Below are 54145 nucleotides of genomic sequence, written 5' to 3'. Positions count from 1 at the left end.
GCCGGCAACATGCGCGACATGTTCAAGCAGATCGTCGCGGTCGGTAATGACCTGGAGCTGCGCAGCAACATTCGCACAGGTTCGGTGTTGATCGAGCGGATGACTGTCGCGGGCAGTTAACCCCGACCATTACATAAAAAGGCGCGCCACCTGTTTGGGTGGCGCGCCTTTTTTATTGAATGCACATTTCTTGAGTGGATTCGATCCGCTAAAAGGCTGCTCTTGTTTTGGTTCTCATTATCATCTAATAATAAATCTCATTATCGGATGAGCCCGAATCATGAGTTCTGCCTTGCACGAGCAGCCCTACCTCGAAAGCTGGCGCTGGATGAGTCGCCAGATCCGTTGCGCGATGGATCCTGACGAACCGCGCCTGATCGAACATTACCTCGCCGAAGGCCGGTATCTGTCTTGTTGCACCGCGACGTCACCCTGGACTGTCGCTGAAACCTCTTTCCGTCTGCTGCTCGACACTGCCACCGACATCGCACTGCCGTGGCACTGGCGCAGCCTCTGTCTCGATCAAGCCTGGCGCCCATTGCGCGAAATGGAGCGCCTGTCGCTGTGCAACTGCCGGCTCAAACGCTGGCAGCGCTACACCTGGCAGCTCGCCACCTGCGACCTGCTTCCCTCGATTCCTCTCATTGAATTAGTCCAAGGATTTACCGATGACCAAGACACGTATTGAGCGCGACAGCATGGGCGAACTGCAGGTGCCGGTGGACGCTCTCTACGGCGCGCAGACCCAGCGCGCAGTGGATAACTTCCCGATCAGCGGTAAGCCGATGCCGACGCAATTCATTCGCGCGCTGATTCTCGCCAAAGCGGCGGCCGCCCGCGCCAACGTCGAACTCAACCAGATCAGCGCCGCCCAGGGCAAAGCCATCAGCGACGCCGCCCAAGGCCTGCTCGAAGGAGACTTCATGCAGCATTTTCCGGTGGATATCTTCCAGACCGGCTCCGGCACCAGTTCCAACATGAACGCCAACGAAGTGATCGCCACGCTGGCCAGCCGTCTGCTCGACGAGCCAGTGAACGCCAACGATCACGTCAACTGCGGCCAGAGCAGCAACGACATCATTCCGACCACCATCCACGTCAGCGCCGCGCTGGCCCTGCACGAACAACTGTTGCCGGCGCTGCTGCACCTGGTGCAAGTGATCGAACACAAGGCCGGTCAGGTGCATCACCACGTCAAAACCGGTCGGACGCATTTGATGGACGCCATGCCGGTGCGCATGAGCCAGGTGCTCAGTGGCTGGGCGCAGCAGCTCAAGGCCAACATCGGTCATCTGCAGGATTTGCTGCCAAGCCTGCAATCATTGGCACAGGGCGGCACGGCGGTCGGCACCGGGATCAATGCGCATCCGGAATTTGCTGCGCGATTCAGCCGCCAGTTGAGTCAATTGACCAACGTGCAATTCACCCCGGGCAAGGATCTGTTCGCGCTGATCGGCTCGCAGGACACCGCCGTGGCCGTGTCGGGTCAACTCAAGGCCACCGCCGTCTCGCTGATGAAAATCGCCAACGACCTGCGCTGGATGAACTCCGGCCCGCTCGCCGGTCTCGGCGAAATCGAACTCGAAGGCCTGCAGCCGGGCTCGTCGATCATGCCGGGCAAGGTCAACCCGGTGATCCCGGAAGCCACGGCGATGGTGGCCGCGCAAGTCATCGGCAACGACTCGGTGATCACCATCGCCGGTCAGTCGGGTAATTTCGAACTGAACGTGATGCTGCCGATCATCGCGCAGAACCTGCTGAGCAGCATTGAGTTGCTGGCCAATTCCAGCCGTCTGCTCGGTGACAAGGCCATCGCCACATTCAAGGTCAACGAGTCGCGGCTCAAGGAAGCGCTGTCGCGCAACCCGATTCTGGTCACCGCACTCAACCCGATCATTGGTTACCAGAAAGCCGCCGAAATCGCCAAGCAGGCCTACAAACAGGGCCGTCCGGTGATTGAAGTCGCACTGGAACACACCGACCTGTCGCGCAGCCAGCTGGAAGAGTTGCTCAATCCCGAGAAACTCACCGCCGGCGGCGTGTAAATCCCGCAACCGCTTTGGAGGCTCACCATGGAGCACTGGAAACGCACGATCGAACGGGCCAATCGCTGCTTCATGCTGGGCGAACTGATCGATGCCCGCGAGGCTTACCTGCAAGCCCTGGCCCTGGCGCAAGTGTTGTTCGAACGCTGGGCGGATGCCGACGAAGCGGTGGCGGCCTGCGTCATTTCTCATCACAACCTGGCCGATCTGCATTTGCGTCTGAACCAGCCAGAGGAGAGCGCCGAGTACCTCTGCGCGATCCATCAGCGGCTGTTGCAGACCATGCAGGACGAGCGCCTGCGTCCGGCGCTGCGTGAAGCGGCGCTGCGCCAAAGCAGCAAAACCTACGTCGAGTTGTTGAGTTTTATCAGCGAGCACGGTGAATACCCGCGCACCCAACGTCTGCTGCACCCGGATACCGGCAATGCGCGCCGTGCGCCTGCCCCACATCACCATGGAGTCCATTGAAATGGCTTTTACCTTGCCTGCCTTGCCTTACGCCTACGACGCTCTGGAACCGCACATCGATGCGCAGACCATGGAGATTCACTACACCAAGCATCACCAGACCTACATCAATAACCTCAACGCCGCTGTAGAAGGCACCGAATACGCCGAATGGCCAGTGGAGAAACTGGTCGCCAGCGTCCAGCAACTGCCGGAAAAACTCCGCGCAGCAGTGATCAATCAGGGCGGCGGTCACGCCAACCATTCGCTGTTCTGGGAAGTCATGGTGCCAAACGGTGGTGGCAAGCCCGACGGCGCGCTGGCCACGGCCATCGACGAGCAACTGGGCGGTCTCGACAGTTTCAAGGAAGCCTTTACCAAAGCCGCGCTGACCCGTTTCGGCAGCGGCTGGGCATGGCTCAGCGTAACCCCGGAAAAGAAACTGATCGTGGAAAGCAGCGGCAATCAGGACAGCCCGTTGATGAACGGCAACACGCCGATTCTCGGCCTCGACGTCTGGGAACATGCCTATTACCTGCGTTACCAGAATCGTCGCCCGGAATACATCAACGCGTTCTACAACGTGATCAATTGGCCTGAAGTGGCTGCGCGCTACAAAGCCGCACTGGTTTAAGTCTTTTATAAAAACAATCCAAGGCTGACTATGGGCACTGAAACACTGGCGATCGGAAGTGGGCGTATGTTTCGTTACGCTGTGGGATCGCTGTTGCTGTTGGCGGGCATGACCTTGCTGGTTGCCCACGGACTGGAATGGCTGAATCTGGAACCGAGACTGGCGCGGGCACTGCAGGGCGGGGCGATCTGCGCGCTCGGCACGGCGCTTGGCGCAGTGCCGGTGTTGGTCATTCGGCGCATGCCGCAGGCGCTCAGCGATACTTTGCTCGGATTTGGTGCTGGGGTGATGCTCGCAGCGACCGCGTTTTCATTGATCGTGCCGGGCATCGCCGCCGCTGAAAGCCTGGGTTTGTCGCAGTGGGGAGCCAGCGGTCTGATCTGCTTTGGCATCATGCTTGGGGCGTTCGGCTTGTATCTGGTCGATCGGCAGTTGTCCGGTGCGTCGCCGGAGATGCTGGTCGGCACCGTTGAACACCCGGTGATTCCGCCGCGGATCTGGCTGTTCGTGTTCGCCATCATTGCCCACAACATTCCTGAAGGCATGGCCGTCGGCGTATCTGCCGGCGGCGGCATGCCGGATGCCGACAGCCTGGCCATGGGCATTGCCTTGCAGGATGTGCCGGAAGGTCTGGTGATTGCTCTGGTGCTGGCCGGGGCGGGAATGTCGCGGGTCAAGGCGTTCCTGATCGGCGCGGCGTCAGGGTTGGTCGAACCGGTGTTTGCGCTGTTATGTGCGTGGCTGGTCAGCCTGGCGCAGGTGTTGTTGCCATTGGGGCTGGCGCTAGCGGCGGGGGCGATGTTGCTGGTGGTGACTCACGAAGTGATTCCGGAGTCGCGACGCAATGGCCACGACAAACTGGCCAGTCTCGGCCTGTTGATCGGGTTTTGTTTGATGATGGTCATGGATACCGCGTTGGGTTGAGTTGAGGGGTGGCGAGGGAGCAAGCTCCCTCGCCACAGGCGATCAACCGCCTTCGTCGAAATAGTTGTTGATCAACGCCACTAGCGCATCCAGCGCTTCCTGTTCCTGATGCCCTTCGGTGCTCAAAAAGATCTTCGTGCCCTTGCCGGCCGCGAGCATCATCATCGCCATGATGCTTTTGCCGTCGACGGTGGTCTCAGGCGTGCGGCCTACTCTGATGGTGCAATCCGGATATTGGCCGGCGACGCCGACAAACTTGGCCGACGCTCGGGCATGCAAACCCAGCTTGTTGATGATTTCGATTTCCAGAGCAGGCATCGCGGTGTGAATCCTTTAAGTGAGGTCGCGGTGGCGAACCTGGACATTCTTCAGGGTTTTCTGCAGGGCCTGACCCAGGCGTTCGGTCAGGTAGACGGAGCGGTGGTGCCCGCCGGTGCAGCCAATGGCAATGGTGACGTAAGCGCGATTGCTCGCGGCGAAGCGCGGCAGCCACTTGTGCAGGTAGCTGAAGATGTCTTGAAACATTTCTTCGACTTCCGGCTGCGCCGCCAGGTATTCGGCCACCGGCGCATCGAGACCTGATTGTGCACGCAACTCCGGTTTCCAGTACGGATTGGGCAGGCAGCGCACGTCGAACACCAGGTCGGCATCCACCGGCATGCCGCGCTTGAAGCCAAACGACTCGACCAGAAACGCCGTGCCCGGCTCCGGCTGATTCAGCAGGCGCAGCTTGAGGGTGTCGCGCAACTGGTACAGGTTGAGGTTGGTGGTGTTGATCTTCAGATCGGCCAGGTCGGCAATCGGGCCGAGCAGGGCGGTTTCATCGTGAATCGCCTCGGCCAGCGAGCGGTTGGCGTTGCTCAGCGGATGGCGTCGGCGGGTCTCGGAAAAGCGCTTGAGCAGGGTTTCTTCATCGGCATCCAGATACAGTACATCGCACTGGATGTGCTTGCTGCGGGCATCTTCCAGCAATTCCGGAAAGCGGGTCAGATGGCTCGGCAGGTTGCGTGCATCGATCGACACCGCTACCAGCGGTTGCGCCAGCTCAGTGTGAATCAAGGCGCGTTCGGCCAGTTCCGGCAGCAGGCCGGCCGGCAGGTTGTCGATGCAGTAGTAACCGTTGTCCTCAAGGACATCCAGTGCGGTGCTTTTACCCGAGCCGGAACGGCCACTGACGATGATCAAGCGCATGATTAGTGCCCGTTCTGCTCGTCCAGGACAACCTGATACAAGGCTTCGTTACTCGCGGCGTTGCGCAGTTTGTCGCGCACTTCCTTGCGGTCGAGCATGCTGGCGATCTGGCGCAATAGCTCAAGATGCGCATCGGTAGCCGCTTCCGGGACCAGCAGTACGAACAGCAGGTCAACCGGGGCACCGTCGATGGCGTCGAAATCGATAGGGGCTTGAAGGTGCATCAAGGCGCTGATCGGTGATTCGCAACCTTTGAGGCGGCAGTGAGGGATGGCGATGCCGTTGCCGAAACCGGTCGAGCCGAGTTTCTCACGGGCAATCAAGGCCTCGAAGACATCTTGCATCTCCAGATCCGGCACTTCGCGGGCGATCAGGTTGGCAATTTGTTCGAGGGCTTTCTTTTTGCTGCCGCCCGGCACGTTCACGAGGGAACGGCCGGGGGTCAGGATACTTTCAAGTCGGATCATGGAATGGGGGGTTATCGACCGGTCGCGCCCTGGAGCAGGCTCTGGGTCTTTTCCTTATGCTTTTTGAGTTGTTTATCCAGCTTGTCGGTCAAAGCGTCGATCGCCGCGTACATATCGGTATGTTCCGCGTTGGCGACGACTTCATTGCCGGGAATATGCAGCGTGGCTTCGATTTTCTGCTTCAGCTTTTCGACGCACATCGTGACTTGCACGTTGGTGATCTTGTCGAAATGGCGCTCCAGTCGTTGGAGTTTTTCCTCGATGTAGGAACGCAGAGGTTGAGTCACTTCCAGTTGGTGTCCACTGATGTTGACTTGCATACAGCTTCTCCTTCGTTGCCAGTGCATAAAGCGGCAGGCTGGATAGCCTGCCACTGGAACGCTGTAACGTGGCTTACATCAACCGCTTGCGTTCGCTCGAAGGCGCGATTCCGAGGGATTCGCGGTACTTGGCGACGGTGCGGCGAGCCACCTGAATGCCTTGTGCCTCCAGTAAACCAGCGATCTTGCTGTCACTCAACGGCTTTTTCTGATTTTCCGCGGCAACCAGTTTTTTGATGATCGCGCGGATCGCCGTGGATGAGCATTCGCCGCCTTCGGAGGTGCTGACGTGGCTGGAGAAAAAGTATTTCAGTTCATAAATACCGCGCGGGGTATGCATGAATTTCTGCGTGGTCACCCGGGAAATCGTCGATTCGTGCATGCCGACCGCTTCGGCGATGTCATGCAGAACCAGCGGTTTCATGGCTTCGTCGCCGTACTCCAGAAAACCGCGCTGATGCTCGACGATCTGGGTAGCAACTTTCATCAGTGTTTCGTTGCGGCTTTGCAGGCTCTTGATGAACCAGCGGGCTTCCTGCAACTGATTGCGCATGAAGGTGTTGTCGGCGCTGGTGTCGGCGCGACGAACGAAGCCGGCGTACTGGGCGTTGACGCGCAGGCGTGGCACCGACTCCTGGTTCAGTTCGACCAGCCAGCGCTCGTTGTCCTTACGCACGATGACATCAGGGACGACGTATTCGGCTTCAGTGGATTCGATCTGCGAGCCCGGACGCGGGTTGAGGCTCTGCACCAGCTCGATGACCTGACGCAGTTCGTCTTCCTTGAGCTTCATGCGGCGCATCAACTGGCTGTAATCGCGGCTGCCGAGCAGGTCGATATAATCGCTGACCAGACGCTTGGCTTCCGCAAGCCACGGGGTCTTGGCCGATAGCTGACGCAATTGCAGCAACAGGCATTCGCTCAGGTTGCGCGCGCCGATACCGGCCGGTTCGAACTGCTGGATGCGATGCAGGACGGCTTCGATCTCGTCCAGCTCGATGTCCAGTTCGGGATCGAACGCGTCGAGGATTTCTTCGAGGGTTTCGTCCAGATAGCCCTGATTGTTGATGCAATCGATCAGGGTGACGGCGATCAGGCGATCGGTGTCGGACATCGGGGCGAGGTTCAACTGCCAGAGCAGGTGGCTTTGCAGGCTTTCGCCGGCGGAGGTGCGGGTGGTGAAGTCCCACTCGTCATCGTCGCTGCTGGGCAGGCTGCTGGCGCTGGTCTGGTATACGTCTTCCCAGGCCGTGTCGACCGGAAGTTCGTTGGGGATGCGTTCGTTCCATTCGCCGTCTTCGAGGTTGTCCACCGTCGGTGCGGTTTCCTGATAGGACGGTTCCTGGATTTCGGTGTTGGGCTTCTGTTCGGCGCTGTCGGCCATCGGATCGGAGTTGTCGAAGTCGTCGCCTTCTTCCTGGCGTTCGAGCATCGGATTGGATTCCAGAGCCTCCTGGATTTCCTGTTGCAGATCCAGGGTCGACAATTGGAGCAGGCGGATGGCCTGTTGCAGCTGCGGTGTCATCGTCAGCTGCTGGCCCATTCTCAAGACTAGCGATGGTTTCATGGCAGGGGCTTAACACCTTATTCGCCGGCGCTATGCGCCATCCACTACAGGGCGCCGAAGCGCCAAACTTAAGCAAATTATATGCCTGAAACTGAAGTGTTTGCCTAGAGCGCTGTAACAATTAAAGCGTATTAAATCCTGCTTGAATCGATACAGCACCCGGGCGGCCTCCGGGCACCGTTTCGCTTACAGGCGGAATTCGTGACCCAGATACACTTCCTTGACCAGATCGTTGGCCAGGATGGTGGCGGAGTCACCTTCGGCGATCAATTGACCGTCGTTGACGATGTAGGCAGTTTCGCAGATATCCAGCGTCTCACGCACGTTGTGGTCGGTGATCAAGACACCGATGCCCTTGGCCTTGAGGTGATGGATGATTTGCTTGATGTCGCCGACGGAGATCGGATCGACACCGGCGAACGGTTCGTCGAGCAGGATGAATTTCGGCGCAGTTGCCAGTGCGCGGGCGATTTCCACCCGGCGACGCTCACCACCGGACAGGCTCATGCCGAGGTTGTCGCGGATGTGGCTGATGTGGAACTCCTGCAGCAGGCTTTCCAGCTCCTTGCGGCGGCCGGCCTTGTCGAGTTCCTGACGGGTCTCGAGGATGGCCATGATGTTGTCGGCCACCGACAGTTTGCGGAAGATCGACGCTTCTTGCGGCAGATAGCCGATACCGGCCTTGGCGCGGCCATGCATTGGCTGGTGGCTGACGTCCAGGTCGTCGATCAGCACACGGCCCTGATCGGCCTGTACCAGGCCGACGATCATGTAGAAGCAGGTGGTCTTGCCGGCGCCGTTCGGGCCGAGCAGGCCGACGATCTGGCCGCTGTCGATCGACAGGCTGACGTCACGCACGACCTGGCGGCTTTTATAGGCCTTGGCCAGGTGCTGAGCTTTCAGAGTTGCCATTACTGGGTTTTCTCGTCGGTTTTCTTCTTCGGCTGGATCACCATGTCGATGCGCGGACGCGACTCGGTGACCTTGTTGCCGGTAGCGCGACCGGCGCTGGCCAGTTTTTTCACCGTGTCGTAGACGATTTTCTCGCCCTGGGTGGTGTTGTTGTCCTTGTCGACAACCTTGGCCTTGTCGATCAGCACCACGCGGTTTTGCTGTGCGTGGTACTGAATGGTCACGCCCCAGCCCTGTACGGGTTTCGTGTCGCCGGCAGTCTGCAATTGTTCGAAGTAGGCGAGATTACCCACCGAAGTCACGACGTCGATGTCGCCGTTGGGCGCCCGGGTCATGGTCACGGTGTTGCCTTTGACGATCATCGAGCCCTGGGTAATGATCACGTCACCTTTATAGGTAGCAACGCCGTTCTTGTCGTCCAGTTGGGCATCGTCGGCCTGAATGCGGATTGGCTGCTCTTGATCGTTCGGCAGAGCCCAGGCGCTCACGCTTCCCAGTGCTGCGCCCAGACTGAGCAAAATAGGGAGGGTTTTAACGAGCCTCATACTGTCCTCTTACGTTCGATAGCAGGTGTATCCTGCTTTCCTTCAGGTAGGCTTTCATGCCAACGCCAGTCGATACACCGCCAGCGCCGTCGATTCTAACGGGTTGCTCGGTCTGCGCATATTGCTGCTGCGGGAACACAGTCATGCGGGTGGAAGTGATCAGCATCGCACGATTCTTTTCGTCGGTGCGCTGAACGCGTACCGAGTCGATCAGTTCGACTTCGGTGCCGCCCGAGTTCACTTCACCGCGCTCGCTGGTTACGTGCCAAGGGAAATCAGTGCCGCGGTACATGTTCAGGTCAGGTTTGGTGACGAGTGTAATGTCGGTGGCCTTCACATGCTCGGCCTTGTCCGACGTCATTTCGTACTGCACTTTGCCGTCCGGCAGGTATTGCAGGGTATGCGTGTTGGTTGCATACCAGTCGATAGGGTTCTCTGCAGTCGAGACCGGCGGCTTGTCGAGGAAGCTTTCCGGGCTGATGTTCCAGTAGCCGACCGCCGCAAAAATCGCAGCGATGCAGCCGAACAGCAGGAAGTTGCGAAATTTTTTGCTCAGCATGATTTGGCTCACAGGTACGCGGCGTTGGCCGCATCGAGGCGGCCCTGGGCGCGCAGGATCAATTCGCAGAATTCGCGTGCGGCGCCTTCGCCGCCACGGGCCCGGGTCACGCCGTGCGCGTGTTCGCGGACGAAATCGGCAGCATTGGCGACCGCCATGCCTAGGCCGACACGGCGAATCACCGGCAGGTCAGGCAGGTCGTCACCCAGATAGGCGACCTGTTCATAGCTTAGGCCCAGTTGCTCGAGAAGACCGTCCAGCACGACCAATTTGTCTTCGCGACCCTGAAACAGATGAGGAATGCCGAGGTTTTTCGCTCGGCGCTCGACCACCGGCGTTTTGCGGCCGCTGATGATAGCGGTCTGCACCCCGGCGTTCATCAGCATTTTGATGCCTTGGCCGTCGAGGGTATTGAATGTCTTGAATTCGCTGCCGTCTTCGAGGAAGTACAGGCGGCCGTCAGTAAGAACGCCGTCGACGTCGAAAACCGCCAGTTTGATTGCTTTGCCGCGTTGCAGCAGATCGTTGCTCATTTACATCACTCCTGCGCGCAGCAGATCGGAGAGGTTGAAGGCGCCGACCGGGCGGTCGTCTTCGTCAACCACGACCAGTGCGTTGATGCGGTGGTCTTCCATGATTTTCAACGCTTCGGCCGCGAGCATTTCCGGGCGGGCGGTCTTGCCGTGCACGGTCATGACCTGGTCGATTGTCGCGCTGCGAATGTCGATGCTGCGATCCAGCGTGCGGCGCAAGTCGCCGTCAGTGAAGATCCCGGCAAGTTTGCCGTCGGCTTCAAGGATCACGGTCATGCCCAGACCCTTGCGGGTCATTTCCATCAAGGCGTCCTTGAGCAGAGTGCCGCGCTGCACCTGTGGCAGTTCCTGCCCGGCGTGCATGACGTTTTCCACTTTAAGCAACAGGCGACGGCCCAGCGCGCCTCCCGGATGGGAAAAGGCGAAGTCTTCGGCAGTAAAACCGCGGGCTTCCAGCAACGCCACGGCCAGGGCATCGCCCATGACCAGTGCGGCGGTGGTGGAGGAGGTCGGTGCCAGGTTCAACGGGCAGGCTTCATGCTCGACGTGAACGTTGAGGTTGACCTCGGCTGCCTTGGATAGTGGCGATTGCGGGTTGCCGGTGACGCTGATCAGCTGGATGCCCAGACGTTTGATCAGGGGCAGCAACGTGACGATTTCATTGGTCGAGCCAGAGTTCGACAGGGCCAGGATCACGTCGTCGCGGGTGATCATGCCCATGTCGCCATGGCTGGCTTCGGCCGGGTGCACAAAAAACGCCGGGGTGCCGGTGCTGGCCAGGGTGGCGGCAATCTTGTTGCCGATGTGCCCGGATTTGCCCATGCCGACCACCACGACGCGGCCCTTGCTGGCCAGAATCATCTCGCAAGCGCGTACGAAATCGGCGTCGATATGGGGCATCAAGCCTTGGACGGCTTCCACTTCGAGGCGGATGGTGCGTTGTGCCGATTGAATCAGGTCGCTGGTTTGGCTCATGTCAGAAATCGTATAGCCCGATGAAAAGGCGGCGATTATAGCGGGTATGTTGAAAAGCCTCACGCTAGTTCGTCGTGCTTTGTCATTCCTCGTTACCAAAACCCCGCAAATGCACTCCCGTGCCTTTCAGATCGGGCAAGACAGCCGGTACAGGCCTTGGGCGCTGAGCCGTTGCAGTGATATAGTTCGCCGCCAGTTCGGCCTGCCCGGGATGTATGTGCTTTCCAGTGAAAGCCTGGCGTCCGAGTGAGAGGCTGCATCGCAAGGAGTTTAGATGAGTGCCGATAACGCCTACGCGGTCGAGCTGAAGGGAGTCTCCTTCAAGCGCGGTGCGCGCAGCATTTTCAATAACGTCGATATTCGCATCCCGCGCGGCAAGGTCACCGGCATCATGGGGCCTTCCGGGTGTGGCAAGACCACGCTGCTGCGTTTGATGGGCGCACAACTGCGTCCAACCAGCGGCGAAGTCTGGGTCAATGGACAGAACCTGCCAACGCTGTCGCGCAGCGACCTGTTCGATGCGCGCAAGCACATGGGCGTGCTGTTTCAGAGCGGCGCGCTGTTCACCGATCTCGATGTCTTCGAGAACGTCGCGTTCCCCCTGCGCGTTCATACAGAGTTGCCGGAAGAAATGATCCGCGACATCGTCCTGCTCAAATTGCAGGCCGTTGGCTTGCGCGGCGCCATCGAGCTGATGCCCGATGAGTTGTCCGGCGGCATGAAGCGTCGTGTCGCACTGGCCCGGGCCATTGCCCTCGATCCGCAGATTCTGATGTACGACGAACCGTTCGTCGGTCAGGATCCGATCGCCATGGGCGTTCTGGTGCGTCTGATCCGCCTGCTCAACGATGCGCTGGGGATCACCAGTATCGTGGTTTCCCACGATTTGGCCGAAACCGCGAGCATCGCCGATTACATCTATGTCGTCGGCGATGGCCAGGTCCTGGGGCAGGGCACGCCGGACGAACTGATGAACTCAGATGAGCCGCGCATTCGCCAGTTCATGACCGGCGATCCCGACGGCCCGGTTCCGTATCACTTTCCAGCGACGGATTACCGCGCAGATCTTCTGGGGAAACGTTGATGCGCAGAATTTCACTTGTAGAACGCGTTCGCCGCTTTGGCGAATCGGCGATCGACGCCATAGCGGTGTTCGGTCGTGCCACGCTGTTCCTGTTTCATGCGTTGCTGGGTCGTGGCGGTATCAGCGGCGGCTTCGGCTTGCTGGTCAAGCAGTTGCATTCGGTTGGCGTGATGTCGCTGGTGATCATCGTCGTTTCCGGTATTTTCATCGGCATGGTGCTGGCGCTGCAGGGGTTCAGCATTCTGTCGAGCTACGGTTCGGAGCAGGCAGTGGGGCAGATGGTTGCGCTGACGCTGCTGCGTGAACTCGGCCCGGTGGTGACGGCGCTGCTGTTCGCCGGTCGTGCCGGCTCCGCGCTGACTGCTGAAATCGGCAACATGAAGTCCACCGAGCAGCTTTCCAGTCTGGAAATGATCGGTGTCGACCCGCTCAAATACATTATTGCTCCGCGCCTGTGGGCCGGTTTCATTTCCCTGCCGGTGCTGGCGATGATTTTCAGCGTGGTAGGCATCTGGGGCGGTTCATGGGTGGCTGTCGACTGGCTGGGCGTGTATGAAGGTTCTTACTGGGCGAACATGCAGAACAGCGTGAACTTCACCAGTGACGTGCTCAATGGCGTCATCAAAAGTATCGTTTTTGCCTTCGTCGTGACCTGGATCGCCGTATTCCAAGGCTATGACTGCGAGCCCACTTCCGAGGGCATCAGTCGTGCCACCACCAAGACCGTGGTATTCGCCTCCCTGGCGGTGCTCGGCCTGGACTTTATTCTGACCGCTTTGATGTTTGGAGATTTCTGATGCAAAACCGCACCCTGGAAATCGGTGTCGGCCTGTTCCTGCTGGCAGGGATCCTGGCTTTGTTACTGCTTGCGTTGCGGGTCAGTGGCCTGTCTCCGACGTCGACCACCGACACGTATAAGCTCTATGCCTACTTCGACAACATTGCCGGTCTGACGGTCAGAGCCAAGGTCACCATGGCCGGTGTCACCATCGGCAAGGTCACCGCAATCGACCTGGATCGCGACAGCTTCACCGGTCGCGTAACCCTGCAGGTGGACAAGAAGGTCGACAATCTGCCGACCGACTCCACAGCGTCTATCCTGACTGCTGGTCTGCTGGGCGAGAAGTACATCGGTATCAGCGTAGGCGGGGAGGATGCCCGTCTGAAGGATGGTGGAACCATTCACGACACGCAGTCGTCTCTGGTACTGGAAGACCTGATCGGTAAATTCCTGCTCAATACCGTTAGCAAAGACGCCAAATGAGGAGCTTTTGAATGATCTCTACCTTGCGACGTGGCCTGTTGGTGTTGCTTGCGACACTGCCATTGATCGGTAACGCGGTGGCGGCACAATCGGCGCATGATCTGGTTCAGGACACCACGAACCGGATGCTCGCCGATCTGTCGGCCAACAAAGAGAAGTACAAGCAGGATCCGCAGGATTTCTACACGGCGTTGAACACCATCGTCGGTCCGGTGGTGGATGCCGAAGGTATTTCCAAAAGCATCATGACGGTCAAGTATTCGCGCAAGGCCACGCCGGCGCAGATGCAGACCTTCCAGGAAAACTTCAAGAAAGGCCTGTTCCAGTTCTACGGCAACGCCTTGCTTGAATACAACAACCAGGGCATCACCGTTGATCCTGCGAAAGATGAGTCGGGCGACCGCACCAGCGTCGGCATGACCGTCAAGGGCAGCAACGGCGCGATCTATCCTGTGCAATACACGCTGGAGAAGATCAACGGCGAGTGGAAACTGCGCAACGTGATCATCAACGGCATCAACATCGGCAAGCTGTTCCGTGATCAGTTCGCCGACGCGATGCAGCGTAACGGCAACGATCTGGACAAGACGATCAATGGTTGGGCCGGTGAGGTCGCCAAGGCCAAGGCCACCACCGAAGAGAAGTCGGCACAATGACCGAGGCGGCAGTTCACATGAGTGATGTCGACGAGCTGCTGCTCAGCGGCGTGCTGGATTACAGCACCGGCCCGGCCTTGCGCAAGGAAGGCCAGGCGCTGATCAAGTCGAGCAAGGCTGCTTCGCTGGTCATCGATTGCGCGGCGGTGAAGAAGTCCAGCAGCGTCGGCTTGTCGCTGTTGCTGTGCTTCATCCGCGATGCGCAAGCCGCCGGTAAAGCGGTCAGTATCCGCGCGATGCCCGAAGACATGCGCGAAATCGCTCAGGTCAGCGAACTGACCGAGCTGTTGGCGCAACCCTGAACCCGCATCAATAAAGAAGCCCCCCGTCAGAGTCCTGCGTTGCGGGGTTCGCAGGCGCGGGGCTTTTTTGTATGATGTCCGACCCGTGCGCACAGGGCGCCGATTGAGGTTGAGCATGCAGGCCGTAGAAGTGAAGAGCTTCCTTGAAGGAAAGCTGCCCGGAACGTTGGTAGAAGTTGAGGGCGAAGGCTGCAATTTCCAGCTGAACGTGATTAGCGATGAACTGGCGGCGTTGAGCCCGGTGAAGCGTCAGCAGCAGATCTATGCCCATTTGAACCCATGGATCACCGATGGCAGCATCCATGCGGTCACTATGAAATTTTTCAGCAGCGCGGCCTGGGCCGAGCGCACCTGAGCCTAAGGGCGTCGAGATTCTTATGGATAAATTGATTATTACTGGTGGCGCTCGTCTTGATGGCGAGATCCGCATCTCCGGGGCAAAGAACTCTGCCCTGCCGATCCTGGCCGCCACGCTGCTGTGCGATGGGCCGGTCACCGTTGGCAACCTGCCGCACCTGCACGACATCACCACCATGATCGAGCTGTTCGGTCGCATGGGCATTGAGCCGGTGATCGACGAGAAGCTCAGCGTCGAAATCGACCCGCGCACCATCAAGACCCTGATTGCTCCGTACGAACTGGTGAAAACCATGCGTGCGTCGATTCTGGTATTGGGCCCAATGGTTGCCCGTTTCGGTGAAGCCGAAGTCGCCCTGCCTGGCGGTTGCGCCATCGGTTCGCGTCCGGTCGACCTGCACATCCGTGGTCTCGAAGCCATGGGCGCAATCATTGACGTCGAAGGCGGCTACATCAAGGCCAAGGCGCCTGAAGGTGGTCTGCGTGGTGCGAGCTTCTTCTTCGATACCGTCAGCGTGACCGGTACCGAGAACATCATGATGGCCGCTGCTTTGGCCAAGGGCCGCAGCGTTCTGCAGAACGCCGCTCGCGAACCGGAAGTTGTCGACCTGGCGAACTTCCTCAACGCCATGGGCGCCAAGGTGTCCGGCGCCGGCACCGATACCATCACCATCGATGGCGTCGAGCGTCTGGGCTCGTGCTTCTACAAAGTCATGCCCGACCGTATCGAAACCGGCACCTATCTGGTGGCCGCTGCCGTGACCGGTGGCCGCGTGAAGGTCAAGGACACCGATCCGACCATCCTCGAATCCGTTCTGGAAAAGCTGCGTGAAGCCGGCGCAGAAATCACCTGCGGCGAAGACTGGATCGAGCTGAACATGCACGGTAAACGCCCGAAAGCGGTCAACGTGCGCACCGCGCCTTACCCGGCGTTCCCGACGGACATGCAAGCGCAGTTCATCTCGCTCAACGCCATTGCCGAAGGCACTGGTGCAGTGATCGAGACGATCTTCGAAAACCGCTTCATGCACGTTTACGAACTGCACCGCATGGGCGCCAAGATCCAGGTCGAAGGCAACACCGCCATCGTTACCGGTACTGAAGTCCTGAAAGGCGCGCCAGTGATGGCGACCGACCTGCGTGCTTCGGCCAGCCTGGTGATCTCGGCACTGGTTGCTGAAGGTGACACCCTGATCGACCGCATCTACCACATCGACCGTGGTTACGAGTGCATCGAAGAAAAACTGCAGATGCTGGGCGCCAAGATCCGTCGCGTTCCGGGCTGATCGCTGCACGAGGACACAGGGACGTGTCCACTGAATTCGTTTCGAATCGAGCCGGTTAACGGCTCGATGTGTGTCCGGCGCCGACTGCGACCGGACATGAGTACCTTGATAAGGACTGACGTTTCCCATGTTGACCATTGCACTGTCCAAGGGCCGCATCCTTGACGACACGCTGCCGCTTCTCGCTGAAGCCGGCATTGTGCCGACCGAGAATCCGGACAAGAGCCGCAAGCTGATCATCCCCACGACACAGGACGACGTTCGTCTGCTGATCGTGCGTGCCACCGACGTGCCGACGTATGTCGAGCATGGCGCGGCCGACCTTGGCGTCGCCGGCAAGGATGTGCTGATGGAATACACCGGCCAGGGCCTGTACGAGCCACTGGATCTGCAGATCGCTCAGTGCAAATTGATGACCGCCGGCAAGATCGGCGCGGTCGAGCCCAAGGGCCGTCTGCGCGTGGCGACCAAGTTCGTCAACGTTGCCAAGCGTTATTACGCCGAACAGGGCCGTCAGGTCGACATCATCAAACTGTACGGCTCGATGGAGCTGGCGCCGCTGATCGGTCTCGCCGACAAGATCATCGACGTGGTCGACACCGGCAACACCCTGCGCGCCAATGGCCTGGAACCTCAGGAACTGATCGCCACGATCAGCTCGCGCCTGGTGGTCAACAAGGCTTCGATGAAAATGCAACACGCCCGTATCCAGGCGTTGATCGATACGCTGCGCAAGGCAGTGGAATCGCGACACCGCGGCTGATGTACTTGCGCGACGTCACGTCGCGCCGTCTATCCGCCTCATAGCCAGAATCTCAGGTGCCCAAGCGGATCGAATGGTAATTTCGGGCGCCTGAGTTTTTTGCCATTCCTATGAGGCTCTCGCTATGACCGCACCGACTGCAATTCGCCGACTCAACGCTGCTGACCCGGATTTCGCGCATCATCTGGATCATCTGCTGAGCTGGGAAAGTGTGTCTGACGACTCGGTCAATCAGCGGGTGCTGGACATCATCAAGGCTGTGCGCGAGCGCGGTGACGCGGCGCTGGTCGAGTTCACCCAGAAGTTCGACGGCCTCGAAGTCGCTTCGATGGCCGATCTGATCCTGCCGCGTGAGCGTCTGGAACTGGCCCTGACCCGCATTACCGTGGCGCAGCGCGAAGCGTTGGAAAAAGCTGCGGCCCGAGTGCGCAGCTATCACGAGAAGCAGAAACAGGACTCCTGGAGCTACACCGAAGCCGATGGCACCGTGCTGGGTCAGAAGGTCACGCCGCTGGATCGCGCCGGCCTGTACGTGCCGGGCGGCAAGGCGTCGTATCCGTCGTCGGTGTTGATGAACGCGATTCCGGCCAAGGTTGCCGGCGTGGCCGAAGTGGTCATGGTCGTGCCGACCCCGCGTGGTGAAATCAACGAACTGGTGCTGGCCGCCGCGTGCATCGCCGGTGTCGACCGCGTGTTCACCATCGGCGGTGCGCAAGCCGTTGCCGCGCTGGCTTACGGCACCGAAAGCGTACCGCAAGTGGACAAGGTCGTTGGCCCGGGCAACATCTATGTCGCCACCGCCAAGCGTCACGTGTTCGGTCAGGTGGGGATCGACATGATCGCCGGACCTTCGGAAATCCTCGTGGTGTGCGACGGCCAGACCGATCCGGACTGGATCGCCATGGACCTGTTCTCCCAGGCCGAGCACGATGAAGACGCGCAGGCGATTCTGGTCAGCCCCGATGCCGAGTTCCTCGACAAGGTTGCCGCCAGCATCGACAAACTGCTGCCGACCATGGACCGCGCGACCATCATCGAAACCTCGATCAATGGCCGAGGTGCACTGATTCACGTGAAAGACATGGCGCAAGCCATCGAAGTTGCCAACCGCATCGCCCCGGAACACCTGGAGTTGTCGGTCGCTGACCCACAGGCCTGGCTGCCGCAGATCCGCCACGCCGGCGCGATCTTCATGGGCCGTCACACCTCGGAAGCGCTGGGCGATTACTGCGCAGGCCCGAACCACGTACTGCCGACTTCCGGCACTGCGCGATTCTCCTCGCCGCTGGGTGTGTACGACTTCCAGAAACGTTCGTCGATCATCTTCTGCTCCGAAGCCGGTGCTTCCGAGCTGGGTAAAACGGCATCGGTACTGGCTCGCGGCGAATCGCTCAGCGCGCACGCCCGCAGCGCCGAATACCGCATCAAAGACGAAGACTTTCTACAAGGGCAGGGGAACTGAGAGATGAGCAAATTCTGGAGCCCGTTCGTCAAGGATCTGGTGCCCTATGTGCCGGGCGAACAGCCGAAGCTGACCAAATTGGTCAAGCTCAACACCAACGAGAACCCGTACGGCCCGTCGCCAAAAGCCTTGGCGGCCATGCAGGCCGAACTCAATGACAACCTGCGCCTGTACCCGGATCCGAACAGCGATCTGCTGAAAAATGCCGTCGCCAAGTATTACGGCGTGCAAAGTAACCAGGTTTTTCTCGGCAACGGCTCGGATGAGGTGCTGGCGCACATTTTTCACGGTCTGCTGCAACACGATCAGCCACTGCTGTTCCCCGATATCAGTTATAGCTTCTACCCGGTCTACTGCGGTCTGTACGGCATCGAGTTCGACGCCGTGCCGCTGGACGCACAATTCCGGATCAACCCGGCGGACTATGCCAAGCCGAACGGCGGGATCATTTTCCCTAACCCGAACGCTCCGACCGGTTGCCTGTTGGCGCTGGACGCGGTCGAGCAAATCCTCAAGGCCAGCCCGGATTCGGTGGTGGTCGTGGACGAGGCTTACATCGACTTCGGCGGCGAAACCGCGATAAGCCTGGTGGATCGTTATCCGAACCTGCTGGTGACGCAGACCCTTTCAAAGTCGCGCTCGCTGGCCGGCCTGAGGGTCGGTCTGGCGGTGGGCCACCCGGACTTGATCGAGGCGCTGGAGCGGATCAAGAACAGCTTCAACTCCTATCCGCTGGATCGCATGGCAAATGTCGGCGCGGCGGCGGCATTCGAGGATCGCGAGTATTTTGACAAGACTTGCCGTCTGGTCATCGAGAGCCGCGAGTGGGTTATCGCGCAGTTGCAAGGCAAGGGCTTTGAAGTGCTGCCGTCGGCGGCGAACTTCATATTCGCCCGGCATCCGCAGCATGATGCGGCGGGTCTGGCCGCCAAGCTGCGCGAGCAGGGTGTGATCGTTCGGCACTTCAAGCAGGAGCGGATTGCACAGTTCCTGCGGATCTCGATTGGTACGCCGGAGCAGAATCAGGCGCTGATCGACGGCCTCGGCGACCTCTAAACCGCCTTCGCGAGCAAGCCCGCTTCCATATTTAACCGCGTCTCTTCAGATAGAACGCGGTCGAGTGTGGGAGCGGGCTTGCTCGCGAATGGAGCGCCACCAATATCAATTTCCTACTCGTGATGCGGCTCACCAAGGAACGTCAGCGAACTGAACAACCCACGACTGTCCACGTCAGCGCTGTCCTTCACCGGCACCTCGACTTGCGCCGCAATCACATTCAACCCTTCATTGCGCACCAGCACCTGCGCACGGCCGTCTTTGTCGGTCTCGGTGCTCAAGGTGTTCGGCGCACTGCGATAATCGCCAATCAACTTCACACCCGCCGCCGGTTTGCCATCGAGCAGCACGCGCACCGGCAATGATTTGCCCGGCCCCACGGTCAACGGATCGACCTCCGGCAGAATCAGCAGTTTGATCTGATCCAGTTTCGGCAACTTCGCCCCCGGCTGATAAATCGCCAGACTGTATTTGAACGTTTCCGTTGCCTCGACAGCGCCGGGGACTTTGCTGCGACCTTCGTTGATCCACTTCTTGTCAGCGGTCTGCGACCACATGCCGTTGTTCAGCGCCACGGCCATCACCGCAGGCGACTTCAAGGGTTTCAACCGTGCGTGATCCGCCAGGCGCTCGACGCTGACCGGAATCATCTTGCCGCCCGCGTCATACGCCCAGGCACCACTGATCTTCTGCGCCTTGAACGCATTGTCTTCAGCGCCGTGACCATAAATGACTTCAATGTTGCCGCGTCGCTGTTCAGTCCACAGGCCATGGGCCGAGACCTGGCCTGCGAACAGTGCAGCGATGATCAGAAGGGTTTTGCCGTATTGCATGGGGACTTCCTTTTACAGGTTGAGGGTCAGGCTGACGGTGAAGTTGCGCGGCTCGCCGGGGTTGACCCAGTAGTTGCTGTAGGAGCGCTCGTAATACTTTTCGTCGAAAACGTTGTTCAGGTTCAGGCCGACGGTGACGTTGTCGCTGGCCTTGTAATGAGCCAGCAGGTCGACGGTCTGATAAGCCGGCAATTCGAAATCGCTGCCGGACTCCCCCGAGCGGTCGCCGACATAAGTGAACGCCGCGCCGACGTCCGAGCCGCGCAAATGACCATCCTGAAATTCGTAAACGCCGAGCAGGCTGCCGCTGCGCTTGGCGACGCCGAGGATGCGGCTGCCGGTGGGAATCGTCGCGTCGCCCTTGGTCACTTCGGCATCGATGTAAGCGAAAGCGCCGATCACCCGCACGGCATCGGTCACTTGTCCGGTCACTTGCAGGTCAAAACCACGACTGCGGGCCTTGCCCATCGCGCTGCTGGTGTCGGTCCCCGGGTCGAGGGCGAGGACGTTTTCCTTGTCGATGTGAAAGAAGGCGAGGGTGCTGCTCAGGCGTTCGTCGAACAGCTCGTTCTTGATGCCGACTTCGTAACCGACGCCTTCTTCCGGGTCGAAGGATTTGCCGGAGGCGTCGAGACCGTTGTTCGGTTTGAACGAAGTCGAGGCGTTGGCGAACAAGCCCGTTTGCGGCGTCAGTTGATAGAGCAGACCGGCGCGTTGGGTGAGCGCGTCGTGGCGCTGGCTGCTCTTGGCGTTGCGGCTGTGATCGTCGATGCGCTGATCGAAATGCTCGAAGCGCGCACCGATCATTCCGCGCAGTTTGTCGCTGAAGACGATTTGATCCTGCAGGTTCAACGCGTGGCTTTCGACGTGTTCGAAGAAGTCCGTGCCCGAGCGCGCGCCGTTGGGTTTCGGCTGGCCGTAGATCGGTTTATAGATGTCGATGCCGTAAGGGCCACCGGCAATGGTGGTGACGCGCTCGTTCTTGCGGAAATTCTCGTACTCGGTGCCGATCAGCAGTTCGTGCTGCCACGGGCCGAGGTCGAAGAAGCCACGCAGTTCCAGTTGCGTGATGCTGTCGTGCCAGTTGGTGTCGCGTTCGCGATAGCGACGGTTGACGGTGTGGCCATCGGCATTCAACGGGCGGTTTTCAGAGGCATCGCCCCAAAGTTTGCCTTCCTTGTAATGGCTGGCCAGACGCAGTTTCCAGCTGTCGTTGAGGTGATGCTCGAGGGTCGCCTGCAACAGGTTGTTGTGGTTATCGATATTGCCGTCGTTGGGCTCGCCGAGGAAGGTCGAGCGTGAGACGCCGCTCCACTTATTGTTCGGCGCGACGATGCCGCGGTCGAAAGTCGAGTTGTGGCGGACGATTTCGCTCTCCACCAGCAGCGAGGTATCCGGGTTCAATTGCCAACTGATCGAAGGCGCGACGAACACGCGCTGGCTGTCGACATGATCGCGGAAGCTGTGGTTGTCCTCGACGGCGAGGTTGACCCGTGAGAGCACATTTCCTTGTTCATCCAGCGGCGTATTGACGTCCAGCGCGGTGCGATAGCGATCCCAACTGCCGGCGCTGGTTTGCAGGGTGGTGAAGGCTTGCGGCTGCGGTTTTTTGGTGACGATGTTCACCGTGCCGCCCGGATCTCCGCGACCATACAAACTGGCCGCCGGGCCTTTTAGCACTTCAATGCGTTCGATGTTGGCCGCGTCAGGCGTGCTCGGGTAGCCACGATTGGCGCTGAAGCCGTCCTTGTAGAACTCCGAGGTGGTGAAGCCGCGCACGCTGTATTCGTAAAGCGTCAGGCCGCCGAAGTTGTTTTGCTTCGATACGCCGCCGGCGAAATCCAGGGCGCGCTCGACGCTGGTGCTGCCCAGATCCTTGAGGACGCTGGCGGGCACCACGCTGATCGCTTGTGGGATATCGCGAATCGCGGTGTCGGTTTTGGTCGCGCTGGACGAACGGGCCGCGCGGTAGCCGGTGACCGGGCCGGTGGGAGATTCATAGTCGGAAACAACGCTGATGGCGTCCAGTTCCAGAGGTTTGGGTTCTTCGGCGAAGGCTGGATCGACCAGCAAACCGAGGCTCAGGCCCAGCAGGGAGGCCTTTGTTCGAGACGACATGTTATGTTGTTCCAATTGCCATAATTGAAACAATATAACATGCCTGTTGAGAATATCTTTTATTCGCGCCGCTGGCGCGAAAAAAGTTTTACTCTTCTTTTTCCTGCACCGGCGCCGGTGGCGGACGCAGGCCGATTTCAGCGGTGAGCTTCAGCTCTTTGCCGTTGCGCATCACCTGAATCGTCACTTTGTCGGTCGGTTTGATCCGCGCGACCTGGTTCATCGAGCGGCGACCATCGCCCGCAGGCTCGCCATCGATGCTCAGAATCACATCACCCAATTGCAGGCCGGCCTTCTGCGCCGGGCCATCGCGGAAGATCCCCGCGACGACAATCCCCGGGCGTCCGGACAAGCCAAACGACTCGGCCAGTTCCTGGGTCAGCGGCTGCACTTCGATCCCCAGCCAGCCGCGAATCACCTGACCGTGCTCGATGATCGATTTCATCACTTCCATCGCCAATTTCACCGGGATAGCGAAGCCAATGCCTTGCGAGCCGCCGGACTTGGAGAAGATAGCCGTGTTGATGCCGGTGAGGTTGCCGTTGGCATCCACCAGTGCGCCGCCGGAGTTACCCGGGTTGATCGCCGCGTCGGTCTGAATGAAGTCTTCGTAATTGTTCAGGCCCAACTGGTTACGCCCGGTGGCACTGATGATGCCCATGGTTACCGTCTGGCCAACGCCGAACGGGTTGCCGATGGCCAGCGCGACGTCGCCGATGCGGATGTTGTCGGAGCGGCCGACGGTGATGGCCGGCAGGTTTTTCAGGTCGATCTTCAATACCGCGAGGTCGGTTTCCGGATCGCTGCCGATCACCCGGGCCAGGGTTTCGCGGCCATCCTTGAGCGCCACGACAATCTGATCCGCGCCGCTGGTCACGTGGTTGTTGGTCAGGATGTAGCCTTCCGGGCTCATGATCACGCCGGAACCGAGGCTCGATTCCATGCGCTTCTGCTTCGGCGAGTTGTCACCGAAGAAACGCCGGAACTGCGGATCTTCAAACAACGGATGCGCCGGTTTGTTGATGACTTTGGTGGTGTAGAGGTTGACCACCGAAGGCGCGGCAATGGTCACCGCGTCGGCATACGACACCGGCCCCTGTTGCACGCTGGTGGTCTGCGGGGCCTGTTGCAGGTTGACGTCGAGGCTGGGCAGCCCGACCCACTGCGGATAACGCTGAATAATCAACAGAGCGATAAGCACACCGGCCAACAGCGGCCAGCCCATAAAACGTAGCGCCTTGAACATTAAGCACGTCCTGGAAAAGTTGCAGGCGGGGTGAGACCGCCCATAATGTCGCGCATTATACGAGGCCGCGCGTGCCTCTGAACGGGATATTTAGGAGTCTTTCATGGCCGTTGCCCTCAGCACCCTCGTCGAAGAAGCCGACCGTTACCTTGGCGCTGCAAAAATTGCCGATTATTGCCCTAATGGCTTGCAGGTCGAGGGACGGCCGCAGGTGATGCGCATTGTCAGCGGTGTCACCGCCAGTCAGGCGTTGCTGGATGCTGCTGTCGAAGCCGGGGCCGATCTGGTGCTGGTGCATCACGGTTATTTCTGGAAGGGCGAGAACCCGTGCATAACCGGCATGAAGCAGCGTCGTCTGAAGACCCTGCTCAAGCACGACATCAGTCTGCTCGCCTATCACCTGCCGCTGGATCTGCACCCGGATGTTGGCAACAACGTGCAACTGGCGCGTCAACTGGACATCACCGTCGAAGGGCCGCTGGATCCGGACAATCTGAGAATCGTCGGTCTGGTCGGTTCGCTGGACGAGCCGGTGACGGCCCGTGATTTTTCCCGTCGAGTGCAAGAACGCATGGGACGTGAACCGCTGCTGATCGAAGGCAGCGGCATGATTCGCCGCGTCGGCTGGTGCACCGGTGGCGGTCAGGGCTACATCGATAACGCCATCGCCGCCGGCGTCGATCTGTTCATCAGCGGCGAGGCTTCAGAGCAGACGTTCCACAGCGCCCGGGAAAACGGCGTCAGCTTCATCGCCGCCGGCCATCACGCCACCGAACGTTATGGCGTGCAGGCGCTGGGCGATTACCTGGCGAAACGTTTTGCTCTCGAGCACATCTTCATCGACATCCCGAATCCGATCTAAAGCCCACCATTAATCCAATGTGGGAGGGGGCTTGCTCCCGAAAGCGGTGGGTCAACCAACATCAGCGTGAATGACACACCGCATTCGGGAGCAAGCCCCCTCCCACAGTCGTCGCGTTTCAGCCCAAACGAGGAGGCATATTCATATGCCCTTTCGTTCTAGCTGGCGCCCTGATTAGAAGAAGGACGCTGTGCTAGGATTCCCCGCTCGAACACGGCCCGCTGGCCGTTCATAAGAAAGCTTTCGTGAGTAGCCATGGTCGACAAACTGACGCATCTGAAACAGCTGGAGGCGGAAAGCATCCACATCATCCGCGAGGTGGCCGCCGAGTTCGATAACCCGGTGATGCTGTACTCCATCGGTAAAGACTCCGCCGTGATGCTGCACCTGGCACGCAAGGCGTTCTTCCCGGGCAAACTGCCGTTTCCGGTGATGCACGTCGACACCCGGTGGAAATTCCAGGAGATGTACAAGTTCCGCGACAAGATGGTCGAAGAGCTGGGCCTGGACCTCATCACTCACATCAACCCGGATGGCGTGGCGCAGAACATCAACCCGTTCACCCACGGCAGCGCCAAGCACACCGACATCATGAAAACCGAAGGCCTCAAGCAGGCACTCGACAAGCATGGTTTCGACGCCGCTTTCGGCGGCGCCCGTCGCGATGAAGAGAAGTCCCGCGCCAAAGAGCGCGTGTACTCGTTCCGCGACAGCAAGCACCGCTGGGACCCGAAAAATCAGCGTCCAGAGCTGTGGAACGTTTACAACGGCAAGGTCAACAAGGGTGAATCCATTCGTGTGTTCCCGTTGTCGAACTGGACCGAGCTGGACATCTGGCAGTACATCTACCTCGAAGGCATCCCGATTGTGCCGCTGTACTTCGCCGCCGAACGCGAAGTGATCGAGAAGAACGGCACGCTGATCATGATCGACGACGAGCGCATCCTCGAGCACCTGTCCGACGAGGACAAGGCGCGCATCGTCAAAAAGAAAGTGCGTTTCCGTACCCTTGGCTGCTACCCGTTGACGGGCGCGGTGGAGTCCGAGGCCGAAAGCCTGACGGACATCATTCAGGAAATGCTCCTGACGCGAACTTCCGAGCGCCAGGGCCGTGTCATCGACCACGATGGCGCAGGCTCAATGGAAGACAAAAAACGTCAAGGCTATTTCTAAGGGGCTGTCATGTCGCACGCATCTGATTTGATCAGCGAGGACATCCTCGCCTACCTGGGCCAGCACGAACGTAAAGAGCTGCTGCGCTTTTTGACCTGCGGTAACGTCGATGACGGCAAGAGCACCCTGATCGGGCGCCTGCTGCACGACTCGAAAATGATCTACGAAGATCACCTCGAGGCCATCACCCGCGATTCGAAGAAAGTCGGCACCACCGGTGACGACATCGACCTGGCATTGCTGGTTGACGGCTTGCAGGCTGAGCGCGAGCAGGGCATCACCATCGATGTCGCGTACCGCTATTTCTCCACCGCCAAACGCAAATTCATCATTGCCGACACCCCCGGCCATGAGCAGTACACCCGCAACATGGCCACCGGTGCGTCCACCTGTGACCTGGCGATCATCCTGGTCGACGCCCGTTACGGCGTGCAGACCCAGACCCGCCGCCACAGCTTCATCGCGTCCCTGCTGGGGATCAAACACATCGTTGTCGCCATCAACAAGATGGACTTGAAGGGCTTTGATGAAGGTGTGTTCGAGTCGATCAAGGCCGACTATCTGAAGTTCGCTGAAGGCTTGAAGATGAAGCCGACGAGCATGCACTTCGTGCCGATGTCTGCCCTCAAAGGCGACAACGTGGTGAACAAGTCTGAGCGCTCGCCTTGGTACAAAGGCCAGTCGCTGATGGAAATTCTCGAGACCGTGGAAGTGGCGGGCGACCGCAATTTCACCGATCTGCGTTTCCCGGTGCAGTACGTCAACCGTCCGAACCTGAACTTCCGCGGTTTCGCCGGCACTTTGGCCAGCGGCATCGTCAAGAAGGGCGACGAAGTCGTGGTTCTGCCGTCGGGCAAGAGCAGCCGCGTGAAATCCATCGTCACCTTCGAAGGTGAACTGGAACACGCAGGTCCTGGTCAAGCCGTGACGCTGACCATGGAAGACGAGATCGACATCTCCCGTGGCGACCTGCTGGTGCATGCCGACAACGTTCCGCCGGTGACCGACAGCTTCGAAGCGATGCTGGTGTGGATGGCCGAAGAGCCGATGCTGCCGGGCAAGAAATACGACATCAAGCGCGCCACCAGTTATGTGCCGGGCTCGATTGCCAGCATCGTCAACAAGGTCGACGTCAACACCCTCGAAGAAGGCCCGGCGAGCGCGTTGCAGCTAAACGAAATCGGCAAGGTCAGGATCGCGCTCGACGCGCCGATCGCCCTTGACGGTTACGAGAGCAACCGCACCACCGGCGCGTTCATCGTCATCGACCGTTTGACCAACGGCACCGTCGGCGCCGGCATGATCGTCGCGCAGCCGCTGGCTCATGGCACCGCTACCCACCACGGCAAACTGGCGCACGTGGCGACCACCGAGCGCGCCCAACGCTTCGGCCAGCAACCGGCGACCGTGCTGTTCAGCGGTCTGTCGGGCGCGGGCAAAAGCACCCTGGCCTATGCGGTCGAGCGCAAGCTGTTCGACATGGGCCGTGCGGTGTTTGTGCTGGATGGCCAGAATCTGCGCCACGACCTCAACAAGGGGCTGCCGCAGGATCGTGCCGGTCGCACCGAGAACTGGCGTCGTGCCGCGCATGTGGCGCGTCAGTTCAACGAAGCGGGTCTGCTGACCCTGGCGGCATTCGTTGCACCGAGTGCAGAAGGACGCGAGCAGGCCAAGGATCTGATCGGCAAGGATCGTCTGCTGACGGTGTATGTTCAGGCTTCGCCGACGGTGTGTGCCGAGCGTGACCCGCAAGGTCTGTACGCGGCTGGCGGCGACAACATCCCGGGCGAATCCTTCCCGTACGATGTGCCGCTGAATGCTGATCTGGTGATCGACACTCAGTCGTTGACGCTGGATGAAAGCGTCAAGCAGGTGCTGGATCTGCTGCGCAAGCGTGGCGCGATTTAAGCGTTAGCCTGAAAAAAAGAAACCCGCAGACGAGTGATTGTCTGCGGGTTTTTTTATCGATCGTTCCCACGCTCTGCGTGGGTATGCCTCATTGGACGCTCCGCGTCCGCTTCGGCAGGGACGCAGAGCGTCCCGGGCTGCAACGATCAGTGCCTCAAGGTCGGAACGATCGATTAACGGCGATCCGGATACTCGCGGTGCATCTGTTCCAGCAGTGCATCCTTGTCCTGCCACAGCTGGTTGATCCAGCCCTGAAACTGCAGACGATATTCGCCGTCCTGGTCGTAGTTTTTGCCGATGAACTGCGCAGGGATCTTCAGCTCTTCAAAGTGCACCACTACATCACGCACATTGCCGCACAGCAGATCCCAGAACCCAGGACGTCCGCCTGGATAGTGGATGGTCACGTTGACGATCGATTCCAGTTGCTCGCCCATCGCATCCAGCACAAAGGCAATGCCGCCCGCCTTGGGTTTGAGCAGGTATTTGAATGGCGACTGCTGCTGCGCATGTTTGCCTTCGGTGAAGCGTGTGCCCTCGACGAAGTTGAAAATGCCCACCGGATTGTCGCGAAACTTCGCGCAGGTCTTGCGCGTGGTTTCGAGGTCTTTGCCTTTCTTCTCCGGGTGCTTTTCCAGGTACGCCTTGGAGTAGCGCTTCATGAACGGAAAGCCCAGCGCCCACCAGGCCAGACCGATCACCGGGACCCAGATCAGCTCCTGTTTGAGGAAGAATTTCAGCGGCTGGATTTTCCGGTTGAGCACGTATTGCAGCACCAGAATGTCGACCCAGCTCTGGTGGTTGCTGGTGATCAGGTACGAGTGCTGGTAGTCCAGGCCTTGCAGGCCGCTGATGTGCCAGCGCGTGCGCCGCACTAGGTTCATCCAGCCCTTGTTGTTGCTGATCCACGCTTCATGGGTGTGGCTCATCAGCCAACCGGCGATACGTTGAGTCAAGGCAAACGGCAACGCCTTGACCAACGCCACGCAGAACAGAAACGAGCAGAGCAGAATCGTGTTGAGCGCCAATAGCAGCGAGGCGATTACGCCCCGCAGCGGTGCAGGTAGAAAATCCAGCATTTACACATCCATAGGTCGGTTGGCGGCTTGAATCGCGGTGAGGGCGATGGTGTAGACGATGTCGTCGACTTGCGCACCGCGCGGCAAATCGTTCACCGGTTTGCGCAAGCCTTGCAGCATCGGCCCGAGGCTGACGCAATCGGCGCTGCGCTGCACGGCTTTGTGCGTAGTGTTGCCGGTGTTCAGATCGGGGAAAACAAACACCGTGGCGCGACCGGCCACCTGACTGTTCGGCGCCAATTGGCGGGCGACGGTTTCGTTGGCGGCGGCGTCGTACTGCAACGGCCCGTCGATCAGCAGCGAATGCTGTTGCTCGTGGGCGAGCAGGGTGGCTTCGCGGACTTTCTCGACCTCTTCGCCAGTGGCCGATTCGCCGCTGGAGTAACTGATCATCGCCACGCGCGGGGTAATGCCGAATGCCGCCGCGGAGTCAGCGCTTTGCAGGGCGATCTCCGCCAGTTCCGCGGCGCTTGGATGCGGGTTCATCACGCAGTCGCCGTAAACCAGCACTTCTTCCGGAAACAGCATGAAGAAAACCGACGACACCAGCGTGCAGCCCGGCGCCGTTTTGATCAGTTGCAGGGCCGGGCGGATGGTGTTGGCGGTGGTGTTGATCACGCCGGAAACCAGCCCGTCGACCTCATCCAGCGCCAGCATCATGGTGCCGATCACCACGGTGTCTTCCAGTTGCTGCTCGGCCATTGGCGCATTGAGGCTTTTGCTTTTGCGCAGCGCCACCATCGGTTCGACGTAGCGCTCGCGGATCAGGTCCGGATCGAGAATTTCCAGCCCCGGCGGCAACACGATGCCTTGGGCACGGGCCACCGCTTCGACGTCTTCGGGTTTGGCCAGCAACACACAACGGGCAATCCCGCGTTCCTGACAGATTGCCGCTGCCTGTACGGTAAACGGCTCGCTGCCTTCCGGCAAAACGATGCGTTTGTTCGCGGCCTGGGCGCGCTGGATCAGTTGGTAGCGGAACACGGCAGGGGACAGGCGCATTTCTCGCGGGGTGCCGCAGCGCTGGTGCAGCCACTTGGCGTCGAGGTGGCTGGCGACGAAATCGGTGATGATTTCCGCGCGCTCGCGGTCGTCGATCGGGATTTCCTTGTTCAAACCGTTGAGCAGGTTGGCGGTGTCGTAAGAGCCGGAGCTCACCGACAACACCGGCAAACCGGCCTGCAACGCGCCACGGCACAAGTCCATGATGCGCGGATCGGGCAGGGTGTCGCTGGTCAGCAACAGGCCGGCCAGTGGCACGCCGTTGATCGCCGCGAGGCTGACGGCGAGGATGATGTCGTCGCGATCGCCCGGGGTCACCACCAGCACGCCGGGCTTGAGCAGCTCAACGGTGTTGCGCATGGTGCGCGCGCAAATGATGATTTTGGTCATCCGGCGGGTCTCGTAATCACCGGCGTTGAGCACTTGCGCGCCCATCAGATCGGCAACGTCGCGGGTGCGCGGAGCGTTCAGTTCAGGCTGATACGGAATACAGCCAAGCAAACGGAAATCACCGCTGCGCAGCAACGGCGAATGCTCCTTCAGGCGGGCGGCGAAGGCGTCCATGCTTTCTTCGGTCTTGACCTTGTTGAGGATCACCCCGAGAACTTTCGGGTCTTTCGGGCCACCGAACAATTGCGCCTGCAATTCGACGCGGCCGGAGAGTTCGGCAAGCACTTCATTTTCCGGCGCCGAGACCAGAATCACCTCGGCATCGAGGCTCTTGGCCAGGTGCAGGTTGACCCGCGCGGCGTAGCTGGCGCTGCGGGTCGGCACCATGCCTTCGACGACCAGCACGTCCTTGCCGACGGCGGCCTGCTGATACAGCGTGATGATTTCTTCGAGCAGTTCATCGAGCTGACCGTCGCCGAGCATGCGTTCGACATGGGCCAGGCCCAGTGGCTGCGGCGGTTTCAGACCGTGGGTGCGCGCCACCAGTTCGGTGGAGCGTTCGGGGCCGGTGTCGCCCGGATGCGGCTGGGCGATGGGTTTGAAGAAGCCGACTTTCAGCCCGGCTCGCTCAAGCGTTCGCACCAGCCCGAGGCTGATGGAGGTCAGACCCACGCCAAAATCGGTGGGGGCGATAAAAAAAGTTTGCATGCGAATTCTCTAAGGGTGCATGGCAATGGCGATCATCTATCTCTGACAATCTGCCGAAATTCAGTCGCCAAGGTTATCGCTAACCGAGCCTTGCGCGCACCAACCGCAGGCAAAGGGTTGGCCTATTTTTTCAATACGTTGCGCCGGGTCGAGCACCCACGCCCGCGATTGCCAGGGTGGCTGGTGGCGCAGGTGTTGGGTGTGGCCGCAGGAAAGCTCGGCCACCCAGTGACCTTCCTCGTCCTGATGAAAGCCGGTAATGGTCGAATCCCGTTTGTCCGGGTTGTGTTCGCTTTCGCGCGATTGCTTCGCTAAACTTGGCCTTTCTATATTCTTATGCAAAAGGTCTCGCCCCATGCTGATCGCCGCCAATAAGGCTGTCTCCATCGACTATACCCTCACCAACGACGCTGGTGAGGTCATCGACAGCTCCGCCGGCGGCGCTCCGCTGGTTTACCTGCAAGGCGCAGGCAACATCATCCCGGGCCTGGAAAAAGCCCTGGAAGGCAAAGCTGTTGGTGATGAGCTGGAAGTTTCCGTTGAGCCGGAAGACGCTTACGGCGAATACGCTGCCGAACTGGTCAGCACCCTGAGCCGCAGCATGTTCGAAGGCGTTGACGAGTTGGAAGTCGGCATGCAGTTCCACGCTTCGGCGCCGGACGGCCAGATGCAGATCGTTACCATCCGTGACCTCGACGGCGACGACGTCACCGTTGACGGCAACCACCCACTGGCCGGCCAGCGCCTGAACTTCAAAGTGAAGATCGTCGCTATCCGTGACGCCAGCCAGGAAGAAATCGCTCATGGTCACGTCCATGGCGAAGGTGGCCATCACCACTGATTTTCTGCGCTAAGCTTCGAGTACTGGAGAGGCGCCTGCGGGCGCCTTTTTAGTCCGCGGCTGTCCTTGGTGGTCTCGCCAAGTGGCTGTTTCGAGTAGAACACGGGAATCTGGAGTTCGTCATGAGTGCTTTTCACGACCTTAAGTTGACAGCCCTGGATGGTCAGGAGCTACCGCTGGCACCCTTCAAGGGCCAAGTCGTGCTGGTGGTCAACGTCGCCTCCAAATGCGGCTTGACCCCACAGTACGCGGCGCTGGAAAACCTCTATCAGCAATACAAAGGCAAAGGCTTCAGTGTGCTGGGCCTGCCGTGCAACCAGTTTGCCGGTCAGGAGCCGGGCAGCGAGCAGGAGATTCAGGAATTCTGCAGCCTCAACTATGGCGTGAGTTTCCCGTTGTCGAAAAAGCTCGAAGTCAACGGTCACGATCGCCATCAGCTGTACCGTCTGCTGGCGGGCGAGGGCGCCGAGTTTCCCGGTGACATCACCTGGAATTTCGAAAAATTCCTGCTCGGCAAGGACGGTCGGGTACTGGCCCGGTTCTCGCCGCGCACGGCGCCGGATGATCCTTCGGTGATTACGGCGATTGAAAAAGCCCTGAGCTGAAAAACGAAATCGCAGCCAACGAGCTGCGATTTTTTTGCCTGCCTTTTGACCCTTAATCATTCTGATCAATAGTGCTTTCACGCTGACATGTTCCTGCATATTATCGCCGTCATATGGTTTTATGCCTTGTCGATAACGTTTTCGTGGAGCCTCCCGATGCCCGTTCAAGCCCTGTTCAAACCGTTCCACCTCGGTGCCCTCGAACTGCCGACCCGCGTGGTCATGGCGCCGATGACCCGTTCGTTTTCCCCGGGTGGCGTACCCAACTCCAAAGTGATCGAGTACTACCGTCGTCGCGCGGCGGCTGGTGTCGGCCTGATCATCACCGAGGGCACCACCGTCGGCCACATCGCCTCCAACGGCTACCCCAACGTGCCGCAATTCTTCGGTGACGCGCCATTGGCCGGCTGGAAAAAAGTGGTTGATGCGGTGCATGCCGAGGGCGGCAAGATCGTTCCGCAACTGTGGCACGTCGGCAGTGTTCGACGCATCGGCACCGAGCCGGATGCCAGCGTGCCGGGTTATGGCCCGACCGAGAAACTCAAGGACGGCCAAGTCGTGGTGCACGGCATGACCAAGCAGGATATCCAGGACGTCATCGCGGCTTTCGCCCAGGCCGCCAAAGATGCCCAGAGCATCGGCATGGACGGCGTGGAAATCCACGGTGCCCACGGTTACCTGATTGACCAGTTCTTCTGGGAGGGCAGCAACCAGCGCACTGACGAGTACGGCGGCGACCTGGCCAACCGTTCGCGTTTTGCCATTGAGCTGATTCAAGCGGTGCGCGCAGCGGTCGGCGAAGGTTTCCCGATCATCTTCCGTTTCTCGCAGTGGAAACAGCAGGATTACACCGCGCGTCTGGTGCAGACCCCGCAGGCGCTGGGTGAATTCCTCAAGCCGTTGGCCGACGCCGGCGTGGACATTTTCCACTGCTCGACACGACGTTTCTGGGAGCCGGAATTCGACGGTTCCGAACTGAACCTGGCCGGCTGGACACGCAAGCTGACCGGCAAACCGACCATCACCGTCGGCAGCGTCGGCCTCGATGGCGAGTTCCTGCAGTTCATGGTCAACACCGACAAGGTCGCGCAGCCGGCCAGTCTGGAAAACCTGCTGGAGCGTCTGAATAAAGAGGAGTTCGATCTGGTGGCGGTGGGGCGTGCGCTGCTGGTTGATCCGGACTGGGCACAGAAAGTCCGCGAAGGCCGTGAGCAGGACATCCTGCCGTTCAGCCGTAAGGCGTTGATGACGCTGGTTTAAGCGCCCTCCTTACTGACGCCATCGCGAGCAGGCTCACTCTTACATTGGAATGCGTTCCAAATTGTAGGAGTGAGCCTGCTCGCGATAGCTGTTTCACCGTCAGCAAAAAATCAGGGCAATGTCCGTGCATTCGGGACAACCTGTTCCCCGACACAAGCCCCGCGCAAATGGCTTTCGAACTGCTCGATAATCGCCGCCCAGCCTTGCCGACTCGCATGCTGCCGGGCATTCAGGCGCACGCAGCGTAACGTCTCATCCTCTTCCAGCAACCACGCCGCCGCCTCGCAAAACGCCTGCTCATCACCGGGCATCGCCAGCACGCCGTTGTAACCATGGCGAATATGTTGCGCCGCCGCTGCCTGATCGTATGCCACCACACCAAGCCCAGAGGCCAGTGCTTCCAGCACAACGTTACCGAAGGTTTCGGTCATGCTGGGAAACAGAAAAACATCGCCTGACGCATAGTGCGCCGCCAATGCTTCGCCACGCTGTGAACCGCAAAAGATCGCTTCGGGCAAATCCTTTTCCAGCACCATGCGTTGCGGCCCGTCCCCGACCACGATCAATTTCAGATTTCGCTGTGGATAAGTGCTGCGCAATTGCTCGAAGCAGCGTTTGAGCAGGCCGAGGTTCTTTTCCGGCGCCAGCCGTCCTACGTGAATCACGGCAATATCCCGCTCGCCGAGTCCCCATTGCTCACGCAAACCGTTCAAGCGTTTGGACGGGTGAAACAACTGGCTGTCGACACCGCGCGACATCAGCGCCAGGCGTTCGAAATGCCGACGCTCCAGTTCCAGTCGCTGGCTGACACTCGGCACCAGGGTCAGTGCCGAACGATTGTGAAACCAGCGCAGGTAATGCGTGAGCATGCGGGTCAACAACCCGAGGCCGTACTGACTGGTGTACTGCTGGAAATTGGTGTGAAAACCGCTGACCACCGAAATTCCCAGACGCCGTGCCGCACGCAATGCCGACAGCCCGAGCGGGCCTTCAGTGGCGATGTACAGCACATCCGGGCGTTCGCGCTTCCAGCGCCGCAGCAGTTTGTGCATCGACGACTGACCCCATTGCAGCCCCGGATAACCCGGTAGCGGCCAGCCGCGGCACAACAACAGCGCATCGTCTTCACTGCGTTGCGGATCGTCGGCCTGGCGCGGGCGCACCAGCTCGACCCGATGCCCGCGCGCGCGCAAGCCGTCGCACAAGCGGCCAAGGGTATTGGCCACGCCGTTGATTTCCGGTGGGAAGGTTTCGCTGATCAGGGTGATGTGTAGAGCTGTCGTCATGACCTCAGTGTCGGCTGAGGCCATGTCGTGGTTGTGACGTTCGGATGATGGATTTGTGACGCGACCTCAGCGTTGCGTTACCAGATTCTCGGACCCGCGCTCGCGAACCCAGAACAGCGTAGCCCCGGCCACCGCCGCCGGCATCATCAGAATGTTCACTACCGGAATCAGCAGCGCCAGGTAAACGATCCCGCCAAAACTCATGCTCTGCCAGCGCTTCTGTCGCAGCCAGGCGAGCATCTCGTTCCAGCCCAGTTTGTGGTTGTCCGCCGGGTAGTCGATGTACTGGATCGCCATCATCCACACGCCGAACAACAGCCACAGCGGTGCGGCGATGATGTTCACCACCGGAATGAATGAGAGGATGAACAGGCCGATGGCCCGTGGCAGAAAGTAGCCGAGTTTGCGCATTTCCCGGGCAAGGGTGCGCGGGATCATGGCAATCAGTTCGCCCCAGCTAAACGCCGGAAAGTCATCGGTACCACGCACCACCACTTCGACTTTTTCCGCGAGGAAGCCGTTGAACGGCGCGGCGATGACGTTGGCGAGCATGGTGAACGTGAAGAACACCATCAGCGCCACCAGCACCACGAACAGCGGCCAGAGAATGTAGCTGAGGAAACTCAGCCAGTCGGGCAATGACGGCATCAGCGTGTCGACCCACAGGCTGAACTGATGGCCGGCCAGATAGATCAATCCGACGAACAGCACCAGGTTGATCGCCAGCGGCAACAATACAAACAGCCGCAGGCCCGGGCTGAGGACCAGTTTGAGGCCTTCGCGCAGGTATTGCGGGCCGGACAGAACAGGGGCGGGCATAAGGTGCTCCGAGCAAGGGAAAACGCGCCGACCTTACCGACTTTGCAACAGCTGCGAAAGCACGGCAGAGCGATCGACATTCACTGTAACAAAGACGTCCATCTCGTCAGCGTGTCGGCATAGAGACCACCTATGAGCTGGATTGTTAAACCGTATTTCCTTAATCTTGCCCCCCTCGATACGCTGCACCCAACTTTTTACAGGACTGTCGAGCTCATACCTTCCCCAAGGTTATCCACAGTCCTTTTTTATTCCCGCCGGCAGTCCGGCGTTCCGCGCCAGTTTTTTCGGCCCGGTCAACAGGAGCAGGTCATGTCTGAAGTCCGTCATTCGCGAGTGATTATTCTCGGTTCCGGCCCTGCCGGTTACAGCGCAGCGGTGTATGCCGCGCGTGCCAACCTCAAGCCACTGCTGATTACCGGCATGCAGGCTGGCGGTCAACTGACCACCACCACCGAAGTCGACAACTGGCCGGGCGACGTGCACGGCCTGACCGGTCCTGTGCTGATGGAGCGGATGCGCGAGCACGCCGAGCGTTTTGAAACCGAGATCGTTTTCGATCACATCAACGCTGTGGATTTCGCCGCCAAGCCGTACACCCTGACCGGCGACAACGCGACTTACACCTGCGACGCTCTGATCATCGCCACCGGCGCCAGCGCTCGTTACTTGGGCCTGCCTTCGGAAGAAGCGTTCATGGGCAAAGGCGTTTCGGCCTGCGCGACCTGCGACGGTTTCTTCTACCGTAACAAGCCTGTTGCAGTAGTCGGCGGCGGCAACACTGCTGTTGAAGAAGCACTGTACCTGGCCAACATCGCCAGCACCGTGACCCTGATCCACCGTCGCGAAACCTTCCGCGCCGAGAAGATCCTGATCGACAAGCTCAACGCTCGCGTCGCCGAAGGCAAGATCATCCTCAAGTTGAACGCCAACCTCGACGAAGTCCTGGGCGACAACATGGGCGTGACCGGTGCGCGCCTGAAGAACAACGATGGCAGCTTCGACGAAATCACCGTTGACGGCGTGTTCATCGCCATCGGTCACACCCCGAACACCTCGCTGTTCGAAGGCCAGTTGACCCTGAAAGACGGTTATCTGGTGGTGCAGGGCGGCCGTGACGGCAACGCGACTGCAACCAGCGTCGAAGGCATCTTCGCTGCGGGTGACGTGGCTGACCACGTCTACCGTCAGGCCATCACTTCGGCCGGCGCCGGCTGCATGGCGGCACTGGACACCGAGCGTTACCTGGACGGTCTGCAGAACGCTTCGTTCTAAGATCGCAGACACAAAAAAACCGGCCTTGGCCGGTTTTTTTGTGCCCGTCATTCACAGGCACCACGACAATGATCGTTCCCACGCTCTGCGTGGGAATGCCTCATCTGGACGCTCTGCGTCCTTGGGACGCGGAGCGTCCCCGGCTGCATTCCCACGCGGAGCGTGGGAACGATCTGATAAAAAAACCGGCCAATTGGCCGGTTTTTTCATGCTCGCGATACGACGGGGAATCAGCGGCGGGTCAGCGGTTGCGCTTCGAATTTCACACCTGCCAAACCATGCTTGATCAACGCACGAATATTGCCGTGATCGCTGCCCTCAGGCGTGGCCACGACCGAGCGGTAATGTTCGCCAAAAGCCAGCAGCGCTTCTTCATCGCTCATACCTTCCAGCAGCGCCAGACCCAGGGTCTTGCACGAACCTTCGTTCTGCCCGGCCGCGTTTTCCACGCCACCGTTGTTGAACGCCTGTGGCTGGTAGTCGTAACCGGCGGCGATGAACGCGAGGGTGTCGGCGAAGACGTGTTCACCGCTCTTGAGGCTGGCGCGCAGGGTGTTCAGATCACTCATGGGTTTTTCCTTTGGCGAACGCCGCTTGTTGCTCGGCGCTGGCTTCTTGCTGAAATTGGGCTTTCCACTCGGCGTACGGCATGCCGTAAACCACTTCGCGGGCGTCATCGAGGCTGACCTCGATCTGGCGCTCGTCGGCTTCGGCCTTGTACCACTTCGACAGGCAGTTGCGGCAGAACCCGGCGAGGTTCATCAGGTCGATGTTCTGCACATCCTTGCGGCTGTCCAGGTGGGCGACCAGCCGGCGGAAGGCGGCGGCTTCGAGTTCGAGGCGTTGTTGCTCGTTCATGGGAGTCTCTGCGAGACAGCTTCAAGCGACGAGCTTCAAGCTGCAAGATGGGTGACGGTGATAAGAAGTTTACAGCTTGCCGCTTGAAGCTTGAAGCTAGCGGCTCGCTGCAAGCGTTATTGACACCGACTCGGCAAAACGCAGCGCATGCGGCTTGTCGACTTCGACTTCGGCGTACAGCACCGAGCCGTTGCTCATCACCAGATCCAGCAACTCCTGCGTCAGCCGTTCGAGCAGCGCAAAGCGGTTGCCTTCGACGTGAGCGATGATCGCTTTGGTGATGGTGCGGTAGTTCAGCGCATGGTCGATGTCGTTGTCGCGCACCGCCTCCTGCGCGGCGTACAGGATGGTCAGGTTGATCAGCACATCCTGCTTGTTGAGGATTTCGTCCTCGTTGATTCCGATAAAGGTGCGCAGGCGCAGATCCTTGACCCGGATGCGCGCCATTCCCGGTTGAAGTTGTGGCATTTACTTGCTCCGTCCAATCAATTGCAGGAACTCCTGGCGGGTATTGCTCGACTCGCGAAACGCGCCAAGCATGACCGAGGTGTTCATGGTCGAATTCTGTTTCTCGACACCGCGCATCATCATGCACATGTGTCTGGCTTCAATGACCACCGCGACGCCGGCGGCATCGGTGACCTGTTGCACCGCATCGGCGATTTGCCGGGTGAGGTTTTCCTGAATCTGCAGGCGCCGGGCGAACATGTCCACCAGCCGCGCAATCTTCGACAGGCCCAGCACTTTGCCCGTCGGAATATAAGCCACATGGGCCTTGCCGATGAAGGGCAGCAGGTGATGTTCGCACAACGAGTACAACTCGATGTCGGCGACGATGATCATCTCGTCGCTGTCCGAGGCAAACAGCGCGCCATTGACGATGTCGTCGACACTTTGTTCGTAACCATGACACAAGTACTGCATGGCCTTGGCCGCACGCACTGGCGTATCGAGCAAGCCTTCGCGATCGGGATCTTCGCCGAGGCCGATCAGGATTTCACGGTAATTCTCGGGCAGGGAGCGGGTCATGGAACATCCTCGCGGGCGGCTTTATTTGACGTGCCTTCCGCCATTGACGGTCAGGGTCGTGCCGGTGACATAAGGGTTGTCGAGCAGATAGCGCAGGCTTTGATAGATCACTTCGCTGCCGGGCTCGATGCCCAGCGCGGATTTCGCCAGCGCTTTTGCGCGGTACGCCGCGTCGTCGTCGGGATTGAACAATAGCAGGGCCGGCGCGATGCCGTTGACCTTGATCGCCGGGGCATAGCGGGCAGCGAAGGAGAGGGTCAGGCTGTCGAGCCCGGCCTTGGTCGCGCAATAACCGATGTGCTTGCTGCTGCCCTTGCGGGTGACGTCGTCGCTGATGTGGATGATGTCGGCGGGCGTCGAGCGGTGTAGCAGTTCGGCGCAGTGCAGGTTGATCAGATAGGGCGCGAGCATTTGCACGTTGTACAGACGGGTGAAGGCTTCTGCTTCGCTGCCCGGGGTTTCGGCGAGCCATTCGGAGGCGTTATGGATGATCGCCCGCAGGCTGTCGGTGCGGGTTTTCAGTTCACCGATGAAGGCGAGGATGCTGGCCTCGCTGGAAAAATCGGCGAACACACCGATGGCGCCCAGATCACGCAGCGTTTGCACGCCGGGGCGTTCACTGCGGTAAGTGAAAATCACCCGATGGCCGTCTTCGAGCAAGCGCTGCGCGCAGTGCAGACCGACACGCTGGCCGGCGCCGGTGATCAGGATCGGAGCGGAAGTTGTGGTCATGAACGGCTCGCGTCGCGATGGGAGCAAAAACTATAACAGCGACGCCAGCCGTACACCTAAGACCGGGTTTCAACGACCTCGTGGCAGGTCAGCGGTTTTGTGTGGAGGGCGTTGCCGGCAAGGGACGCGTTGGTGTGCTGTTCAGCCAGTTCGCCAGCAACCGCGTCGACAGCGGAATAAAGAAGTACACCATCAGTGGTGTCAGGCACGCCGTGCTGATCAACACCCGGGGCAGCAGGCTCATTTCAGCCAGCAGCGGGCCGAGGACGAAGTTGAACAGCAGCGACACCGGGAAGAACGCCAGCCAGATCGCCACCGCCTGTTTCCAGCGCGGCGGGCGCTGACCGATGGCATTGGCGCCGAACCAGCCTTCAATACCGCTGACGCGATGTTCCTTCGGATGCGCAAACAGATCGCTGCCACGACTCAGCCAGGCAGTCCGCGAAGCCGAATGCTCCCAGGCGTGCAGGGTCTGTTCGTCGACGAAGCGGAAGATAATCTGGAATTCGTTATCGCCGGGCGGCGGAGCCAGCACGCCAGAGCCGAGATAACCGGGAAAGTCGGTTGCCAGTTGTTCGCCTTCGCGCAGCCAGGCAATCAGGTCTTGATAGCGGCCGTCGGCGACGCGACGCGCAACCATCAGCGTGACGGGGGAAGTAGACATTGTGTATCTCCGTATTTCGATTGCGTCGCTCCGGGTAGGAGCTTCGCTTTACGCAGGCCAGGGGTAGAGGCCTGCGTTTTTCACCAAGCAAGGATTATTCCTGATTTTCGTGATTAAACCAGAGACTTTCGTCGCAGATCATCACTTGAACTCAAATGGGGCATCAGCGTTAGAATGGGATCCAAAACCCACAAGGACGTCGAACGCACAATGCCTGTCATAACGGACGTTAGCCCTGCATTGCAGGCCTCTGTTGCGCTCGAGCGCGAAGATCTTTTCCCCATACGCGAAGTCTCGCGACTGACCGGGGTTAATCCGGTGACGCTGCGCGCGTGGGAGCGACGCTATGGTTTGATCGAGCCGACACGCACCGAAAGTGGGCATCGCCTGTATTCAATGACCGAAATCGAGCGCGTGCGCAGCATTGTCGAATGGATCGACCGGGGCGTGGCAGTGAGCAAGGTCGGCAAGATCCTCGCCAAGACCGAACCCTTGAAAGTGTTGGCGCACATCATTCCCGATGATCGTGTTCAGGCTGATTATCAGCAGTGGCAGCATCAGGTGCAGCGCGCGGTCAGTGAGTTCGACGACATCGAGCTCGATCGTGTGTACGGCCAGATCTTTTTTTCTTACTCGTTGCCCGTGGTGTTTCAGGACATCCTGATGCCGCTCTGGCGGCAATTGCTGCAGCGCCAGGAAGCTTTCGGGCAAACCAGTGAGTGGCTGTTTCTCGACGGCTATCTGCGCACGCGGGTGCTGCAAAGAATCATCGCGTTGCGGGGCTCGCAGCCGCGCAAGATCGTGGTCAGCGCGCTGGCCGGCCAATGCCGTGAACTTGAATTGCTGGTGGCGGCGTTGTTTCTCAGTAGCAGCGATTCGGGCGTGCGCGTGTTGACCAGTGGCCAGCCGTTCGACGAACTGACATTGGTCTGCGAAAAAATCAAACCACAGGCGCTGGTACTGTTTTCCAACCATGCACCGGCGGCAGAATTGCCGCGACGCTTGAATCGTCTGGCGCTGAGCCTGGATTGTCCGGTGATGCTGGCGGGGGATGCGGCCGATCTGGCGCAGGACAGTCTGCAAGGCTCGTCAATCGGCTGTCTGGGTAACGAAGGGGCGACGATGCGTCAGCGGCTGACGCAATTTCTCGCCGGCAAGCTCGATACCTGACAGTCAGGTATGCAGGGAAGGGTGGGTCAGGCGGTGTTGTTGCAGAATGAACTGGCGCAGACGCTCGGTTTCTTCGGCTTCGGTCTGGCTCAAGTCGTAGGCGTAGAAGCCTTGCTCGGTTTCGCGTTCGAAGTGGCCGCGCAGTGAAATCCGCTCATACCCCGACGGGCTGAACCACAAGGCGAAATTCTTTGGCGGTTTGGTCTTGTTGCGCACTTCCAGCAACACGCCTTTGTGCGAAACCTCGTGAACCCACAGCATGCCCGGCTGGCCATTGGCATTTTCCAGTGCCACCGGCTCCTCCAGCACCAACCGCCATGGCCGGACCATCGGCCCGTCTTCGTAAATGCTCGGCACCCCTAAGCGCAGGTGCAGCGCATGAAATTCGTCTTCCACCAGGTGCAGCGGGAAAGTCATTTGCTGATTTTCGAAGTTGGCCTGGATGGTCACCTGTTCGTGAGCCGCAAGACGCGTGAGCAAATCACGGATCTGCGAACCGCCGTTAACCAGCAGACTCGACGTCGCATCCCGCACGTTCAGTTGCGGGTTGTGCTGCATGGTCTGGATGAAATCCAGCTCATCCTGAGTGAGAAGGGCGTCGCGCTGCATGGCTAACTCGAAAGAAATAGTTACAAAGTCATTGGTGATTGTAGTTAATGACAATTAGTTCGCTGTTTTGTTTGAACCGTTCGTCGTTTTCAGCGCCGCAAGCTCGGCTTCCAGTGCGGCAACCTGTGCTTCCAGCTGCGCAACCCGTTGCTGAGCCTTGACCTGAACGGTCACATCCTTCTGCACACCGATGAAATACGTCAGTCCGTCATCGGCATTTTTCACTGTCGATAACGACAATTCATTCCAGAACGGCGTACCGTCCTTGCGATAGTTGCGCAGGATTTCCCGGCATGAGCCGCCATTGCGCAACGTGTCGCGAATCAGCGTCAGAGTATCCTGATCACGATCTCCAGCCTGCAGAAAACGGCAGTCCTGATAGAGAACTTCTTCGCTGCTGTAACCGGTCAGGCGCTCGAAAGCCGGGTTGACGTAAATCAGGATGTTGTCCTGTTCACCTTCCTTTTCAGCCACCACGATTCCGTCGTTCGACGCGTTGATCACCATTTGCAACAGGCTAGCGTTGATCATCCTTGAACCCTTTCGGTGTTTCGGTGGCAGGCATTCTAGAAGATTGCAGAGGGCTGTCTATAGGCCATCAATGCGCGTTGAGAGCCAATCGCAACTTCACGGCTCAGGCTGTTAATATCGCCGCTCTTTTTTTCAGTTTCAGGATCAGATTGATGAAAGTCGCCATCCTCTCCGGTTCGGTCTACGGCACCGCCGAAGAAGTCGCTCGCCACGCCCAGAACCTGCTGAAAGCCGCCGGTTTTGAAACCTTTTACAACTCGCGCGCCAGCCTGGCGGACATTCAGGCATTCGGCCCTGAAGCGTTTCTCGCTGTGACCTCGACCACCGGCATGGGTGAGTTGCCGGACAACCTGCAGCCACTGTATTCGAGCATTCGTGATCAACTACCGGCGGCCTGGCGTGGTCTGCCCGGCGCGGTGATTGCTTTGGGGGATGCCAGTTATGGCGACACCTTCTGCGGCGGCGGCGAGCAGATGCGCGAGCTGTTCGGCGAACTCGGCGTGAATGAAGTGCAGGAGATGTTGCGCATCGACGCCAGCGAAAGCGTGACGCCGGAAACCGACGCCGAACCTTGGCTGGCGGAGTTGATCGCCGTACTCAAGGGCTGATTGCCCGCTCGCGCAACAACGCCAGCCACGCCTGGGCGGCTTTCGACAGATAGGCGCCTTGGCGCCAGATAAAGGCAATGTCCCAGCGCAGATAATCCGGCGCCCGCAAGGTCAGACGAACCACGCCTGGCCGCACCAGACCGCGCGCCACCACGCTGGGCAAGAGCACTACGCCTTGCCCTGCGGCCACCAGCGCTGCGAGAAAATCCGCCTGCCCGCTGCGCCCACCTTCTTTGGGTGTGAATCCCAGTTGCTGACACGCCTGCAGCAAGCGGTCATTGAGCACGAAGCTGCGCTGATAAAGCAGAAATGGCGTCTCGGCCAACTCTTCCAGACCAACTTCACCGCGAGAGGCCAGTGGATGATCTGCGGGCAGCAGCGCGTCCAGTCGCTCATCGCAGAACGGCTGACAGTCGAACTGCGGGTCTTTCGGCAGCAAACTGCCGCCCAGTTCCAGCTCGCCGCTCAACACTGCCTGTTCGATATTGCGGCTGCCCCCCTCAAGCAGCTGGATGCTGATGTTCGGATAGCGCCGCCGGTATTCGGCAAACAGCCCGGCGAACAATGCGTCACTGCCCAGCAGCGGCAGCCCGAGGCGCAGTTCGCCGCGCGCCAGATGACTGAGATCGTCCAGCTCGACGAGCAATTCATTGCGCAACCGCAACATGGCTTCGGCGCGTTGCAACACGACGCTGCCGGCGGCGGTCAGGCGCAATTGCGAACCCAGTCGTTCGAGCAAGGGCGTGCCGAGACTTTGCTCCAGTTGCGCGACCTGTTTACTGACCGCCGACTGACTGATGTGCAGGGTTTTCGCCGCTTGGGTGAACCCGCCCTGATGCATGACTTCGACGAAACTGCGCAGCTGTTTGAATTCCATGACCTGATTCCGTTTTGGAATGGCATCGAGTCTAACAATTCGCTTCGGTGATGGCAGGTCGCTTCGTAAAATAGGCGCCTGTCAGGAGCAAAATCATGAACGCTGTCACCTTCAAACACCTTTCCCGTCTGCTCGCCGAACTGGCGGTATTGCTGGGTCTCTATCTGCTCGGCTGCCAACTCGCGGCGTGGCTCGCGTGGCCCATTCCCGGCGGTGTGGTCGGCATGGCGTTGTTGCTGCTGGCGTTCGCGTTCGGTTGGGTCAAACCCGCAGCGCTGCAATTGGGCGCCGGTTTGCTGATGGCCGAGATGTTGCTGTTTTTCATTCCGGCGTTGATGAGTCTTCTGGATTACGGCGCGTTGCTGCGCAATGACGGCTGGCGGATTTTGCTGGTGATCGGTGCGAGTACGTTGATGGTCATGCTGGTGACCGCGTTCACCGTGGAATTGGCCGTGCGCCTGAGGCGGTCCCATGAAGCTTGAATGGATGCCGATGTTCTGGCTCGCCTTTACTCTGCTGGCGTATGTGTTCAGTCGCTGGATCTATCGGTGCACCGGGCGCTACCTGTTGTCGCCGCTGATTCTGGTGCCCGTGTTGTTGCTGGCGCTCGCTGTACCGCTGCACACCGCGTACGCCGAATACGCCAGCAATACCCATTGGTTGATGCTGGTGCTCGGCCCTGTCACGGTGGCGTTTGCCGTGCCGATCTGGCAACAGCGGCGCCTGTTGATGCGGCACTGGTCGGCCTTGTTGCTGGGCATGGTGGTGGGCAGTGCGGCATCGATCGCAACGTCGTTCGGCCTGGCCAAAGCGCTGGCGCTCGATAGTTCGGTGACGATGTCGCTGGTGCCGCGTTCGATCACCACGCCGTTTGCCATGCCGCTGGCGCAGGACCTCGGAGGCGTGCCGGAGCTGACAGCCGTGTTCGTGATGTTTACCGGGGTGTTCGGCGCGATGCTCGGCGGGGTGCTGCTCAAGTGGTTGCCACTGCGCAGCGCGTTGGCGCGAGGCGCGCTGTTCGGCGTCGGCGCGCACGGTGCAGGGGTCAGTCGCGCGCATGAGGTCGGCGGCGAAGAAGGTTCGGTGGCGGGCCTGGTCATGGTGCTCACCGGGCTGCTCAATCTGTTCGCTGCGCCCTTGTTGGCGTCGGTGCTTTGACATGGATCCAAGCTGTTTGCATTGCTGACTCGCTCAGTCATCAAGCTGGCTGGCAATGCAACTACGTGAACCCCTGCGCCTGACTAGACTGCTGACACGAGCAGAACAATAAGAACGCAGAGGTGCATACAGTGAGCGTAGCCCCCGTCCAATCGTCCCTTAATTTCAAAGACCAGGTCAGTGCTGCGGAGTGGCAGACCCGCGTCGACCTCGCCGCTTGTTATCGTCTGGTCGCCTTGCACGGCTGGGACGATCTGATCTTCACGCACATTTCCGCCAAAGTGCCGGGCACCGAAGATTTCCTGATCAATCCGTTCGGACTGATGTTTCATGAGATCACGGCGTCGAGCCTGGTGAAGGTCGATCAGGCCGGCAACAAGCTCATGGACAGTCCTTACGAAATCAATCCCGCCGGTTACACGATTCACAGCGCGGTGCATGAGGTACGGCACGATGTGGTGTGCGTGCTGCACACCCATACTGCATCCGGTGTTGCCGTTTCCGCGCAAAAACAGGGTGTGCTGCCGATCAGTCAACAATCGCTGTTCGTGCTGTCGAGCCTGGCGTATCACGCTTACGAAGGCGTGGCGCTGAACCACGAAGAGAAAGCGCGGTTGCAGACCGATCTCGGCGAGAACAACTTCCTCATGCTGCACAACCACGGTCTGTTGACCTGCGGCGGCACCATCGCCGACACCTTTCTCATGATGTTCACCTTCCAGCGCGCCTGCGACATTCAGGTGATGGCGCAGACCGGCGGCGCCGAACTCATCGCCATCGAACCGCAAATCCTCGCGGGCGCCAAAGCGATGATCGCCGGCGTGACCAAAAGTGCTCAAGGCATGGGTGGCGCGCTGGCCTGGCCGGCGTTGCTGCGCAAACTCGATAAACAAGACCCCGGGTATAAACTCTAATGCCTCTCGCCGAGATTCCTCTGTGTGTCTGGCGCAAACGCAGCCAGACGTTCGTCTTTCGTGGCCAGTCGATTCGCTATTGGGTGGCCGGGCAGGGTGAGCCGTTGCTGCTGATTCATGGTTTCCCGACTGCCAGTTGGGATTGGCATTATCTGTGGCAACCCCTGGCGCAGCGTTATCGAGTGATCGCTTGCGACATGCTCGGTTTCGGTGATTCGGCCAAACCGCTGAATCACACCTATAGCCTTCTCGAGCAGGCGGATCTGCAGCAGGCGTTACTTGCACATTTACAGGTTGAACAACCGGTGCACATTCTCGCCCACGACTATGGCGACAGCGTTACCCAGGAACTGCTCGCCCGTCATTACGACGATCAGATCGAAGTCGCCAGTTGTGTGTTCCTCAACGGCGGTCTGTTCCCGGAAACCCATCGTCCGGTACTGATGCAGAAACTGCTGCTCAGCCCGTTGGGCTGGATGATCGGTCGCGCGTTTAGCCGCGATGCTCTGGTGAAAAGCTTCCGCCAGATCTTCGGCCCGCAAACCGGTCCGAGTGAAAGTGAACTGGATGATTTCTGGAGCCTGATCGACAGCAATCGCGGCCCGCGCATCATGCACAAACTGATCAGCTACATTCCCGAACGTCGCGTACAGCGTGATCGCTGGGTGGCCGCCATGCAGCGCGGCGAAGTGCCGTTGCGGGTGATCGATGGCGAAGTCGATCCGATCTCCGGCGCGCACATGGTCGAGCGTTATCGCGAATTGATTCCCGACGCCGACACAGTGTTGCTGCCGGGTATCGGCCACTACCCGCAAACCGAAGCGCCGGTGCAGGTGCTCAAGCACTATCTGGCGTTCCGCCAACGCTTTGCCCTGCCACCGCGCAAAGTCGCCTGCTCCTGATAACACCATTGGCTTGAGCGAACGTTTGTGGCGAGGGGATTTATCCCCGTTCGGCTGCGAAGCAGTCGCAAAGCAGTCAACCCGGTTCACTGAAAGATCAGTGTCGTCCTGCTTAAGGGCCGCTTCGCATCCCAGCGGGAGCAAGCTCCCTGGCCACAGGATTTGTGTTGTTCTGACTATCCCTGATCCTTATCGCGCACCATTCACCCCCAGCCGTGTTCGTTGTGACCCAAAGCCGCGTGCCTGACACTCGGGATCACTGTCCCTTTGGCCTGCTGGAGTTGCTGCGATGAATGAGTCTGTGCGTTTCGAAGATAAAGTCGTGATCGTCACCGGAGCCGGCGGTGGTCTGGGGCGCGCACATGCACTGCTGTTCGCCAGACAGGGCGCCAAAGTGCTGGTCAACGACCTCGGCGGCTCGACTCAGGGCGAAGGCGCCAACGCTTCCGCTGCCGACCGCGTCGTGGCGGAAATTCGTGAGGCTGGCGGCATTGCCGAAGCCAACCACGACTCGGTCACCGACGGCGACAAACTGGTGCAGAACGCCCTCGACGCATTTGGCCGTGTCGACGTCGTGGTCAACAACGCCGGCATCCTGCGCGACAAGACCTTCCACAAAATGGACGATGCCGACTGGGATCTGGTTTACCGCGTCCACGTCGAAGGCGCCTACAAAGTCACCCGTGCCGCGTGGCCGCACCTGCGCGAACAAAACTATGGCCGGGTGATCTTCACCGCCTCGACTTCGGGCATCTACGGCAACTTCGGCCAGTCCAACTACGGCATGGCCAAACTCGGCTTGTATGGCCTGACGCGTACGCTGGCCATCGAGGGCCGCAAGAACAACATCCTGGTCAATGCCATCGCGCCCACCGGCGGCACACGCATGACCGAAGGATTGATCCCGCCGCAAGTGTTCGAGCAACTGAAACCGGAACTGGTCAGCCCGTTGGTGGTGTATCTGGCGAGCGAACAATGCCAGGAAACTTCCGGGTTGTTTGAGGTCGGTGGTGGCTGGATGGGCAAGGTACGTTGGGAGCGCAGCCTCGGTGCCGGGTTTGATCCGCGTGTTGGCTTCTCGCCGGAAGATGTCGCGGCGCACTGGCAGCAGATCTGTGATTTCGAAGGCGCGGCGCATCCGAAGGACAACATTGAAGCGCTGAAGGAAATGATGGCGAATTTGCAGATGTATTCGCTCTGAAAGTCAGCGGAGCCACTAAGCCATTCGTGCTTGGTGGCTCCCGATTTCAAACGTATCTTCTTTCTGTCATGTAGGCGGGGGGCTTCCAGTTTGGTCCTTTTATTGCCAGCCCATTTTCCCCGTTAGCCAGCACACCGGCATTGAGAAGTCGCTTGTAGGCGTTTTCAAGCGCGCCATATTCTTTGAGAAGTTCACGATTGTGGATTCTTATCATCATGTCCAGATGTGGTGTTGCTTTAATTAGCGCGAACACGGTGACAATATCATCCAAAGATTCATTTTTAACAATCATCTCGACGGCGCTCATTACCACATTTCCTTCAACAGTTTTTGATAATTACGCTCGTCCTGCTCGAATGCAGCAGTTAGTGCTTCGGGGGTGTAAAGAAGAGTGGGGTCGTCTTTTAGCTGGAAATCTTCCAAAGTCGCGGCATGAACGTTATTCCATATCGGAGACCCGATATCTGGTCTCTCGGTATCACCGAAGCCTAAAGCTTTAAATCGTTCGAACTCTCTTATCTCATGAGTATAGAAACGTTTGTCAGTGTCAGTGGCTACGAGTTCTCCACGAGCAATACGCTCCAGCCGATCAAGCATTATTTCATTGGCGTCTGATTGCAGAAATTTCGAAATGTGTAATTTCACGAGATTAGTTCCTTCCGCTGAAATGGTTGCCGGTTCCCACTGCAAATCTAGAGTTTCCTCCCCAATTTGATCAGGGTTGAAATAACGCCCGCTGTGTTCTCCTTTGACTAAAGCCCCCTCGTATGGGTCGCTAAACACCACATACAGCGGCTCAATCCCCGAATCATCGGGAAAGACGATGATGAATCTTTCCCAGCCCTCTACCAGTACCGGATGTAGGTCAAGACGCCCTTCAACCGGAATAATCGAACCACCGGAATACGCAGGCGAGTCAACGTCAACCAATGGCGATGCAGTCGAGCTGTTACCCGGCGAGATAACAGGTGTCCAAGTCAGAAAGTCTGTTGGCGAGTCCGGCAGCGCGGTCTCGTAAACGTCATTCAGCAGGTCATAAGCCGCATTCAGAACCAGCACACTCGAACGGATATGGAAGTCATCGCTGGTGGCAACGAAGACCTCCGCGCCCGCACCCAGTGGCCTCACACCCAAGCCTACGGGCAGCTCCAGCGTGCCTTGTCGATCTGCTATTTCGCGCAGCCTCTGTGGAGACTCTGATGACAATTCGGCGAGCGGTACGCTCATGGCAAAGCGATCGCCGTTGCCCAGGCGGGATGGGGTCAGCAGAGCAGCAAAACCGACCAGTACCGGGCCGCCGATCAGCGCAGCCCCTGCCGCTTTCACGGTCAGTAATCCTGTGCGCAGTGCGTTGAGAATTGCGGATGATGATGCGTGAGGAAGTCGGATAGCTTGTGAAGCAAAGGAGAAAACCGGGTTGGTGGAGGCCATCGCTCCTGAAGCCGGGTAAACATAGTGTGTTTCTGGTGTATCGCGCCGTTGCTTTTGCGGCTGCGCATTGCTCTGCGTTTCGGGTTGAATCTCTTGTTGAGGAAGTGCGGTTTGCTTCTTCTCCTGGATCTTCAGCGCCGCCAGTTGGCTTTGTTGCCGGGCTAAGGCGGTCGCCATGTCGATGACTTTGCGCTGAACTTGCAGACGTCGTTTTTCTGCGCGAAGGTTTTCTTGTATTGCCTCGATTCGCTGTTCCATTTCAGCTTCAAGGCGAATCTGTTCGGCGGCGAACGTCTGGGCCGCAAATTCAGACTTTGCTTGCGCTTCGGCTAACTTGACCGTCAGTACCGCAATCCGTGCCTTTTCCTGATATTCAACTTCAGCATCGACCATTGCTCTTAATCGTACCAGGTCAGCCTCCAGGCGTTGCTTCTTCGCCAATGCTGCGAGCCTCGCCTCTTCGCGAGTCCGAATCTCTTCCAGCTCTCGGTGTGCCGCCTCGGCGAGCGCTCTTTGGCGTTCCTGCTCGGCTGCGATGCGGGCATTTTCGGCAGCCAGGCGTTGAGCCTCTGCAGCTTGCGCTTGTGCCAGGTCATTGGCGTGTGCGATGGCCAGCCACTTGTGAACTTCGATTTGTTGCTGGTTAAGCATCTGGATTGACTGCGACAGCAGTTTCACTTCGTGTGCGGCTTTGTACGAGGCAGCCCAAGTCTGCATCGCAATCCCCCGCGCATTGACAGTGCTGTCGATGCTCTTGGCTATTCGAAAGTAGGCATGGAAGTCTTTATTAAGTGGGTCATCTCCAAAGAACTGATTGGCTTGTGCTGTTTTTTGATGAAGCTCAGCTGTTTTTCTTTGAATCAGGGTTTGCCGTACTGCCAGCTCGCGGGCGATTGCTTGCGCTGGAGGAAGTGGGTGGGTTGGGCCCTCCAGCCGTGTTGCGGCGAGATCCTGTTCGATTGATTGGGGTAGTTGCTCTGTTCGTGATTGAAACTCGCGAGCAGTTCTCATGCTATGGGCAGTGAATTCCCGAGAGTTGACTCGAACATTGTTGGGAATGCCAAACGTGCCGCTTTGAGAGAGGTGCGGTGATGTCCCTCGGATCAATGGTGTGTTTGGAGGTGCTGTTGCTGTCGTATGAACAGCTTCAGTTAATACAAAGGGTGGAGGCTTTTGCATATTCAGGTCCTTTTGAATGTGCGTGATAACTCGCTGGTGATTAAGCACGGACTGTGGTGACGTGCGTGTCACCAGCGATTGGTTGAGATGTTTTAAGTTACATCAGAGTTGCTGTTACAAAATCCGAGAATCGCGTAGGTAACAGGGCGTTGTTTTGAGAGGGTTTTCGCGGGCCAATAACAAAGCGGGGGAGAATTCTTGCGCGTGGCAGGAAAGTTCCGACGTTATTCTCGGAAAGTCTTCGCAGATTATGGAAAGACGTGTTCAACAGCCATAAAAAAGGCCGCTGCAAACGCAGCGGCCAAGGTAAGACGTTGGATCAAGGAGCTACAAATCAACGTCAGTGAACACCTGGGCGATCAACCGAAAACATTCGATTCATCTGAAATCTGTCAGCAATGGCCAGAGTGTCTCGAAGGCCAGGGCTTCGTGCTGTCCGGCGTGTGCCGTGAAAGCCCGCTCAGAATAAGGTGTTGAGTCTGTAGGAAAAACACCGATTCCAGACATGCACTGTTACGGGGCATGCAACAGTCATCTGTCATCAGCGACCTCATGCGCTTGATTGATGATCCGCCATCCAGCCGATCCATGGACGGCGCAAAGCCACGCCCTGAGCGGGCATTCATCCTTTCGGGCGACAGTGCGAATACCTCCTTGGTGCGCTTATCGACCCGCGCGCCCGGCAGTAGGGTGAGGCCTTCTGTCACTCACCGGGGAAGACGCATGACAAAAACAACAATGCGCGCCATCTTCACACCGCAGGCGCTGGCCGCCGCGGTGGCTTTGGGTTGCTGCGCTCAGGCGCAAGCGGTTGCGTTCAACATCGGCGAAATCGAGGGCACGTTCGACTCGTCGCTGTCGATCGGTGCGAGCTGGGGCCTGCGCGATGCCGACAAGTCGCTGGTCGGCACGGTCAACGGCGGTACCGGCCAGTCGTCCACCGGTGATGACGGACGCCTGAACTTCAAGAAGGGCGAGACCTTCTCGAAAATCTTCAAAGGCATCCATGACCTCGAACTCAAGTACGGCGACACCGGCGTGTTCGTACGGGGCAAGTATTGGTACGACTTCGAGCTGAAGGATGAAGACCGCGAGTTCAAGCCGATCAGCGACAAGGGCCGCAAGGAGGGCGCGAAGTCTTCCGGCGCGCAGATTCTCGATGCATTCGTCTACCACAACTACTCCATCGCCGACCTGCCGGGCACTGTGCGTGCGGGCAAGCAGGTGGTCAGTTGGGGCGAAAGTACCTTCATCGGCAACTCGATCAACAGCATCAACCCGATTGACGTCTCGGCGTTTCGTCGTCCCGGCGCGGAGATCAAGGAAGGCCTGATCCCGGTGAACATGTTGTTCGGTTCGCAAGGCCTGACCGACCAATTGACCGTCGAAGGTTTCTATCAACTGGAATGGGATCAGACCGTTCTCGATAACTGCGGCACGTTCTTCGGCGTCGATGTCGCAGCGGATGGTTGCAACAACGGCTACACCGTCGGCAACCCGGCCATTGCACCGCTGGTGCCGTTGACCCAGGCTTTTGGTCAGGGCATTCAGGTCACCCGTGAAGGCGTGGTGATTCCCCGTGGCGGTGACCGCGATGCGCGAGATTCCGGGCAATGGGGGACGGCGCTGCGCTGGCTCGGCGATGACACCGAGTACGGCCTCTACTTCATGAATTACCACAGCCGCACGCCAACCGTCGGCACCACCACGGCGGGGCTTTCGACCCTCGCGGCGCTGCCGGGCATGGTCGGCATTGCCAACCGTCTGGCGCCGGGCAGTGGTTCGGGCCTGGCGCAAAGTGTGATGCTCGGGCGCGGTCAGTATTACCTCGAATACCCGGAAGACATTCGCCTGTACGGCGCCAGTTTCTCCACCACGCTGCCCACCGGTACCGCATGGACCGGCGAGGTCAGCTACCGGCCCAATGCTCCGGTGCAGGTCAACACCAATGACCTGACGCTGGCGCTGCTCAACCCGATTGCCGGCGGCGCCGCTTCGCCGATCGCCACCACCCCGGGCGCCGATAACAAGGGCTATCGCCGCAAAGAAGTGACGCAAGTGCAGAGCACCCTGACGCACTTTTTCGATCAAGTGTGGGGCGCTCAGCGTTTGACCCTGGTCGGCGAGGCGGCGGTCGTGCATGTCGGTGGTCTGGAGCCGCGCAGCAAGCTGCGTTATGGCCGCGACTCGGTGTACGGACAATACGGTTTCGGTGGCGACACCGACGGTTTTGTCACCTCGACCTCGTGGGGCTACCGCGCCCGGGCGATCCTCGATTACGCCAACGTGATCGGCGGGATCAACCTCAAACCGAACCTGTCGTGGTCGCATGACGTCGCCGGTTACGGTCCCAACGGCCTGTTCAACGAAGGCGCTAAAGCCGTCAGCGTCGGCGTCGATGCCGACTACCGCAACACCTACACCGCGAGCCTCAGTTACACCGATTTCTTCGGCGGCGATTACAACGTCCTCGAAGACCGTGACTTCGTCGCTCTGAGCTTCGGCGTGAACTTCTGATCTGCCCGAGAAGGATGAAAGCAATGCGCAAAATGATTCTGCAATGCGGTGTGCTGGCCCTGAGTCTGCTGGCAGCCAATGTGATGGCGGCGGTGTCGCCGGACGAGGCCAACAAACTTGGCAGCAGCCTGACCCCGCTCGGCGCCGAGAAGGCCGGTAACGCTGACGGCTCGATTCCGGCCTGGACCGGCGGCATTCCGAAAAACGCCGGGGCGGTGGACAGCAAAGGCTTCCTCGCCGACCCGTTCGCCAATGAAAAACCCTTGTTCACCATCACCGCGGCCAACGTCGACAAGTACAAGGACAAACTCTCCGACGGCCAGGTGGCGATGTTCAAGCGCTACCCGGAAACCTACAAGATCCCGGTCTACCCGACCCACCGCACTGTGGCCGCGCCGCCGGAAATCTACGAATCGGCCAAGCGCAGTGCGCTCAACGTGACTACGATCAACGACGGTAACGGTCTGGCCAATTTCACCGGCAACCGCTACTACGCGTTTCCGATTCCGAAGAACGGCGTCGAGGTGTTGTGGAACCACATCACCCGTTACCACGGCGGCAACGTCAAACGCATCATCACCCAGGTGACGCCGCAGACCAACGGCAGCTACACGCCGATCCGCTTCGAAGAAGAGATCGCCGTGCCGCAACTGATGAAGGATCTCGACCCGGAAAAAGCGGCCAACGTGCTGACCTTCTTCAAGCAATCGGTAACGGCGCCAGCGCGTCTGGCGGGTAACGTGCTGCTGGTGCACGAGACCCTCGATCAGGTTAAGGAGCCGCGTCTGGCGTGGATCTACAACGCCGGTCAGCGTCGCGTGCGGCGTGCACCGCAAGTGGCGTATGACGGCCCGGGTACTGCGGCCGATGGCCTGCGCACTTCGGACAACTTCGACATGTTCTCCGGCGCCCCGGATCGGTACGACTGGAAACTGGTCGGCAAGAAAGAAATGTACATCCCCTATAACAGCTACAAACTCGACTCGCCAAGCCTCAAGTACGACTACATCG

At 59.3% G+C, this 54145-nt stretch carries 61 protein-coding genes (1 of these 61 cut by a window edge); 32 read left to right on the top strand and 29 right to left on the bottom strand.

Going from position 1 to position 54145, the window contains the following annotated elements:
- From pmbA to F2P67_RS04345, 6 genes are all read left to right on the top strand, one after another.
- Positions 1 to 120, top strand: the final stretch of a protein-coding gene (gene pmbA, locus F2P67_RS04370) for a metalloprotease PmbA (protein WP_166217787.1). Its footprint begins 1227 nt before the window's first position; the window shows 120 of its 1347 coding nt (coding positions 1228-1347); its start codon lies off the left edge, out of view; its stop codon occupies positions 118 to 120.
- A 160-nt stretch (positions 121 to 280) separates the two neighbouring features.
- Complete coding sequence (locus F2P67_RS04365) at positions 281 to 688, top strand: FagA protein (RefSeq protein WP_166217785.1); 408 nt, start codon at positions 281 to 283, stop codon at positions 686 to 688.
- Complete coding sequence (locus tag F2P67_RS04360; RefSeq protein WP_166217782.1) at positions 669 to 2045, top strand: class II fumarate hydratase; 1377 nt, start codon at positions 669 to 671, stop codon at positions 2043 to 2045. Before F2P67_RS04365 ends, F2P67_RS04360 begins: the two co-directional genes overlap by 20 nt.
- 27 nt (positions 2046 to 2072) lie before the next feature.
- The gene (locus F2P67_RS04355) at positions 2073 to 2513 is read left to right on the top strand and encodes a hypothetical protein (RefSeq protein ID WP_166217779.1); all 441 of its coding nucleotides are present in this window, start codon (positions 2073 to 2075) and stop codon (positions 2511 to 2513) included.
- A gap of 1 nt (position 2514) precedes the next feature.
- Positions 2515 to 3126, top strand: a complete 612-nt coding sequence (locus F2P67_RS04350) for a superoxide dismutase (RefSeq protein WP_166217828.1) — start codon at positions 2515 to 2517, stop codon at positions 3124 to 3126.
- A gap of 30 nt (positions 3127 to 3156) precedes the next feature.
- Complete coding sequence (locus tag F2P67_RS04345; protein ID WP_166217776.1) at positions 3157 to 4050, top strand: ZIP family metal transporter; 894 nt, start codon at positions 3157 to 3159, stop codon at positions 4048 to 4050.
- 42 nt (positions 4051 to 4092) lie between these two features.
- Here F2P67_RS04345 and F2P67_RS04340 read toward each other — a convergent pair whose 3' ends face one another.
- The 10 genes from F2P67_RS04340 to F2P67_RS04295 form a co-directional block, all read right to left on the bottom strand.
- Positions 4093 to 4368: an HPr family phosphocarrier protein gene (locus F2P67_RS04340; protein WP_096818959.1), complete on the bottom strand. Its 276-nt coding sequence runs from the start codon at positions 4366 to 4368 to the stop codon at positions 4093 to 4095.
- Between the two features lie 15 nt (positions 4369 to 4383).
- A complete protein-coding gene (gene rapZ, locus F2P67_RS04335) occupies positions 4384 to 5241 on the bottom strand; it encodes an RNase adapter RapZ (protein WP_166217773.1) in 858 nt (285 codons plus the stop codon).
- Between the two features lie 2 nt (positions 5242 to 5243).
- A complete protein-coding gene (ptsN, locus tag F2P67_RS04330) occupies positions 5244 to 5708 on the bottom strand; it encodes a PTS IIA-like nitrogen regulatory protein PtsN (RefSeq protein WP_166217770.1) in 465 nt (154 codons plus the stop codon).
- A gap of 11 nt (positions 5709 to 5719) precedes the next feature.
- Complete coding sequence (gene hpf / locus F2P67_RS04325; RefSeq protein WP_166217767.1) at positions 5720 to 6028, bottom strand: ribosome hibernation-promoting factor, HPF/YfiA family; 309 nt, start codon at positions 6026 to 6028, stop codon at positions 5720 to 5722.
- A 73-nt stretch (positions 6029 to 6101) separates the two neighbouring features.
- Entirely contained in the window at positions 6102 to 7595 is a 1494-nt protein-coding gene (locus F2P67_RS04320) for an RNA polymerase factor sigma-54 (protein ID WP_166217764.1), read from the bottom strand.
- 186 nt (positions 7596 to 7781) lie between these two features.
- On the bottom strand, positions 7782 to 8507 hold the full coding sequence (gene lptB, locus F2P67_RS04315; RefSeq protein WP_007953572.1) for an LPS export ABC transporter ATP-binding protein: 726 nt from the start codon (positions 8505 to 8507) through the stop codon (positions 7782 to 7784).
- Complete coding sequence (gene lptA / locus F2P67_RS04310) at positions 8507 to 9052, bottom strand: lipopolysaccharide transport periplasmic protein LptA (RefSeq protein WP_166217761.1); 546 nt, start codon at positions 9050 to 9052, stop codon at positions 8507 to 8509. Before lptA ends, lptB begins: the two co-directional genes overlap by 1 nt.
- Positions 9039 to 9611: an LPS export ABC transporter periplasmic protein LptC gene (gene lptC, locus F2P67_RS04305; RefSeq protein WP_166217758.1), complete on the bottom strand. Its 573-nt coding sequence runs from the start codon at positions 9609 to 9611 to the stop codon at positions 9039 to 9041. The genes lptA and lptC overlap by 14 nt, the downstream gene beginning before the upstream one ends.
- 8 nt (positions 9612 to 9619) lie before the next feature.
- Positions 9620 to 10144 carry a KdsC family phosphatase gene (locus tag F2P67_RS04300; protein ID WP_095119477.1) on the bottom strand — a complete coding sequence of 175 codons (525 nt, stop codon included), beginning with the start codon at positions 10142 to 10144 and terminating at the stop codon, positions 9620 to 9622.
- Entirely contained in the window at positions 10145 to 11119 is a 975-nt protein-coding gene (locus F2P67_RS04295) for a KpsF/GutQ family sugar-phosphate isomerase (protein WP_166217755.1), read from the bottom strand.
- Positions 11120 to 11393: 274 nt separating this feature from the next.
- Here F2P67_RS04295 and F2P67_RS04290 point away from each other — a divergent pair, with 274 nt between their 5' ends.
- From F2P67_RS04290 to hisC, 10 genes are all read left to right on the top strand, one after another.
- Positions 11394 to 12203 (top strand): ATP-binding cassette domain-containing protein, encoded by an 810-nt coding sequence (locus F2P67_RS04290; RefSeq protein WP_166217752.1) that lies wholly within the window; start codon positions 11394 to 11396, stop codon positions 12201 to 12203.
- Positions 12203 to 13000, top strand: a complete 798-nt coding sequence (mlaE, locus tag F2P67_RS04285) for a lipid asymmetry maintenance ABC transporter permease subunit MlaE (protein WP_166217749.1) — start codon at positions 12203 to 12205, stop codon at positions 12998 to 13000. Before F2P67_RS04290 ends, mlaE begins: the two co-directional genes overlap by 1 nt.
- Positions 13000 to 13467 (top strand): outer membrane lipid asymmetry maintenance protein MlaD, encoded by a 468-nt coding sequence (gene mlaD, locus F2P67_RS04280; RefSeq protein ID WP_095190863.1) that lies wholly within the window; start codon positions 13000 to 13002, stop codon positions 13465 to 13467. Before mlaE ends, mlaD begins: the two co-directional genes overlap by 1 nt.
- A gap of 11 nt (positions 13468 to 13478) precedes the next feature.
- The gene (locus F2P67_RS04275) at positions 13479 to 14123 is read left to right on the top strand and encodes an MlaC/ttg2D family ABC transporter substrate-binding protein (RefSeq protein WP_166217746.1); all 645 of its coding nucleotides are present in this window, start codon (positions 13479 to 13481) and stop codon (positions 14121 to 14123) included.
- Positions 14120 to 14425: an STAS domain-containing protein gene (locus F2P67_RS04270; protein WP_166217743.1), complete on the top strand. Its 306-nt coding sequence runs from the start codon at positions 14120 to 14122 to the stop codon at positions 14423 to 14425. The genes F2P67_RS04275 and F2P67_RS04270 overlap by 4 nt, the downstream gene beginning before the upstream one ends.
- Before the next feature lie 115 nt (positions 14426 to 14540).
- Complete coding sequence (locus F2P67_RS04265; protein ID WP_007912386.1) at positions 14541 to 14780, top strand: BolA family protein; 240 nt, start codon at positions 14541 to 14543, stop codon at positions 14778 to 14780.
- A 22-nt stretch (positions 14781 to 14802) separates the two neighbouring features.
- Positions 14803 to 16068, top strand: coding sequence for a UDP-N-acetylglucosamine 1-carboxyvinyltransferase (gene murA, locus F2P67_RS04260; protein WP_166217740.1), 1266 nt, complete (start codon positions 14803 to 14805; stop codon positions 16066 to 16068).
- Between the two features lie 127 nt (positions 16069 to 16195).
- A complete protein-coding gene (hisG, locus tag F2P67_RS04255; protein ID WP_166217737.1) occupies positions 16196 to 16831 on the top strand; it encodes an ATP phosphoribosyltransferase in 636 nt (211 codons plus the stop codon).
- A gap of 124 nt (positions 16832 to 16955) precedes the next feature.
- Positions 16956 to 18293 carry a histidinol dehydrogenase gene (gene hisD / locus F2P67_RS04250; protein WP_166217734.1) on the top strand — a complete coding sequence of 446 codons (1338 nt, stop codon included), beginning with the start codon at positions 16956 to 16958 and terminating at the stop codon, positions 18291 to 18293.
- Between the two features lie 3 nt (positions 18294 to 18296).
- On the top strand, positions 18297 to 19349 hold the full coding sequence (gene hisC / locus F2P67_RS04245; RefSeq protein ID WP_166217731.1) for a histidinol-phosphate transaminase: 1053 nt from the start codon (positions 18297 to 18299) through the stop codon (positions 19347 to 19349).
- A 113-nt stretch (positions 19350 to 19462) separates the two neighbouring features.
- On the opposite strand, the gene F2P67_RS04240 is transcribed toward hisC, so the two are convergent.
- The 3 genes from F2P67_RS04240 to algW all read right to left on the bottom strand — a co-directional run bounded on the left by F2P67_RS04240 (position 19463) and on the right by algW (position 23546).
- Positions 19463 to 20182, bottom strand: coding sequence for a DUF4198 domain-containing protein (locus tag F2P67_RS04240; protein WP_166217728.1), 720 nt, complete (start codon positions 20180 to 20182; stop codon positions 19463 to 19465).
- 12 nt (positions 20183 to 20194) lie between these two features.
- The gene (locus tag F2P67_RS04235; protein ID WP_166217726.1) at positions 20195 to 22300 is read right to left on the bottom strand and encodes a TonB-dependent siderophore receptor; all 2106 of its coding nucleotides are present in this window, start codon (positions 22298 to 22300) and stop codon (positions 20195 to 20197) included.
- Positions 22301 to 22388: 88 nt separating this feature from the next.
- Positions 22389 to 23546 carry a Do family serine endopeptidase AlgW gene (gene algW / locus F2P67_RS04230; protein WP_166217723.1) on the bottom strand — a complete coding sequence of 386 codons (1158 nt, stop codon included), beginning with the start codon at positions 23544 to 23546 and terminating at the stop codon, positions 22389 to 22391.
- Between the two features lie 103 nt (positions 23547 to 23649).
- On the opposite strand from algW, the gene F2P67_RS04225 reads away from it, so the two are divergent.
- From F2P67_RS04225 to cysN, 3 genes are all read left to right on the top strand, one after another.
- A complete protein-coding gene (locus F2P67_RS04225) occupies positions 23650 to 24408 on the top strand; it encodes a Nif3-like dinuclear metal center hexameric protein (protein WP_166217720.1) in 759 nt (252 codons plus the stop codon).
- Positions 24409 to 24663: 255 nt separating this feature from the next.
- Complete coding sequence (gene cysD / locus F2P67_RS04220) at positions 24664 to 25581, top strand: sulfate adenylyltransferase subunit CysD (RefSeq protein ID WP_007912374.1); 918 nt, start codon at positions 24664 to 24666, stop codon at positions 25579 to 25581.
- Between the two features lie 9 nt (positions 25582 to 25590).
- Complete coding sequence (gene cysN / locus F2P67_RS04215; RefSeq protein WP_166217717.1) at positions 25591 to 27489, top strand: sulfate adenylyltransferase subunit CysN; 1899 nt, start codon at positions 25591 to 25593, stop codon at positions 27487 to 27489.
- Between the two features lie 173 nt (positions 27490 to 27662).
- Here the strand turns inward: cysN and F2P67_RS04210 are convergent, their stop codons facing one another.
- Genes F2P67_RS04210 through F2P67_RS04200 form a run of 3 tightly spaced genes read right to left on the bottom strand, consistent with a single transcriptional unit; the run spans position 27663 to position 31055 of the window.
- Positions 27663 to 28568 (bottom strand): acyltransferase, encoded by a 906-nt coding sequence (locus F2P67_RS04210; protein ID WP_166217715.1) that lies wholly within the window; start codon positions 28566 to 28568, stop codon positions 27663 to 27665.
- The gene (gene pta / locus F2P67_RS04205) at positions 28569 to 30668 is read right to left on the bottom strand and encodes a phosphate acetyltransferase (protein ID WP_166217712.1); all 2100 of its coding nucleotides are present in this window, start codon (positions 30666 to 30668) and stop codon (positions 28569 to 28571) included.
- A 60-nt stretch (positions 30669 to 30728) separates the two neighbouring features.
- Complete coding sequence (locus F2P67_RS04200; RefSeq protein WP_103303285.1) at positions 30729 to 31055, bottom strand: DUF3565 domain-containing protein; 327 nt, start codon at positions 31053 to 31055, stop codon at positions 30729 to 30731.
- Here F2P67_RS04200 and F2P67_RS04195 point away from each other — a divergent pair.
- From F2P67_RS04195 to F2P67_RS04185, 3 genes are all read left to right on the top strand, one after another.
- A complete protein-coding gene (locus F2P67_RS04195; RefSeq protein WP_166217709.1) occupies positions 31024 to 31509 on the top strand; it encodes an FKBP-type peptidyl-prolyl cis-trans isomerase in 486 nt (161 codons plus the stop codon). The two genes, F2P67_RS04200 and F2P67_RS04195, sit on opposite strands and share 32 nt — an antisense overlap.
- Before the next feature lie 122 nt (positions 31510 to 31631).
- On the top strand, positions 31632 to 32114 hold the full coding sequence (locus F2P67_RS04190) for a glutathione peroxidase (protein ID WP_007959082.1): 483 nt from the start codon (positions 31632 to 31634) through the stop codon (positions 32112 to 32114).
- 156 nt (positions 32115 to 32270) lie between these two features.
- The gene (locus F2P67_RS04185) at positions 32271 to 33374 is read left to right on the top strand and encodes an NADH:flavin oxidoreductase (RefSeq protein ID WP_166217706.1); all 1104 of its coding nucleotides are present in this window, start codon (positions 32271 to 32273) and stop codon (positions 33372 to 33374) included.
- Positions 33375 to 33484: 110 nt separating this feature from the next.
- On the opposite strand, the gene F2P67_RS04180 is transcribed toward F2P67_RS04185, so the two are convergent.
- Both F2P67_RS04180 and cysZ read right to left on the bottom strand, forming a co-directional pair.
- The gene (locus F2P67_RS04180; RefSeq protein WP_166217703.1) at positions 33485 to 34684 is read right to left on the bottom strand and encodes a glycosyltransferase family 4 protein; all 1200 of its coding nucleotides are present in this window, start codon (positions 34682 to 34684) and stop codon (positions 33485 to 33487) included.
- Positions 34685 to 34726: 42 nt separating this feature from the next.
- The gene (gene cysZ / locus F2P67_RS04175; RefSeq protein WP_166217700.1) at positions 34727 to 35479 is read right to left on the bottom strand and encodes a sulfate transporter CysZ; all 753 of its coding nucleotides are present in this window, start codon (positions 35477 to 35479) and stop codon (positions 34727 to 34729) included.
- 312 nt (positions 35480 to 35791) lie between these two features.
- Between cysZ and trxB the strand changes: the two genes are divergently transcribed.
- The gene (trxB, locus tag F2P67_RS04170) at positions 35792 to 36754 is read left to right on the top strand and encodes a thioredoxin-disulfide reductase (protein ID WP_166217697.1); all 963 of its coding nucleotides are present in this window, start codon (positions 35792 to 35794) and stop codon (positions 36752 to 36754) included.
- Positions 36755 to 36984: 230 nt separating this feature from the next.
- Here trxB and F2P67_RS04165 read toward each other — a convergent pair whose 3' ends face one another.
- The 6 genes from F2P67_RS04165 to F2P67_RS04140 all read right to left on the bottom strand — a co-directional run bounded on the left by F2P67_RS04165 (position 36985) and on the right by F2P67_RS04140 (position 40037).
- Positions 36985 to 37323 (bottom strand): HopJ type III effector protein, encoded by a 339-nt coding sequence (locus F2P67_RS04165; RefSeq protein ID WP_166217694.1) that lies wholly within the window; start codon positions 37321 to 37323, stop codon positions 36985 to 36987.
- Positions 37316 to 37612: a DUF1244 domain-containing protein gene (locus F2P67_RS04160; RefSeq protein WP_042557694.1), complete on the bottom strand. Its 297-nt coding sequence runs from the start codon at positions 37610 to 37612 to the stop codon at positions 37316 to 37318. Before F2P67_RS04160 ends, F2P67_RS04165 begins: the two co-directional genes overlap by 8 nt.
- 96 nt (positions 37613 to 37708) lie before the next feature.
- Complete coding sequence (folX, locus tag F2P67_RS04155) at positions 37709 to 38080, bottom strand: dihydroneopterin triphosphate 2'-epimerase (RefSeq protein ID WP_007914273.1); 372 nt, start codon at positions 38078 to 38080, stop codon at positions 37709 to 37711.
- Positions 38081 to 38641 carry a GTP cyclohydrolase I FolE gene (gene folE, locus F2P67_RS04150; protein ID WP_134174642.1) on the bottom strand — a complete coding sequence of 187 codons (561 nt, stop codon included), beginning with the start codon at positions 38639 to 38641 and terminating at the stop codon, positions 38081 to 38083.
- 21 nt (positions 38642 to 38662) lie between these two features.
- Positions 38663 to 39373 (bottom strand): dihydromonapterin reductase, encoded by a 711-nt coding sequence (gene folM, locus F2P67_RS04145; protein ID WP_166217691.1) that lies wholly within the window; start codon positions 39371 to 39373, stop codon positions 38663 to 38665.
- 88 nt (positions 39374 to 39461) lie between these two features.
- Positions 39462 to 40037 carry an antibiotic biosynthesis monooxygenase gene (locus F2P67_RS04140; RefSeq protein ID WP_166217688.1) on the bottom strand — a complete coding sequence of 192 codons (576 nt, stop codon included), beginning with the start codon at positions 40035 to 40037 and terminating at the stop codon, positions 39462 to 39464.
- 210 nt (positions 40038 to 40247) lie between these two features.
- On the opposite strand from F2P67_RS04140, the gene F2P67_RS04135 reads away from it, so the two are divergent.
- Positions 40248 to 41207, top strand: a complete 960-nt coding sequence (locus F2P67_RS04135) for a MerR family transcriptional regulator (protein ID WP_166217685.1) — start codon at positions 40248 to 40250, stop codon at positions 41205 to 41207.
- A gap of 3 nt (positions 41208 to 41210) precedes the next feature.
- Here F2P67_RS04135 and F2P67_RS04130 read toward each other — a convergent pair whose 3' ends face one another.
- Both F2P67_RS04130 and F2P67_RS04125 read right to left on the bottom strand, forming a co-directional pair.
- Complete coding sequence (locus F2P67_RS04130) at positions 41211 to 41816, bottom strand: hypothetical protein (RefSeq protein ID WP_166217682.1); 606 nt, start codon at positions 41814 to 41816, stop codon at positions 41211 to 41213.
- 54 nt (positions 41817 to 41870) lie between these two features.
- Positions 41871 to 42347, bottom strand: coding sequence for a PAS domain-containing protein (locus tag F2P67_RS04125; protein WP_166217679.1), 477 nt, complete (start codon positions 42345 to 42347; stop codon positions 41871 to 41873).
- Positions 42348 to 42499: 152 nt separating this feature from the next.
- Between F2P67_RS04125 and F2P67_RS04120 the strand changes: the two genes are divergently transcribed.
- Positions 42500 to 42955: a flavodoxin gene (locus tag F2P67_RS04120; RefSeq protein WP_166217676.1), complete on the top strand. Its 456-nt coding sequence runs from the start codon at positions 42500 to 42502 to the stop codon at positions 42953 to 42955.
- Here the strand turns inward: F2P67_RS04120 and F2P67_RS04115 are convergent.
- A complete protein-coding gene (locus F2P67_RS04115; protein WP_166217674.1) occupies positions 42945 to 43832 on the bottom strand; it encodes a LysR family transcriptional regulator in 888 nt (295 codons plus the stop codon). The two genes, F2P67_RS04120 and F2P67_RS04115, sit on opposite strands and share 11 nt — an antisense overlap.
- Before the next feature lie 95 nt (positions 43833 to 43927).
- On the opposite strand from F2P67_RS04115, the gene F2P67_RS04110 reads away from it, so the two are divergent.
- The 5 genes from F2P67_RS04110 to F2P67_RS04090 all read left to right on the top strand — a co-directional run bounded on the left by F2P67_RS04110 (position 43928) and on the right by F2P67_RS04090 (position 48007).
- Entirely contained in the window at positions 43928 to 44314 is a 387-nt protein-coding gene (locus tag F2P67_RS04110; RefSeq protein ID WP_166217671.1) for a CidA/LrgA family protein, read from the top strand.
- Positions 44304 to 44990, top strand: coding sequence for an LrgB family protein (locus F2P67_RS04105; RefSeq protein WP_166217668.1), 687 nt, complete (start codon positions 44304 to 44306; stop codon positions 44988 to 44990). Before F2P67_RS04110 ends, F2P67_RS04105 begins: the two co-directional genes overlap by 11 nt.
- Before the next feature lie 131 nt (positions 44991 to 45121).
- Positions 45122 to 45904 (top strand): class II aldolase/adducin family protein, encoded by a 783-nt coding sequence (locus F2P67_RS04100; protein ID WP_166217665.1) that lies wholly within the window; start codon positions 45122 to 45124, stop codon positions 45902 to 45904.
- On the top strand, positions 45904 to 46806 hold the full coding sequence (locus F2P67_RS04095) for an alpha/beta fold hydrolase (protein ID WP_166217662.1): 903 nt from the start codon (positions 45904 to 45906) through the stop codon (positions 46804 to 46806). The genes F2P67_RS04100 and F2P67_RS04095 overlap by 1 nt, the downstream gene beginning before the upstream one ends.
- Before the next feature lie 289 nt (positions 46807 to 47095).
- On the top strand, positions 47096 to 48007 hold the full coding sequence (locus F2P67_RS04090) for an SDR family oxidoreductase (RefSeq protein WP_166217659.1): 912 nt from the start codon (positions 47096 to 47098) through the stop codon (positions 48005 to 48007).
- 46 nt (positions 48008 to 48053) lie between these two features.
- Here F2P67_RS04090 and F2P67_RS04085 read toward each other — a convergent pair whose 3' ends face one another.
- Entirely contained in the window at positions 48054 to 48314 is a 261-nt protein-coding gene (locus F2P67_RS04085) for a hypothetical protein (protein WP_166217656.1), read from the bottom strand.
- Positions 48314 to 50617: an S-type pyocin domain-containing protein gene (locus F2P67_RS04080; RefSeq protein WP_246226462.1), complete on the bottom strand. Its 2304-nt coding sequence runs from the start codon at positions 50615 to 50617 to the stop codon at positions 48314 to 48316. Before F2P67_RS04080 ends, F2P67_RS04085 begins: the two co-directional genes overlap by 1 nt.
- Before the next feature lie 723 nt (positions 50618 to 51340).
- Between F2P67_RS04080 and F2P67_RS04075 the strand changes: the two genes are divergently transcribed.
- Entirely contained in the window at positions 51341 to 53134 is a 1794-nt protein-coding gene (locus F2P67_RS04075) for a DUF1302 domain-containing protein (RefSeq protein WP_166217653.1), read from the top strand.
- Positions 53135 to 53157: 23 nt separating this feature from the next.
- Positions 53158 to 54145 (top strand): DUF1329 domain-containing protein (locus F2P67_RS04070; protein WP_166217650.1); only part of this gene is annotated, 988 nt, incomplete at its 3' end.

This window comes from Pseudomonas atagonensis, assembly GCF_011369485.1.
Lineage (GTDB): Bacteria > Pseudomonadota > Gammaproteobacteria > Pseudomonadales > Pseudomonadaceae > Aquipseudomonas > Aquipseudomonas atagonensis.
This window is presented reverse-complemented; position numbering and strand designations above follow the sequence as displayed.

Bases quoted from the DNA above. Each gene is read 5' to 3' on its own strand.
- F2P67_RS04365 (WP_166217785.1), top strand. From the start codon at position 281: ATGAGTTCTGCCTTGCACGAGCAGCCCTACCTCGAAAGCTGGCGCTGG.
- F2P67_RS04360 (WP_166217782.1), top strand. From the start codon at position 669: ATGACCAAGACACGTATTGAGCGCGACAGCATGGGCGAACTGCAGGTG.
- F2P67_RS04355 (WP_166217779.1), top strand. From the start codon at position 2,073: ATGGAGCACTGGAAACGCACGATCGAACGGGCCAATCGCTGCTTCATG.
- F2P67_RS04350 (WP_166217828.1), top strand. From the start codon at position 2,515: ATGGCTTTTACCTTGCCTGCCTTGCCTTACGCCTACGACGCTCTGGAA.
- F2P67_RS04345 (WP_166217776.1), top strand. From the start codon at position 3,157: ATGGGCACTGAAACACTGGCGATCGGAAGTGGGCGTATGTTTCGTTAC.
- F2P67_RS04340 (WP_096818959.1), bottom strand. From the start codon at position 4,368: ATGCCTGCTCTGGAAATCGAAATCATCAACAAGCTGGGTTTGCATGCC.
- rapZ (WP_166217773.1), bottom strand. From the start codon at position 5,241: ATGCGCTTGATCATCGTCAGTGGCCGTTCCGGCTCGGGTAAAAGCACC.
- ptsN (WP_166217770.1), bottom strand. From the start codon at position 5,708: ATGATCCGACTTGAAAGTATCCTGACCCCCGGCCGTTCCCTCGTGAAC.
- hpf (WP_166217767.1), bottom strand. From the start codon at position 6,028: ATGCAAGTCAACATCAGTGGACACCAACTGGAAGTGACTCAACCTCTG.
- F2P67_RS04320 (WP_166217764.1), bottom strand. From the start codon at position 7,595: ATGAAACCATCGCTAGTCTTGAGAATGGGCCAGCAGCTGACGATGACA.
- lptB (WP_007953572.1), bottom strand. From the start codon at position 8,507: ATGGCAACTCTGAAAGCTCAGCACCTGGCCAAGGCCTATAAAAGCCGC.
- lptA (WP_166217761.1), bottom strand. From the start codon at position 9,052: ATGAGGCTCGTTAAAACCCTCCCTATTTTGCTCAGTCTGGGCGCAGCA.
- lptC (WP_166217758.1), bottom strand. From the start codon at position 9,611: ATGCTGAGCAAAAAATTTCGCAACTTCCTGCTGTTCGGCTGCATCGCT.
- F2P67_RS04300 (WP_095119477.1), bottom strand. From the start codon at position 10,144: ATGAGCAACGATCTGCTGCAACGCGGCAAAGCAATCAAACTGGCGGTT.
- F2P67_RS04295 (WP_166217755.1), bottom strand. From the start codon at position 11,119: ATGAGCCAAACCAGCGACCTGATTCAATCGGCACAACGCACCATCCGC.
- F2P67_RS04290 (WP_166217752.1), top strand. From the start codon at position 11,394: ATGAGTGCCGATAACGCCTACGCGGTCGAGCTGAAGGGAGTCTCCTTC.
- mlaE (WP_166217749.1), top strand. From the start codon at position 12,203: ATGCGCAGAATTTCACTTGTAGAACGCGTTCGCCGCTTTGGCGAATCG.
- mlaD (WP_095190863.1), top strand. From the start codon at position 13,000: ATGCAAAACCGCACCCTGGAAATCGGTGTCGGCCTGTTCCTGCTGGCA.
- F2P67_RS04275 (WP_166217746.1), top strand. From the start codon at position 13,479: ATGATCTCTACCTTGCGACGTGGCCTGTTGGTGTTGCTTGCGACACTG.
- F2P67_RS04270 (WP_166217743.1), top strand. From the start codon at position 14,120: ATGACCGAGGCGGCAGTTCACATGAGTGATGTCGACGAGCTGCTGCTC.
- F2P67_RS04265 (WP_007912386.1), top strand. From the start codon at position 14,541: ATGCAGGCCGTAGAAGTGAAGAGCTTCCTTGAAGGAAAGCTGCCCGGA.
- murA (WP_166217740.1), top strand. From the start codon at position 14,803: ATGGATAAATTGATTATTACTGGTGGCGCTCGTCTTGATGGCGAGATC.
- hisG (WP_166217737.1), top strand. From the start codon at position 16,196: ATGTTGACCATTGCACTGTCCAAGGGCCGCATCCTTGACGACACGCTG.
- hisD (WP_166217734.1), top strand. From the start codon at position 16,956: ATGACCGCACCGACTGCAATTCGCCGACTCAACGCTGCTGACCCGGAT.
- hisC (WP_166217731.1), top strand. From the start codon at position 18,297: ATGAGCAAATTCTGGAGCCCGTTCGTCAAGGATCTGGTGCCCTATGTG.
- F2P67_RS04240 (WP_166217728.1), bottom strand. From the start codon at position 20,182: ATGCAATACGGCAAAACCCTTCTGATCATCGCTGCACTGTTCGCAGGC.
- F2P67_RS04235 (WP_166217726.1), bottom strand. From the start codon at position 22,300: ATGTCGTCTCGAACAAAGGCCTCCCTGCTGGGCCTGAGCCTCGGTTTG.
- algW (WP_166217723.1), bottom strand. From the start codon at position 23,546: ATGTTCAAGGCGCTACGTTTTATGGGCTGGCCGCTGTTGGCCGGTGTG.
- F2P67_RS04225 (WP_166217720.1), top strand. From the start codon at position 23,650: ATGGCCGTTGCCCTCAGCACCCTCGTCGAAGAAGCCGACCGTTACCTT.
- cysD (WP_007912374.1), top strand. From the start codon at position 24,664: ATGGTCGACAAACTGACGCATCTGAAACAGCTGGAGGCGGAAAGCATC.
- cysN (WP_166217717.1), top strand. From the start codon at position 25,591: ATGTCGCACGCATCTGATTTGATCAGCGAGGACATCCTCGCCTACCTG.
- F2P67_RS04210 (WP_166217715.1), bottom strand. From the start codon at position 28,568: ATGCTGGATTTTCTACCTGCACCGCTGCGGGGCGTAATCGCCTCGCTG.
- pta (WP_166217712.1), bottom strand. From the start codon at position 30,668: ATGCAAACTTTTTTTATCGCCCCCACCGATTTTGGCGTGGGTCTGACC.
- F2P67_RS04195 (WP_166217709.1), top strand. From the start codon at position 31,024: ATGCTGATCGCCGCCAATAAGGCTGTCTCCATCGACTATACCCTCACC.
- F2P67_RS04200 (WP_103303285.1), bottom strand. From the start codon at position 31,055: ATGGAGACAGCCTTATTGGCGGCGATCAGCATGGGGCGAGACCTTTTG.
- F2P67_RS04190 (WP_007959082.1), top strand. From the start codon at position 31,632: ATGAGTGCTTTTCACGACCTTAAGTTGACAGCCCTGGATGGTCAGGAG.
- F2P67_RS04185 (WP_166217706.1), top strand. From the start codon at position 32,271: ATGCCCGTTCAAGCCCTGTTCAAACCGTTCCACCTCGGTGCCCTCGAA.
- F2P67_RS04180 (WP_166217703.1), bottom strand. From the start codon at position 34,684: ATGGCCTCAGCCGACACTGAGGTCATGACGACAGCTCTACACATCACC.
- cysZ (WP_166217700.1), bottom strand. From the start codon at position 35,479: ATGCCCGCCCCTGTTCTGTCCGGCCCGCAATACCTGCGCGAAGGCCTC.
- trxB (WP_166217697.1), top strand. From the start codon at position 35,792: ATGTCTGAAGTCCGTCATTCGCGAGTGATTATTCTCGGTTCCGGCCCT.
- F2P67_RS04165 (WP_166217694.1), bottom strand. From the start codon at position 37,323: ATGAGTGATCTGAACACCCTGCGCGCCAGCCTCAAGAGCGGTGAACAC.
- F2P67_RS04160 (WP_042557694.1), bottom strand. From the start codon at position 37,612: ATGAACGAGCAACAACGCCTCGAACTCGAAGCCGCCGCCTTCCGCCGG.
- folX (WP_007914273.1), bottom strand. From the start codon at position 38,080: ATGCCACAACTTCAACCGGGAATGGCGCGCATCCGGGTCAAGGATCTG.
- folE (WP_134174642.1), bottom strand. From the start codon at position 38,641: ATGACCCGCTCCCTGCCCGAGAATTACCGTGAAATCCTGATCGGCCTC.
- folM (WP_166217691.1), bottom strand. From the start codon at position 39,373: ATGACCACAACTTCCGCTCCGATCCTGATCACCGGCGCCGGCCAGCGT.
- F2P67_RS04140 (WP_166217688.1), bottom strand. From the start codon at position 40,037: ATGTCTACTTCCCCCGTCACGCTGATGGTTGCGCGTCGCGTCGCCGAC.
- F2P67_RS04135 (WP_166217685.1), top strand. From the start codon at position 40,248: ATGCCTGTCATAACGGACGTTAGCCCTGCATTGCAGGCCTCTGTTGCG.
- F2P67_RS04130 (WP_166217682.1), bottom strand. From the start codon at position 41,816: ATGCAGCGCGACGCCCTTCTCACTCAGGATGAGCTGGATTTCATCCAG.
- F2P67_RS04125 (WP_166217679.1), bottom strand. From the start codon at position 42,347: ATGATCAACGCTAGCCTGTTGCAAATGGTGATCAACGCGTCGAACGAC.
- F2P67_RS04120 (WP_166217676.1), top strand. From the start codon at position 42,500: ATGAAAGTCGCCATCCTCTCCGGTTCGGTCTACGGCACCGCCGAAGAA.
- F2P67_RS04115 (WP_166217674.1), bottom strand. From the start codon at position 43,832: ATGGAATTCAAACAGCTGCGCAGTTTCGTCGAAGTCATGCATCAGGGC.
- F2P67_RS04110 (WP_166217671.1), top strand. From the start codon at position 43,928: ATGAACGCTGTCACCTTCAAACACCTTTCCCGTCTGCTCGCCGAACTG.
- F2P67_RS04105 (WP_166217668.1), top strand. From the start codon at position 44,304: ATGAAGCTTGAATGGATGCCGATGTTCTGGCTCGCCTTTACTCTGCTG.
- F2P67_RS04095 (WP_166217662.1), top strand. From the start codon at position 45,904: ATGCCTCTCGCCGAGATTCCTCTGTGTGTCTGGCGCAAACGCAGCCAG.
- F2P67_RS04090 (WP_166217659.1), top strand. From the start codon at position 47,096: ATGAATGAGTCTGTGCGTTTCGAAGATAAAGTCGTGATCGTCACCGGA.
- F2P67_RS04085 (WP_166217656.1), bottom strand. From the start codon at position 48,314: ATGAGCGCCGTCGAGATGATTGTTAAAAATGAATCTTTGGATGATATT.
- F2P67_RS04080 (WP_246226462.1), bottom strand. From the start codon at position 50,617: ATGCAAAAGCCTCCACCCTTTGTATTAACTGAAGCTGTTCATACGACA.
- F2P67_RS04075 (WP_166217653.1), top strand. From the start codon at position 51,341: ATGACAAAAACAACAATGCGCGCCATCTTCACACCGCAGGCGCTGGCC.